The organism is Corynebacterium sp. HMSC073B01 (assembly GCF_001838255.1).
GTDB classification, from domain to species: Bacteria; Actinomycetota; Actinomycetes; order Mycobacteriales; family Mycobacteriaceae; genus Corynebacterium; species Corynebacterium jeikeium_D.
On record NZ_KV836163.1, the window covers coordinates 1 to 48,958 of the forward strand.

The window sequence follows — 48,958 nt, forward strand, 5'->3', positions numbered from 1 at the left end:
TGGCCACGCTGACCTCCGAATACATTACACACACACCACCCAAAGACACAAAACCCCAGGTAGATAGATCTGATCTAGGGTTTTCCTGTGCAGTAGAGCGACTTACCAGAAGCTGCCAGTCCTCTCCTTTGATGAAACCCAAGAAGAGCTACAGCTACTGTCCACGAAGTCTTCGGTGATAATCCTCGAAGGCTTCTCTGGAAGAATGTATTCGCTCCTTTCGCTGACTGTCCGTGGTTTTCCTGACAATGACTTCACGGTCGTAAAAATTCCGCTGGAATTCATCCTCCAGTCCGACCATGTCGGAAAGGCCACCGATGAAGGCATCATATTCACGGATAACGATTTCGTTTTGCCTATCTTCAACGGTGTAGAACACATTTGGGTTTTCAACCGTCAATCGGCCTGGCGTGCTCTGCGGGCTCACCCGCCGAGAAGCAACCTCACCCTGAAAATCGTGGGCTTGTTCGGAGCCCGTTTCTGACGCACGCTGAGACTTCTTCGAGAAACGTGCGATAATCCGACCCATCAACGAGCCTCCCCGTCCAGCACGGTTTTCATGTCTTGGACTCATCGCTACCACCTTTGCTTCGGCTTCTACGCTCCCTTTAAAACAACTAAGGCTCCGGACTGACCAGGAGTCAATGATTCTGAAATCATCATTCTCCTAGCTTGCCCGGAGCCTTAGCCCAGCTACCTAAAAAGAATCAAGCTGCATAAACACCAATTGATCTAGAGGCCAACAACGCACCTACACGGAGACCAACCAGCGCTTACACGAACTTCACACCAGCGAAGTTCTTCTTACCGCGGCGCAGCACAATCCACTTGCCATGCAGCATGTCCTCGGCAGCCGGCTCCCACGCTTCGTCCTCGATGCGCTGGTTATTGGCGTAGGCGCCACCTTCCTTAATGGTGCGGCGTGCCTCGCCCTTCGACTTGGCAAGACCCGCAGCAACGAGAAGGTCAACAGCAGTACGTGGCTCGCCTTCGGCAATCTCCGCAACCTCGGTCTCGGAAACGGCACCTGCCAGAGTGGCCTCATCCAACTCGGTCAGCTCCGCGCGTCCAAACAGCGCCTGCGCCGCCAACTCGACAGCCTTGGTGGCCTCTTCGCCGTGAACCAGGTTGGTCATCTCCTGCGCCAGACGACGCTGCGCTTCACGCTTGAATGGACGCTCCGCAACAGCGACCTCGTACTCCGCAATTTCCTCCTGAGTCAGGAAGGTGAACCAACGCAGGTAGTCAATAACAACCGAGTCACCGGCATTGAGGAAGTACTGGTACCAGGAGTACGGCGAGGTCTTCTCAGCATCCAGCCACAACTTGCCACCACCGGTGGACTTACCGAACTTCTGACCTTGCGCATCAGTCACCAGCGGCACGGTCAGGCCGTGCACCTTGGCACCGTCGATACGCCTGTTCAAATCGACACCAGAGACGATGTTGCCCCACTGATCGCCGCCGCCAATCTGCAGCACGCAATCGTAGTTGCGGCGCAGCTGCACGTAGTCGTTGGACTGCAGCAGCATGTAGGAAAACTCGGTGTAGGAGATACCGTCAGACTCGAGGCGACGCTTCACAGTGTCGCGATCGAGCATGGTGTTGAGGGAGAAGTTCTTGCCGACATCGCGAAGGAAGTCAATGACGGACATGTTCATAGTCCAGTCCGCATTATTGACCATTGTCGCCGGGGCATCGCCCTCAAAGTCAATGAAACGACGCAGCTGGCCCTTGATGGCCTCCAGGTTGTGCTCAATAGTGTCCTGGCTGAGCATCGAACGCTCACCGACATCACGCGGATCGCCAATGAAGCCCGTGGCGCCACCGGCCAGCGCAATTGGGTGGTGACCGGCCAGCTGGAAACGACGCAACATAATCATCGGAACCAGGTGGCCCGCGTGCAGCGAATCGCCCGTTGGGTCAAAACCGCAATACAGAGTAATGGGGTTTTCGCACGCCTCACGCAGCGCGTCAACATCGGTGGACTGATTAATCAGGCCACGCCACTGTAGTTCGTCGATAATGTTCTGTTCAGTCACGTCCCCTATCGTAACGTCTCGCTTGCCGACGTTCACCGCGAGGGTGACCTAGAACTCCTCAACGGCCTTCTTGTGGCGCCGATAGGCTGAGACGGAATCGTCCGGAAGCCACAGCCGCCAAGGCCGATTCGCCGCTCGCCGAACGCCCACACGCGGGCCCGCGTGGATGTCTTTATCCGGGTTGATGCTCTCTGGCTGCGCCACGAACACGCGTGACGACGGATCCAGCGCATCTGCCCCATAGTCATTTAAGTCAAGGCCAAGCGCCTGACCAACATTGCCCGGACCACGTCCGAGACCCGCAACCGCAGGTTTTTCACCGCGGCGACGGCGCACCGCATCCAGGCCCTGCTCAATGCGTACGGAGCGGACTAATACTCCCCCGCCCGTGCCGTCCGTAGCGCTGGTGATGTTGGCGCAAAAGTGGATGCCATAGGAGCGGTAGATATACCAATGCCCCGCCGGGCCAAACATGGCGCGATTGCGTGCGGTTGGCCCCATGAAGCAGTGCGCGGCCGGGTCAGGATAGCGCTGGTCAACTGGGCCACCATAGGCCTCGACCTCCGTGATGGTGGCGATAACATGCTCGGCGGGGATGACAATTACGCAGCCGAGCAGCGTCTTCGCAGCCTCAATCGGAGCTCCCGACAGCACAGTGCGGTCGAGGACGCTGTAGCCGTCGGGAAGCGGGAAAGGCAATTACTTGTCCCAGGCGATAGCTTCGTCGGAAAGCATGACCGGAATGCCTTCGTCGATGCGGTAGGCGATCTTTAGGCGAGGATTGACCAGCACCTGCTCGTCTTCGAGGTATTCAAGCGGCCCCTTGTCACGCGGGCAAGCGAGGATTTCAAGGAGTTTCGGATCAAGGCTCATAGTCCACTACCTTACCGAACTGAATTGCCAGGGTGTCACGCTGACCTTCCAAAGCAATCAGGTTGTCCTGACCGATTGCATCCTGGATCTTCTGAACCGCGGAATGCAACAGGTCGATGGACTCCCGCGCCGGATTCTCGGCCTTGTGACGCAGACGCTCCGGGACCGCGAGGTAGGAGTTGACTGTCTGCGGCAAGTACTCCTGGATAATGCCGCCGATGACCACCTTCTGCTCGGGATAATCTTTGAGGTACTTCCACTCGCTCAGGACGGATTCCAGCGTCGCACCCAGGTCATTTGCGGCGTTGCCAAGAGCTTCGCCAGGCTGGGCATCGAAAAGCCTGCCCAATGTCCGGTGAAGATTCCTACGCAGCTCAGATGGATTGAGCGGGCGACGCTGTGGGACCTCAGGCTTCGGCGCCGAGCTAACGGACTTCTGAGCCCCTTTGCTCTGCCTCGGCAACAAAGCAACCGACGCGCCCCAGGCGGCAATCGCAACAACCGGCCACAGGAAACCAAGCCCCACGGTCAGGTGCAGCAGCACGACGGCGATGGCAAGGATGAGCCCGACAATGTTGGCGGGACTGTTGAGAAAGCCACCGCCAGAAGAAGTGCCGGAGGATTTACTGGTAGCCACGAATCTCCTTGAACACATCAGCAAGCTCGGTCTCACGGGATTCAAAGACCTTACCACCAGTCAGGTTCGCAAGTTCCTGCATTTCTCCCGGATCCGCCTCTCCATAGCGGATGACGAATACCGGCGGCAGATTCCCGCCCTTGGACTGGTAGAAATCACGGAATTCCGCAAAGCTCTTGCCCGACGTCACCTGACCATCGGTCAACACCACGATAGACGGGATGGAGTTCTTATCCGAGCTGCCGAGAAGGTCGAAGGCCTGAATCAGTGCGTCGTAAAGCGCCGTCTCGCCCTCTGCGTACAGACCATCGACGGCGGCGGTGAGCTGCGCGCGCGATTCCGGGCCGTCAATTGTCGTGGTCGTGGGCTCGCCGACGCTCGTACTGAACGGCAGGATCGTCGCGATCTCACGGTTTCGCAATCCCACGCTTCCCGTTTCGGTGCGTGCACTGCCGTCGACGATTGCGCGCATTGTCGCCTGTAGATCAGCGATGCGCTCCCCGAACATTGAACCGGAAGTGTCGAGAACAAAGACCGACTCTCCGGGCACGCGCAGGTCATTGTCGTACGCCTCGATGAGACGATCCGTGACTGCGCGATCACCCGGGAACGGCAGCTCGATAATGACGCTGTTGGTCATGCTTTCCGGCAGGTTGGCGTCATCGGAGACCGGGCGAAGGAAGTGGTCGGCGAGAACCTGCGAGTTCGCTTCCAGCCACTGCCCGAGTGCCTCCGTCTGCCGCGCGGCAAGGTCGTTAGCCGGCTGAGCTAGTGGCGTCAGCGGGTAATCCGCACTGATGACACCGTCGCTCGGAACAACAACTTCCAGGTCAGCGCCCTCTTTATTCATCTGCTGCAACACAGCTTCATAGTTGATGAGCGCGTCGACGGAGTCCGGCTCATCCAGGAACTTGTCGCGCAGCCACCCCGACGAACCCGAGGTCATCTTCTGCCCCTCGAAGAACTTCTGCAGTTCAGGCGTGGTGCGGTTGATATCCCCCGTAGTCAGCGCCGATCCGGTGTCGGCGAACGCGGTCGCAACCGACACCACACCGGAAAAGCCCGAGTTCGATTCCGCGGGGTTGGTCATGCCGTAGGCCAATTTGCCTGACGACGCAGCCTCCGCGATCTCAGCCCACGTCGGCTGCTTGGTATCCCAACCGAGCTCCCGAGCCTTCGCCGAATGGATACCGAACGCTACGGGTGAGGTGGCGACTTTCTTGGCTTCGCCCAGCTTGTCAGCCCCACCGAGCAGATCAACGTACCGGTTGGTAGCAAACCAAGTGGCGTCAAATTGGTTGTCGAATTCGCCTGAGACAAGCGCGTGGCTGTTCTTCACGGTGCCGTCGAGAAGCTCAAGGTTAATAGTAAAACCGAGGTCGTCGGAGGCCTTTTGCATCAGTGGCTGGAGCTCTGCAAGCTCCGTGGCCCCGGCGATGCGCATAGTCGAGCCCTTGAGGTCAGAATCGACGTCGACTTTGTTGGTCTTCTCCCCGTCGGAGCCCAGCGGCAGGTTCAGGCCACCGTCGGAGCAGGCCGCGGCAGCGAAGATGCCGAGCACACCGACGAGGCCAAGAAGCATTTTGCGGAGGGCAGTTAGTGCCTTATACATGTTCATTCGGCTTTACCCCTCTTCCGTTTCCGGCCTCGGCGGGCTCTGGTATCCACGGGAAACACCCTCAATAAGCTGCTCGAGGATGTCGAAACTCGGCGGATCAATGGAGTCCACAAAATCGGTGGAAACCTCCTGGCCCGTCTTCAACTGCGTCTGGAATTCCTCCATCGCCTCAGGCTGGCTGGAGCGGTAACCGTGCTTGGCCGCCAGCTTCTGAAGCTCAGGGTCTTCGGCGAGGAGCCGTGCGACCGCAGCTCCATTGTCGTTAAAACCCAGCGCCACGTGAGTACTCAGAATCGTCGGCGATGGATACGCCAGGCGCATTTCCGGCTTCAACCGGCTGTTCGGGGCACTGTTCTCCCCCAGGAACTGCGACTCGTAAACCATCACCATTGGCTTCGAACCGACACCCTGCGAGAGGTAGTCCGAAAATGGACCAGCCGACGAGGATTCCGTGTACCCCTGGCCGGTGAACAGAGGGGTGAGCTCCGGCAAGACCGCATTGACCTGCCCACTGTCAGACACAATCCGGCCTTCATTGGTAATCCAAGACATGAGCGACAAGTACATCGCGGCCGAGTTCGACGAACGAATGTCCGTCGTGGACATCTGCACCGTGCGCGGCGACGGATAATCGTTCTCCGCGAAGTCACGCCAGCGGACATTGTCGTGCTGCATCGTGGCCAGCGCTGCCATATCTACCTGCCACGCAGTGCCCTGTTGACGAGCAACATTTTCCCGCGCCAATGCCTGCAAGATGTTGTCGAAAGTAGCGATCGCCATCGGTGTGTAGAAGACGTCGTACCGCTCAGCGCCGCTCATTTTCTCGGCAATTTTCTCCGCTGCCGGTGCCGACGACGGGAATGCCAAGTCGAAGGAATCCAGATCCACATCCGTGGCCATCCGACGCGAACCCGCCGTCTTTACTTCCACCACATAGCCGTGAGAGGCAAGAGCCTTCTGGACCTCTTTGTCTTCGAAGAAGGGCTTTTTCTCAGAGCCAACAATCGCCTTGACGACGGTCTTTTCACCACCGAAGAAATCACGGTTTCCTCCGGAGCTGCCACCAGAAAAACCTGGAATACTACCGCCGCGACCGACATAGACTGCAACAGCCGCGATGACAATCAAAATGACTGCAAGAATTGCCCCCGGGCCCATGCACCCTTTCTTGCTACCACTCTGATTTTTATTTTTATCTCGTGAGCTGCGATTTCCACCGCTCGACCGCGTACTTTCCGCCATGAAATTATGGTAAGAGACCCGGCCAAACCTGGCAACAGATATAGAAATAATCAGTAATCTGCGTCACTTCGGGGGGGGGGCACCCTGGCATTACAAGGTTACTGGTGGCGTCGGATCGATCCGAGTTACTGACTGCGTTTATGACTGGCGGCGGCGGGTCAATCCGAGTTACTGACTACGTTTATGACAAAAATGGCCCGAAAAATGGCCTGAAAGTGTCATAAACTTACACAGTTTCACATTTGCAGCCCGTATTCGCACGTGGAGCCCGTAATTTTTCGGGTTGCCAGTTATCGGGTTGCTAGTTACCGGGTCATCAGTTGTCGGGTTGCTGGTTTTTCTACTCCCCCCCCCCCCGGGCTGTAAAAAATCGGCGTGCGGTCGATTGACCGCACACCGATTAATTAGCTGCGTTAGCTGGGCTAGCAGGTTTGCTAGCTCTAGCAGCTTTAGCCGCGAACCGGCTTTTCAGCCCACTGCTTTAGCTCAGTGTTCTTCTCGTCGACACGAGCGAGTTGCTCTGCAACACGGACACCCGCGGTGCCACCACGGGTGTCGCGGGAAGCGACAGCGCCGTCGATAGTAAGCACTTCGCGGACCTTCGGAGTCAGTGCCGGGTGGACACCGGCGAGGTCCTCGTCGGAAAGCTCGTCCAGACCGATACCGCCCTTGGACTCTGCAATGCGGACGCACTGGCCGGATGCCTCGTGAGCATCACGGAAAGGTACGCCTTCGCGGACCAGCCATTCAGCCAGGTCAGTGGCCAGGGTGTAGCCTGCCGGAGCGAGCTCGCGCAGACGATCCTCGTGGAAGGTCAGCGTTGCCACCAGACCGGTCAATGCCGGCAGCAGCAGGGTCAGCTGCTCGACCGAGTCCACCAAAGGCTCCTTGTCCTCCTGGAGGTCACGGTTGTAAGCCAGCGGCTGAGCCTTCAGCGTGGCCATGAGCCCTGCAAGATTACCAATCAGACGACCGGTCTTACCGCGAGTCAGCTCTGCCACGTCTGGGTTCTTCTTCTGCGGCATGATGGAGGAGCCAGTCGACCAGGCATCAGCCAGAGTGACGTAGCCGTACTCAGGGGTAGCCCAGTAGATGATTTCCTCTGCCAGACGAGACATGTCCACGGCAATCTGGGCGAAGACGAATGCCGCCTCAGAGGCGAAATCACGCGAAGAGGTGCCGTCAATGGAGTTGTCCGTGGCAGAGTCGAAGCCGAGCTCCTCAGCGATGGCCTCCGGATCCAAGTGCAGCGAGGATCCTGCCAGCGCACCAGAGCCGTACGGGGATACAGCCAAACGACGGTCGAGATCGCGGATGCGGTCGAGATCACGCAGCAGCGGATGCGCATGTGCCAGCAACTGGTGCGCCAGCAGCACCGGCTGAGCCGCCTGAGAGTGAGTCTTGCCCGGCATGATGGCATCCGGATGTGCCTTGGACTGAGCAACCAGGGCGCCGACCAGGTCCGTGACATCCAGTGCGATACCGCGGACGGCATCGCGCAGCCACATGCGGAACAAGGTTGCCACCTGGTCATTGCGGGAACGACCAGCGCGCAGGCGACCACCGACCTCCGGGCCGACGCGATCAATCAGACCGCGCTCCATGGCACCATGGACGTCCTCATCCGTCGGCTCTGGACCAAACTCGCCGGAGGCAACGTCGCGGCCGAGCTGATCAAGGCCTGCAATCATGGTGTCAAAGTCGGCATCGCTGAGCAGCCCGCGAGCATGCAGCACTCGGGCGTGGGCCTTGGACGCAAGAACGTCGTAAGGCGCGAGCACCCAGTCAAAATGGGTGGACTTGCTCAATGCGGCCATCGCCTCGGACGGGCCACCGGCAAAGCGGCCGCCCCACAGGGAGCCTTCGTTGGTACCGTGCTTTTCGACCATTGTCTTTTCCAATAGGCCTTTCGCTCTAGTCGCTCTGGAGAATCTTTACAGGTTGAAGTCGCGCTTTGCGGCCATCTTCGAGGACAGGCCGTGCAGCTCGACGAAGCCGCGAGCCAGGGTCTGGTCGAAGGTGTCGCCCTCGTCGTAGGTAGCCAGGTTGAAGTCGTACAGCGAGGTGTTCGAACGACGACCGTTGACGTTGCAGTGACCTGCGTGCATGACCATGCGGATGTCACCGGAAACGCCCTTCTGGGACTCCTCGATGAAGGCATCCAGCGCGCGCTTCAGCGGCGAGAACCACAGGCCGTCGTAGACCAGGTTGGCCCACTCGCCCTCGACCTGGCGCTTGTAACGAGCCAGCTCACGCTCAACGGTGACGTCCTCGAGCGCTGCGTGTGCGGTCATGATGGCAATTGCGCCCGGAGCCTCGTAAATCTCGCGGGACTTAATGCCGACCAGGCGGTCTTCAACCATGTCCAGACGACCGATGCCCTGAGCACCAGCGCGGCGGTTCATCTCTTCGATGGCCTCAAGCACGGAAACCTTCTTGCCGTCGATGGCAGTCGGCTTACCGTCCTCGAAGGAGATGATGACCTCGTCCGGGGAGCTGAAGTTCAGGGTCGGATCCTCGGTGTACGCGTAGACATCCTTGGTTGGTGCGTTCCACAGGTCCTCCAGGTAGCCGGTCTCAATGGCGCGACCGAAGAGGTTCTGGTCAATGGAGAACGGGGAGGACTTGGACTGCTCAATTGGCAGACCCTTCTCCTCAGCGAAGGCAATAGCCTTGTCGCGGGTCCAAGCGAAGTCACGAGCCGGTGCAATAATCTTCAGATCCGGGGCGGTGTTGGCGAAACCAACCTCGAAACGGACCTGGTCATTGCCCTTACCGGTGCAGCCGTGTGCGACGTGAGTGCCACCGAACTCCTCTGCGGCCTTCGCCATGTGCTTAACAATCAGCGGGCGAGACAGTGCAGAAACCAGCGGGTACTGCTTCATGTAGAGACCATTGGCCTTAATGGTCGGCAGGCAGTACTCCTCGGCGAACTCGTCCTTAGCGTCGACAACGACAGCTTCGACAGCGCCGGCGTCCAGAGCGCGCTGACGCACGGACTCCATGTCCTCGCCGCCCTGTCCGACATCGATGGAAACTGCGACGACCTCGCCGTCGGTCATTTCCTTGAGGTACGGAATAGCAACGGTGGTGTCGAGGCCACCAGAGTAAGCAAGAATAACCCGGTTGGTCATAGGGTAAGCGCTCCTTTAATCGGTGCTTTAAAGCATTTCGTGGAATAGTTTACTGGTTCGTTCCGGCGGCTAGACGCTGGGCTAGGTCAGCGCCGGAAAGTGGTTCTCTAGCCAGGCACATTACGGTGTCATCTCCCGCAATTGTGCCAACGATTTCTTTGAGTCCCGCACGGTCAATCACACTGGCTAGATACTGTGCGGCTCCCGGTGGTGTACGCACAACCGCGATGGTGCCCGAATGATCAATGGAGACCAGCAGCTCGTCTAAAACGCGCCGCATCCTGGCCACTGCCCCGCTGGAGACAGCGAGTGCATCTTCGACGATGGAATACCGCGAACCGTTGGCTCCATCGCGAATCTTTCGGGCTCCCAGCTCATCGAGGTCTCTGGACAACGTCGCCTGCGCAATCTCAATGCCTTCGTCGGCAAGCAGCTCGACGAGCTGAACCTGACTGGACACGTGATGCTGCGCCAGCAGGTCAGCGATGCGCGTCTGCCTAGCTGTGCGAGAACCTGGTTGTGCTGCGGTCATGACCTTACTGCCTCTCCACCAGCCAGGTCAGCAACGCCTTCTGAGCGTGCATGCGGTTTTCCGCCTCGTCGAAGACTACCGACTGCGGGCCATCGATGACCTCGGCGGTAACTTCGTTGCCGCGGTATGCCGGCAGGCAGTGCAGGAAGATGGCATCCTCATTTGCCTTGGCCATCAGCTCAGCGTTGACCTGGTACGGCAGGAACGGAGTACGACGATCCAAGCCGTCGTTCTCCTGCCCCATGCTGACCCAGGTATCGGTGATGACAACGTCGGCACCGGCAATGGCCTCATCGACGTCCGCGGTCACGGACACGACCGCTCCGGTCTGTTCCGCGACCTTCTTGGCACGGTCGACGTAGACCTGCTCCGGCTGGAAGTCCTCCGGTGCACAGATGGTGACGTCCAGACCTGCGGTGGCGAAGCCCACAAGGTAGGAGTTGGCCATGTTGTTGGCACCATCGCCGAAGTACACAGCCTTCTTGCCACGCAGTCCCGTCTGGCCTTCCTCCGGGCACTTGTGCTCGATGATGGTCTGCAGGTCAGCGAGAATCTGGCACGGGTGGAACTCGTCGGAAAGCGCATTGACAATCGGCACCGTCGCGGTCTCAGACATGGCCTCCAGCCCTGACTGCGCGTAGGTGCGCCAGACAATTGCCGAGACAAAGCGGCTGAGCACAGCAGCGGTGTCCTGGTAGGTTTCGCCCTTGCCCATCTGCGAGTTACCGGTTTCGACCACAATCGCGTTGCCGCCCAGAGCTGCGATACCAGCGTCGAAGGAGAAACGGGTACGAGTCGACGTCTTGTCGAACAGCACCGCAACCGACTGTGGCCCCTCAAACGGACGTCGGGAGTACGGCGCTACCTTCAGCTCTGCAGCCAACTGCAGCACCTCAGCCTGCTCCTGTGGAGTCAGGTCATCATCGGCGAGAAAATGACGGAGCATCAGTTTCTAATTCCTTCCTTTGTTGGCGACAGCCTCAACGGCGTCGTTCAGGCAGGCATCAATCAACTCGACGGCGCGGTTGACTTCCTCATCGCTGAGGTTCAACGGCGGCACAATACGCAGCACATTCGCCTGCGGAGCGTTCAGAATGACACCACGTTCATAACCGGCGTTAACCGCTTCCTTCGCCAGGTTCTCGCGCAGCACCAGTCCAAGCATGAAGCCGCGACCACGCACGTGATCGACATGGCTTAACGACGCGAGCTTGCGAGCCAGGACCTTGCCCTTCTCGGTGACTCGATTGAGCAGCTTTTCTTCTTCCAGCGTCTCGATGACGGCCAGGCCGGCAGCGGCACAGACCGGATTGCCACCAAAGGTGGTGCCGTGCGCACCAGGAGTAAACAGTTCCGCTGCGCGGCCGTTGGCGATGACAGCACCCAGCGGCAGGCCGCCGCCGAGCCCCTTCGCCAGGGTCATAACATCCGGCACGATGCCATCGTGCTGGTGGGCAAACCACTGGCCGGTACGGCCGATGCCGGTCTGTACTTCGTCGACAATCATGAGAACGTCGAAGCGCTTGGTCAGTTCGCGGACGGCAGCGAGGTATCCCTCTGGCGGTGCGACCACACCGGTCTCACCCTGAATTGGTTCCAGAATCACCGCAGCGACACCCAACGGATCGGATTCGATGGTCTTGGTGAGGAAGTCAATGTCACCGTACGGCACGAACTCGACTCCACCCGGCATCGGTTCGAACGGGGTGCGCTTGTCGGGCTGACCGGTCATGGCAAGTGCGCCCATGGTACGGCCGTGGAACCCGTGGTGGGTAGCGATAATGCGATTGCGCCCCGTCAACCGCGCCAGCTTGAACGCGGCTTCATTGGCCTCAGTGCCGGAGTTGCAGAACATAACTCGGGTGTCATCAGTGTCCCAGCCAGTGAGCTCAATGAGCTTCTCGCCCAGTGCCAACGGTGGCTCAGAGGCGAAGATGTTGGACACGTGCCCCATCGTGGAAATCTGCTTGGACACAGCTTCCACGATGGCCGGATGTGCGTGACCCAACGCGTTGACTGCAATACCGGCGAGCAGGTCCAGGTATTCCTTGCCCTCGGAATCCGTGACAATAGCGCCCTTACCCTGCACAAGCTCAATGCGCGGCGTGCCGTAATTGTTCATCATCGTGTGTTGCCACTGCTGCTTGAAGTCGCTCATGTCGTCTTTCGACCTGCCTAACGTGTGTAGCTAAATTCTTGTCAGTCTTTTCTGCCTTATCCGGGCTCTACCATTGTGCCGATACCGCCGGAAGTCATCAGCTCCAGCAGCACCGAGTGTGGCTGGCGGCCGTCGATAACGTGGGCTGCAGGCACTCCCCGATCTACTGCGTTCAGGCAGGACTCCATCTTCGGAATCATTCCGGAATCCAGCGTCGGAAGGATTTCTCGCAGATGCGAAGTGGAAATCCTCGACACCAGCGAATCGCGGTTCGGCCAATCCGTGTAGAGACCCTCGACATTAGTCAGAATCACCAAACGGTTCGCGTTAATTGCCGATGCCAGTGCACCTGCTGCCGTGTCGGCGTTGATGTTGTAGACCTCTTTGCCATCAGCGGACGGCGCAATCGTAGAGACCACCGGAATACGTCCGGCATCAATCAGGTCTAACAGCGTTTCCGAGTGCACCTCGGTGATATTGCCAACCAGCCCGATATCTGTCTCCTTGCCACCGACATTTACCGTGCGTCGAGTACCGGTGAACAGGCCACCGTCCTCACCAGAGGTACCCACTGCATAGGGGCCGTAGGCGTTGATGAGGTTCACCAGTTCGCGGCCGACCTGCCCGAAGAGCACCATGCGGACAATTTCCATGACCTCCGGAGTCGTGACGCGGAAACCGCCTCGGAACTCTCCCTCCAGCCCCAGGCGCTTGAGCATCGACGAAATCTGGGGGCCGCCACCATGGACAACCACCGGCTTGACACCCACGGTGCGCAGGAAAACCATGTCCTGCGCGAAGGCCTTCTTCAGTTTCAGGTCGGTCATCGCGTTACCGCCGTACTTGACCACCACAATCTTGTCGCGGTGGTGCTGCAGCCACGGCAGTGCTTCCGCCAGCACATGTGCCCGCTGCTCGAAGGACAGCCCTTCGGTCAACTGGTGAACCATTGCAGAGTCTCCTCAAAACCTTTACGACGAATAAGCCGAGTTGATGTGAACGTAGTCGTGGGAAAGGTCAGTCGTACGAATCGTGGCCTCTTCCGGATTACCAGTACCGAGGTCAACCTCAACGGCAATGTCCTTGCCGGAGAGATCCACTTCACGTGCATCTGGCGTGCCACCGGTATCGCGACAGACTACGTGACCATTGAAGGAAACCGTGATGTGCTCCGGATCCATATCCACCGGCGCAGTGCCGACAGCCGCCAGCACACGACCCCAGTTCGGGTCCGAACCGAACATCGCACACTTGAAGAGGTTGTCGCGGCCGATAATTCGAGCAGCTACCAGGGCATCTTCCGCGCCACCGGTGCCACGCACGGTCACGGACACACGCTTGGTCACACCTTCGGCGTCCGACTGCATCTGGCGTGCGATGGAATCACACACACTGAGCACTGCCTGGTCGAGCTCCTCCTGCGAGGGCTTCACACCAGAGGCGCCGTTAGCCAAGATGATGACGGTGTCATTGGTGGATGTGGAGCCATCAATATCTAGGCGGTTAAACGTAACCTCACTAGCCTTGGCAATAGCCTCGTGCGCCATTTCTGCGCTTACCGACGCATCCGTCGTAATCACACCGAGCATCGTGGCCATCGACGGGCTAATCATGCCAACACCCTTGCCCATAGCGCCGACAGTGAATCCGTCACCATGCGCAACGGCCTGCTTTGCCACCAAGTCAGTGGTCAAGATGGCTTCTGCTGCAGCCGTACCTGCGGCGGCATCGCTGCCCAGATTCTCACAAAGCTTCGGCACACCTGCCAGAACAATGTCCATCGGCAGCCGGTCACCAATCAAGCCGGTGGAGCAGGTACCAATCTCGGTAACATCGACGCCGAGCTCATCTGCGACCTTCTGGCAGACTTCGAGGGCGTCGGAAATACCCGGCTGACCATTGCAGGCGTTGGCATTGCCCGAGTTCAGCACCACAGCGGACAGCTTGCCGTCAGCGATGTGCTTCTTGGATACCGTCACCGGCGCAGCCTGGACACGGTTGGTAGTAAAGACAGCCGCGGCAGTCTTCTCCGGCCCCTGGTTTACGATGAGCGCCATGTCCGGGTTTCCGCTGACCTTGATGCCTGCAATGACACCACTGGCCACGAACCCCTGAGGTGCACATACGCCGCCTTCGTCACCAGCGACGTTGACGAGACCTTCTTTTTCTTCCTTCATCATGGGGCAACTCCTACCAATGGAAGTCCTGCAGTTTCATTCTGTCCAGTAACCAAATTCATGCACTGAACTGCGGCACCACCGGTGCCCTTTGTCAGATTGTCAATCGCCGAGGTCAGCACCAGACGCTTGGCGCGTTCATCTACCTCAACCTGAATCTGAACCAAGTTAGAGCCAATTACCGACTGCGTCTGCGGCTGCAGCCCTTCGGCCAACACCTGCACAAACGGCTCACCCTTGTAGAACTCGAGGTAGGCCTCCCGTGCGGTTGCCTCCGTCACCCCGTCGACAAGCGGAGCGGTGATGGTGGTGAGAATGCCGCGCGACGTCGGAGCGAGCACCGGCGTGAAGCTGACGGTGAGAGCCTCTGCGTACGGCTTGAGGTTTTGTAGGAACTCTGCGGTGTGGCGGTGCTTGCCCGCAGTGTTGTAGGCGCGGAGATTGCCCATGACCTCGGACCCGAGCAGGGGCACAGCTGCCTTCTTGCCCGCACCAGAGGTACCGGTGATAGAAACAACGGACAGATCCGGCTCGACCAGGCCCTTTGCAACTGCCGGCAGTGCCGTAATAGTCCCGCCAGTGGGGAAACAACCCGGCACAGCAATACGCTTGGAAGCAGCCACTACTTCCCTGTTGCCCGGCAGCTCCGGAATACCGTAAGTCCAGGTACCGGCGTGCTCCGAGCCGTAGTAGTGCTCCCACTCGTCGGCATCCTGCAGGCGGAAATCCGCGCCGCAGTCAATAATCACCGTGTCATCGCCCAACTGCTCTGCAATCGCAGCCGAATGACCGTGGGGCAGACCGAGGAACACCACGTCATGCCCAGCGAGTGTGTCACCATTAGTCGGCTCAATACGGCGGCCAGCCAAAGGTGCCACATGAGGCATAATATCGCCCACACGAGCACCCGCGTTGGATGCTCCCGTTAGTGCGCCGATGGTCAGTTCGCCGGAAAGATACGCCGGGTGCGACAACAGGAGGCGGAGGATCTCTCCTCCTGCGTAACCGGTCGCACCAGCAATGGCAACGGAAATACTCATGCCAAACATTCAACACTTTTATTCACTGCGTTGCAAGATATTCATAGAATTCGTTGCCAAAGTGCTGGAATTCTATCGATGTGACGTGAGTGAATTATGAATATAACGCCGTCGTCGGTACATACATCTGGTTCGCCGAGCCGGCCATTCAATCAGCGCGCCGGATTACTCAACGCCGGACTATTCAACTACGACGCTTGGCACCTGACTCATCACGCCATCTGCCCACTGCGCCACCGATGACGTCGTGGTGTAGAGATAGTAACCCGACTCCTCCGGTGCCACGCTGCCATCAAAAGCCACCGCGCCCGAGAACACCGCCGCTAGCTGGCCGTCGATAAAAAGCGGTCCGCCCGAATCGCCCACCTGCAACGCCGCGGGGCGCTCCATGCGCGCCAACACGGAGTCTTCCCGCACGCATTGTTGATACTTCACCGGACACATCGAAGCGGTGACGGTCGCCGACGGCAGCGTGCCGTCCGCAACATCGCCGAGCAGCGATCGCCCATAGACCGTGCCTGCCGTTTCTTGCTCCGAAAACGCTTGACGACGTTCCATTGCGGGATACTCCGGAAGAGCTGCGTCGCCCGCAAGGTGAACAAGCGCTACGTCACCGGTGGGTGCAATCTCCCAGCGATCAATCGGTACACGCCGGGCATCCGGACCGAAACCGACCTCGACTTCCCCAACCTGCTGCGGGACATCACGCACGCAGTGGGCTGCGGTCATTACCCACTGCGGGGCGATTGCAGTTCCCGTGCAAAAGTTTCCGGTATGGGGACTGGTCTGGACCATGATTGACACCACGGAGTCCGCCGCCACACTAGGCGCAGCAGCCTCCCCGCCAACCAGCGCAGCCGCACTCGGCACGCCGGTGAGCAACAGACCTGCCGTGACAGCAGCTGCCGCCACAGTCGCCGCAGACTTCGCGCTGCTCACCGCGCACGCCCCAACGCGCTGCTCTCGCACCTCTGCGCTATCCAGCCTGTTGTCGCGGTGCCGCAAGTTGCCAATCATGGGTATCTCTCCCCGGGGTCTCCCCTTTTAGCCGCGCAGCTGAGCGCCGTGACGGGTAGTGGCCAGCTCAATGGCCGCCTCGCGAGCTGCGGAAGCTTCCTCTTCCTTCAGCGTACGGTCCGGCGCGCGGAAACGCAGGGAGTACGCCAGTGAGCGAACGCCTTCGCCCATCTGCTCGGAACGGTAAACATCGAAGATACGAATGGATTCGAGGAGCTCACCGGCACCTTCCACCAGAGTCTTCTCCACCTCTGCGGCGGAGACCTCATCGCTGACAACAAGCGCGACGTCCTGGTGGACAGCCGGGAACGGGCTGAGTACCGGCGCCGGCAGGTGCTCCGTCACTGGCAGTGCATCGAGATTAATCTCCATCGCGCAGGTGCGCTCCGGCAGACCAGCGTCCTTGCACACCTTCGGGTGCAGCTCACCGGCGTGGCCGACGACCTCGCCGTCGACAAGCAGCTCAGCGCAGCGGCCCGGGTGCCACGGCAGCACCTCAGCGTTACGGATCTCCAGCTCGACGTTGGCAGCGCGGGCAACAATGCGCGCGGCTTCGATGGCGTCGGCGACGGTGTACGCGGCCTCGTCACCCCACGGGCTATCCAGGCGGATACGACCGCAGGCGACAGTGGCGACGTGCAGCGGCTGCTCCGGCAGCGACTCCAGCAGCTCGGCGCGCTCGGCCTCGCTCGGCAGACCCGCGGTAGACGGCATCGGCGAGACACCGTTACCGCGCTCGATGGATACCTGCTCCACACCGTAGAGCGATAGGTCGACCTGGCCGCGAGCAACATTGCGCTTCAGCGATTCAAGCATGGACGGCAGCAGAGTCGTGCCCAGCTGAGCGTGGTCGGACTCCAACGGGTTGATGACCTTGACGGTGTTACGACGCGGGTCATCAGCGTCCAGGCCCCAGACGTCGAAGACATCGTTGGCAATGAACGGTGTCGGCAGAATCTCCAGGTAGCCATTGTGAGCCAGCGCGTGACCGACGAAGCGGCGGCGCAGCTGACGCTCGGTCAGACCGCGACCGGCCGGGGCGATTGGGAGGATAACCGGAATGTCTTCCAGGCCTTCCAGACGCAGGATTTCCTCAACCAGGTCAGCGGACATGGTCAGGTCGGAGCGCCAGGTCGGCGGAGTGACAGCCAGGCGGTCACCGTTGTCGACGACCTCGCAACCGACCTCGCGCAGGCGTCCAATGACGGTCTCACGCGGGTAATCAACGCCCGCAACTTCGCTGGCGCGGTTGACGGCAAAGTCAATAGTCGGCATGGCGGCAACCTCACCGAGCAGGGTGCGACCAGTGTCGATAGTGCCGCCGGCGATGTCAGCGAGCAGCTGGCAGGCCAGATCCAAAGCCGGCTCGACCAGAGCGGTGTCCACGCCGCGCTCGAAACGTCGTGAAGCCTCAGAGCTCAGCTTGTGGCGGCGACCACTGCGGAAGACGTGCAGCGGCGACCAGTTGGCGGCCTCGAAGACAACATCGGTGGTGTCGTCGGCGATCTCGGAGGTGAGACCACCCATGATGCCGGCCAGCGACTGAATACCGTTGTCGTCGCAGATGACAACGTCCGCCGGGTCGAGCTTGCGGTCCACGTGGTCGAGAGTGGTCAGAGTCTCGCCGGCCTTAGCGTTGCGGATGTGCAGGCCACCAGCGATCTTGGAACCGTCGAAAGCGTGCATCGGCTGACCGAGCAGTAGCATCACATAGTTGGTGACGTCCGTGGCCACGTTGACCGGACGCTGACCAGCCAGCAGCAGGCGGCGACGCATCCACCACGGGGTCTCGGCGTTCGGGTCGATGCCGGTGACTCGGCGCAGACCAAAGCGGCGAGTGTCGGTGTCCTCGTCGATGGTGACGTTCAGGACCTCTCCTTCCACCGGCAGCTCGTTGACCTTGGCCGGATCGGCGAAGTCGAGGTTGAAGGCGGAGCAGATCTCGCGGCCCAGACCTCGGGCCGACAGCGCGTAACCGCGGTCCGGAGTGATGTTGACCTCGAACTTCTCGTCATCGAGACCGATGAACTCCTTGGCGCACGAACCCAGCTCAGCTGGGGCCGACGGCAGCGTCAGAATACCGGCGGAGGAATCGGTCATACCCAGCTCAGCTTCGGAGCACAGCATGCCGTTGGAAACCTTGCCGTAAGTCTTCCGTGCGGAAATCTCGAACCCACCCGGCAGCACGCAACCCGGCAGCGCGACGATAACAATGGAGCCCTCTTCGAAGTTGCGGGCACCACAGATAATCTCCTGTAGCTCGCCGGTGCCATTGGCATCACCGACATTGACCTGACAGAAGCGAATTGGCTTCTTAAAGCCCTCGAGCTCCTCAATGTGGTCGACGCGACCGAAAACCAGCGGTCCCTCGACCTTCTCCAGCGGCTCGTGCCCCTCAGTTTCAAAACCAACGCGGACAAAGCCCTCATCCAACTCGTCCGGGGTAACGGACCAGTCCGGGTTGATGGTGTTCTCTGGGCCGCGAACGATTTCAGTGACCCACGACTGTGGAATGAACATGTAAGTAAAACTCCTATCTGTAGGTCAGTGAATTAGCCGCGGATACCGAACGGCTGCGTGAAGCGGACGTCGCCTTCGACCATGTCGCGCATGTCGGTCAGGCCATTGCGGAACTGCAGGGTGCGCTCCAGGCCCATGCCGAACGCGAAGCCCGAGTACACCTCCGGGTCAATACCAGAGGCACGCAGCACGTTCGGGTTGACCATGCCGCAGCCACCCCACTCGATCCAGCCTGCGCCGCCCTTCTTATTCGGGAACCAGACGTCAACCTCAGCGGACGGTTCAGTGAACGGGAAGTAGTTGGTGCGCATGCGGGTCTTGGTCTCCGGACCGAACAGCGCCTTTGCCATGTGATCCAGCGTGCCGCGCAGGTGCCCCATGGTCAGCCCCTTGTCCACAGCGAGTCCCTCCACCTGATGGAAGACCGGGGTGTGGGTGGCGTCGAGCTCATCGGTGCGGAAGGTACGGCCCGGGCAGATAACGTAAATCGGCAGGTCACGTGACTGCAGAGTGCGAACCTGGACCGGCGAGGTGTGCGTACGCAGCACCTGCTTGGATCCTTCCGGCGCAATGTGGAAAGTATCCTGCAGAGTACGAGCCGGGTGATCCGGCAGGAAGTTCAGCGCGTCAAAGTTGAAGTACTCGGCTTCGACCTCTGGGCCCTCGGCGATTTCCCAGCCCATGCCCACGAAGATGTCACCAATCTGCTCGGACAGGATGGTAATTGGGTGCATACCGCCACGCTGACTCTGCGTGGTGTCCACCGACACGTCGATACGCTCCGCGACCAGGCGACGCGCGTTTTCCTCTTCCTCCAGCACTGCAAGACGCTCAGCATAGTGCTTTTCGACGGCTCCGCGAACAACATTTACGCGACGACCAGCATCCTTGCGCTCAGCCTTCGGAATGGAGCCCAGCGCGCGGCGAGCCTGCGGAATGTAGCCTTCATCCCCCAAGTGCTCACGGCGGGCGGCAGAAAGCTCATCCAGGTTGCCGGCAGCATCAAAGGCATCCGTGGCCTTCTGCGCAGCCGCCTGGAGGGCGTCCTCGGAAAGATCGATAGGATTTGGCGAATCGCTCACGTGTCAACCACTTCTATATAGGACTATCAGTTCTTGTGATGGAACAATCATAGTCGAGGATAACTGCACACGTGCATGCACCTCACCATCGAGGTTTCCTACTTACCCCGGACCGTCTCCCACAGGCACATGGCCGCTGCGGTGGCGAGGTTCAACGACTCTGCCTCGCCCTTAATCGGGATGGACACACTTGCCCCCGCCGAGGCCGTAATCTCCTCCGACAGGCCATGGGCTTCGTTGCCGAAAAGCCAGGCGACGGGACCGTCGGGAAGCGCATCAACGCCGAGCGTGAGAGCGCCATCCATCGCCGTGGCGAGGGTGGTAAAGCCCGCTTCCCTAACTTTCTCCATAACGACGTCAATATCGCGCTCGCGTGCGACAGGGGTATGAAAAACAGAACCTGCCGAGGAACGCACGGCCTTAGAATTCAACGGGTCAACCGAATCGCCAGCAAGGATAACCGCGCCAGCTCCGAGGGCGTCAGTCATACGCACAATCGTGCCGACATTACCCGGGTCATTGCACTCCACCGGAATCACCAAACAGCCGGACTGCTTTCCAACCTCAATGGCCTCTTCCAACGAAGTGGACACCGCATTGGTGTCGCAGACGGCGAAGAGTCCGGTGGTGGTGACAGTTTCGCTCAAAGAGCGGGCAGCGGAGTCGTCGATAAGCGAAACAGACTTGCGCTGCGTCCCAGATTCGAGATACCCCGTGAGCAGCTCGCGGAACTGCTCGGCGGCGGCTGCCGTGACGAAAACTTCCACGACAGCCTCTGCGCGGATAGCTGCATCGACGGAATTGAAGCCCTCAATGAGGAAGCGACCGGTCTTCTTCCGCTTGGCCGCACGGTGGAGCTGAATAGCCGCCGAGACTCGCGGAGTGCGAGGAGTAAACGGCTCGTCGTTGAAGTACAGCGCAGAGTTCATAGTGATTAATCCTAGTGATGCGGCTCGGGATTCATAACCGCCAGCAGGCCAATGCGGATACGAAAAACCACCGCCGAGGTTATTCATAAACCCAATCGGCGGTGGTTTTTCAAAGATGTTGGCAGGCGCACTGCCAGTAAGCAGACGCTTGCCGGCGCTACGTACGAGTTACCTCGTAGCTGCTTTACTTAGCAGCAGGAGCGTTGACGTCCTCCGGCAGAGCGTCCTTAGCGACCTTGACCAGAGCAGCGAATGCCTGCGGGTCGTTGACAGCCATCTCAGCCAGGTTCTTACGGTCAACCTCAACGCCAGCCAGGTTCAGACCCTGGACGAAGCGGTTGTAGGTGATGTCGTTAGCGCGGGCAGCAGCGTTGATACGCTGAATCCACAGACGACGGAACTGACCCTTACGGTGGCGGCGATCGCGGAACTCGTAGGTCTTGGAGTGGAGCATCTGCTCCTTGGCCTTGCGGTACAGGCGGGAGCGCTGACCACGGTAGCCCTTTGCGGAATCGAGAACTTCGCGACGCTTCTTCTTAGCGTTAACAGACCGCTTCACACGTGCCACGGTGATACTTCCTTTTCGTTGTCTTTAAGAACTAGTGAAATTAAGAGGGCGATTGCCCTGGGACGAGGCTTGAAAAATTAAGCCTTGCCCAGCAGACGCTTGACGCGCTTGACGTCCGACTTAGCAACGTCCGTGGTGCCCTTCAGGCGACGGGTACGAGTGGACGGCTTGCCCTCCAGGAGGTGGCGGCGGTTAGCCTGCTCGCGGCGCAGCTTGCCGGAACCGGTAACCTTGATGCGCTTTGCGGTGCCCTTGTGGGTCTTCTGCTTCATGTTAAAACTCTCCCCTACCGATCTTTGACGCTCGTGGCGCAAAAATCTCGTTTACAACCATTTCTGGTCAGGTCGGTTACTTCTTACCCTTATTCCGAACCGGCCCCAGGACCATAGTCATGTTGCGACCGTCCTGCTTCGGGCGAGACTCGACAATGCCGTACTCTTCGACATCGGCGGCCAGACGCTCCAACAGGCGGAATCCCAGTTCTGGACGAGACTGTTCACGGCCACGGAACATAATCGTGACCTTGACCTTCGAACCCTTCTCCAAGAAACGAACAACGTTGTTCTTCTTGGTTTCGTAGTCGTGGTCATCAATCTTCGGACGGAACTTCTGCTCCTTGACCACAGTCTGCTGCTGGTTCTTTCGAGCCTCGCGTGCCTTCTGGGCTTGTTCGTACTTGAACTTGCCGTAGTCCATAATCTTGGCGACCGGCGGCTTTGCTCGCGGAGCAACCTCAACCAGGTCAAGGTCTGCTTCGTAAGCGAGCTTGAGTGCGTCACCGGTGCGGACAACGCCCACCTGCTCACCATTCGGTCCTACAAGGCGGACTTCCGGTACTCGAATATCCTCGTTAATACGAGCTTCAGCGCTGATGTGGCCTCCTAGGTTGAACCTGAACAATCTTCGTTTCAAACCGCGATAGCAAGCGGGAAAGGAAGAAAAGCCACGCGTCTACAGCGGATTACTACACACTGTATAAGGACGCCTTCCAATCGTGCGATGTGACATCACCGATTAGGGTGGACCCCGGCGCTACCGTAATTCTTTGGCGCACCTAGGGTGGGACTTAAATCCTCTTCGCTGCCGAATGCAACTAAATGCTCCCCGAAGGCAGCAAGCATCGCATTCTGGCGGTCGTAGACGAGATGTTAACACAGCTGTTCTCGCATACCAAAACCGGCTCTCACTCCGGGTTATTCACCATCGGTACCCGACGCGATACCAAGCGTCAAAAAAAGTGCAATCCGAATTGTAATCAGATTGGTAGATTCTCTCCATAGTTTTTAGGCCAAACACGATTAAAGTCGTCACCATGAATACTGGCTCCAACGGCTTTGGCCCTAAAGCCGAGAACACCAATCCTAATCAGCATTCCGCCCGATACGGCAAGCCACCGACCGGCGATTTTGTCCTGACCGGCGACTCCGTCTCAGAGCTTTCCCATGCTCTGGCAGATTTGGAGGCCAGCTCGCTTCGGCTGGCTCAGCTCACCCGTACTTGGCAGGTACGCCTTTCCCAGGCAAGCGAGCACGCGCCGGCCGTACCGCACGCGCCTCAAGGTGCACCTCAAGCGCCGCCCCATGCTGCACCCCAAGGGGCACATCAACACAGCCCGCAACCACCGCCAGCGTCTACTCCACCACTAGACCAGGCACCTCCTCCCCGTTGGGAATCGCAGGCTGAGCAGATGCTGGCCACACCGCAGTATCCCCAGCAGCCTCAGCAGATGCAGGTGCCACCACCGCCAGCACAAGCGGACTGGCGGAATCAACCAGCTCCCTTGCCACAGAGCGAGGCAGCTGCGCAGCCGATGTTTGACTTCCCCTCTGCCCACCAATGGCGGCGGGATTCGAAGATGCCACAGTCTTCTCCCACAGACTCCACCCCGCCACCGAAGCTGCCAGAGGCACCGCGCGAACCTCGCGAGCCCTGGTGGCGCAACGAGAAGGCAATCATCAGAATCATCGCCATCTTCGGTGGTCTCATCACCGCTGCCGGTATCGCGTTTTTCGTCGCGGTCGCAATCCAATCCGGCCTGATTGGACCAGCCGGTCGTGTGATCCTGGCTTACTTGTTGGCCGCCGTGCTCGCGGTCGCGGCTGTGCGAGCGCACCGTCGTCAAGCACCGCCTGCTGGTGTGACGGCGTTGATTGCGACATCACTTGCCGCTGCGCACCTGACAACGATGTCGATGTCCTACCTCCTCGACTGGATTCCGGTGGCAGCGACGCTGTTCATCATGTTGCCTCTCGCCGCAGTCGGTCTATACGGCGCGCGGTGGACGAAGTCGAGTGCAACCGCGGCGTGGACAATCACAATCAACACCGGATTAATGCTGTGGGCGACGATCGGCCTCAACTTCCACGCCCGCCCGCTGAGCTCCTCGCTCGCGCAAATCACCCTTCAACTGATGGTCATCGCCGCTATCGCCTGCCTCCTGAACGTCCCCTTCCGGAAGTACGTAGTCGCATTCCTGCTCGGCGCAAACGTTCTCATCGGCGTAATCACGACCAACAATGCACTGGTGATACCCGCAATCGCCGCACTCACCATTGCCCTTTTCGCGTTTGCCCAGTTCGGCCCGCTGGCGATGGCTCGCCAACTCACTCCCGAGCTTGACGACGAGCCTTCGGAAACCAGCACCTGGGAAGACGATCTGGTCACCATCACGTCAGTAGTTGCCTTCTCGACTCCGGTTGTAGCTGCAGTCCCAACGGTCAACGCCACACAGTCCACCTCCAGCCTCTGGTTGCTGTTCTACGGCGGATTCGTGCTGTTCATCGCAATTGCTGCAGTATTCCTTTGGAACCGTGCCATCTTCCGCTATCTCGCACCATTGGCCTTGGCCACGGCAATTCTGCCCTGGCTAGCGCTCGCGGTGGCGGGCCCGGAAAGGAGCTCAGGAGCCGATACTGGACCCCACACTTGGGGTCTCATCCCAATCTCCATCGGTGCCGCGCTCTTTGTCTGGGCGCTGGCCACAGCACCGAAGCACGGCGCGATTGGCGCACGACTACAGGCTCCTGAACCAACCCGGGATGCCGTCGCACCATATACAAAGATTGCGGCACTGACCTGGCTGCTCGGCGCAACGGTAGTACACCTCTACATCCTGCCCGCAGCATTGAATGCCGGTGCTGCGGACGACTACTCGGCAACGTGGGCAGAAATGCTTTCGCTGTTGTTCCTGCTGTGCGCCGACGTCGGCCTGGCCGTGACGGCAGCGAGGTCGCAGCTACCGCCAGCTTTTGCACTGATTGGCCTGGCTGCACTGGGTATGCCATTTATCGTGCTGCTCACGACTATTGGCGTGAGCTTCAACGCCGCACACATGTTGCTGAGTATTTTCTGGGCCACGATTGCCGGCATGCTGGTGCTATCGAAGAGGTTCCACCACATTCCGGCGCGACTGGCAGCGGGTTTGACGATTGCGGCGCTGTCTATCGTCAAGCTGATCTTCTACGACATGGCAACGCTCGATGGCGTTATCCGCGCCTTGGCGTTCCTCGGCTGTGGTCTGATTCTGCTGGCCATGGCGGTCTCCGGGGCGAAGCAGAAGAGTGCCGAGGAGCCGGCGGCACCGGACCGTGACGGCACCGCCAGCAATACTGACGCTGCCGGTGCGAGCGGCGCAGCAGATGCCGACCCCGCTGCTGACAGAATGGAAGGCATCACCCGCACCGACGGTCCTGAGATCTCCGACGGAAACGACCCGACTACCTAAGCTACTTAAGCAGCGGCTTCAGGTACTGCCCGGTGTGGGAGCCGGAACAGTTCGCGACATCCTCCGGCGTGCCCTCTACAACCACGGTGCCACCGCCGGAGCCGCCTTCCGGCCCCATGTCGATGATCCAATCCGCAGACTTGATGACATCCAAATTGTGCTCAATGACAATGACGGTGTTGCCCTTGTCCACCAGGCCCTGCAACACCAACATGAGCTTGCGGATGTCCTCAAAATGCAGCCCCGTGGTCGGCTCATCCAAGATGTAGACCGTCCGGCCATTGGAGCGCTTCTGCAGCTCACTGGCCAGCTTTACACGCTGAGCCTCACCGCCCGAGAGTGTGGTTGCCGCCTGCCCGAGACGGACATAGCCCAGGCCGACGTCGACAAGCGTATTGAGATAACGCGCAATCGACTGAATCGGCTCGAAGAACTCCGCTGCCTCGGAGATGGGCATGTCCAGAACCTCAGCGATGGTCTTGCCCTTGTAACGAACCTCCAGCGTTTCGCGGTTGTAGCGCGCGCCGTGGCAAACCTCGCAAGGCACATAGACGTCCGGCAGGAAGTTCATCTCAATCTTGATGGTGCCGTCGCCCTTACACGCCTCACAGCGGCCGCCCTTGACGTTGAAGCTGAATCGACCGGGCTTATAGCCACGAACCTTGGCCTCTTGCGTCTCGGCGAAGAGGTTGCGGATCTTGTCGAACACACCGGTGTACGTCGCTGGGTTGGAACGCGGGGTGCGACCAATCGGCGACTGATCAACTTGCACCAGCTTGTCCAGCTGATCCAGCCCCTCCACGCGGCTGTGACGTCCCGGCACCTGACGAGCACCGTTGAGCTCGTTGCTCATCACCTTGGCCAGGATTTCGTTGACCAAGGTGGACTTGCCGGACCCGGAAACACCCGTAACGCAGGTCAACACGCCGAGGGGGAACTTCACGTCGATCTTCTTCAGGTTGTTTTCGCGAGCGCCCTTGACCGTCACCATGCGCGACTTATCAATCGCACGACGGTTCTCCGGCACCGCCAACACCCGACGACCCGAGAGGTACGCACCTGTCAGCGACTCTTCGCAGTCAACAATGCCCGACGGTTCACCCTGGTAGACGATTTGTCCACCGTATTCGCCGGCCTTGGGCCCAATGTCGACCAGCCAATCGGCCTCGCGAATCGTCTCCTCATCATGCTCGACCACAATCAGGGTATTGCCCAGGTCGCGCAGGTTCTTCAGAGTCTTGATTAGACGACTGTTATCGCGCTGGTGAAGACCAATCGAGGGCTCATCCAAGACATAGAGCACGCCGGCGAGCCCCGAGCCAATCTGGGTGGCCAGACGAATTCGCTGCGCTTCACCACCGGACAGCGTGCCCGCCGAACGAGACAGGGACAGATAGTCCAGCCCCACATCCAGCAGGAACTTCAGACGAGCCTGCACCTCACGCAGAACACGCCCGGCAATCATTTCCTCGCGCTTGCCCAAAGTCAGCGAATTCAGGAATGCCGAGCCATCGTGGACCGACAGCTCTGTCAGCTCGGCAATATTCTTCTGCCCGAACTCCGCCGAATCCAACGTCACCGAAAGAATCTCCGGACGCAAACGAGTACCGCTACATGCCGGGCACGGCACCTCACGCATGTACCCCTGGAAACGCTCCTTCTGAGAGTCGCTCTCCGCCTGTGACAGCTTGCGGTGCAGGTACGGCATCACGCCTTCAAACGGTGCGGTGTACTGGCGAGTACGGCCGTAGCGATTGCGGTAACGCACCGTGACCTTGTGGCTGGAACCATGCAGCAGGGCCTTGCGCTGCGGCGCTGTGAGGTCTTCGAAAGGCGTGGTCGGGTCGAAGCTCATCTCGGTGGCGAGGCCTTCAACCAGCTTTTCAAAGTACTTCTTGTTCAGCGTCTGCCGCCACGGCGCAATCGCCTCAATCGTCGGCAGCGACGGATCTGGAATCACCAGGTCCGTGTCCACCTCCAGCTTGGTACCGATACCGTCACACTCCGGGCACGCACCATACGGCGAGTTAAAGGAAAACGACCGTGGCTCCAACTCATCGATAGCAATACGGTGCCCATTCGGGCAGGCCATCTTCTCCGAGAACCGCTGGGTTCGACGCGGGTCGTCCGCCTCTAGCCCGACGGCGTCGATGACCACGACGCCGTCGGCAAGCAGAAGCGCCGTTTCGACGGAATCGGTGAGCCTGCGCTGCTGCGACTCCTTCACCTGGAGACGGTCAATGACCACGTCAATGTCATGCTTGACCTGCTTCTTCAGCTTCGGCGGATCCGTCAGACGGTGCATTTCACCATCGACGATGACACGCGCGTAACCCTCGAATGCGAGGCGTTCAAACAGGTCGACGAATTCACCCTTGCGCGTGCGCACGACGGGTGCGAGGACCTGGAATTTGGTGCCCTCCGGCATTTCCATGACCTGATCGACGATCTGCTGTGGAGTCTGTGAGGAGATTACTTCCCCACAGGTCGGACAGTGCGGTGTACCGGTGCGCGCGTAGAGAAGACGCAGGTAGTCATACACTTCAGTGATGGTTCCGACGGTCGAGCGCGGGTTGCGGTTCGTCGACTTCTGGTCGATCGACACCGCCGGCGAGAGCCCCTCAATCATCTCTACATCGGGCTTTTCCATCTGCCCCAGGAACATGCGCGCATAGGAGCTCAGCGACTCCACGTAACGGCGCTGGCCCTCGGCGAAAATTGTGTCAAATGCCAGTGACGATTTACCCGACCCCGACAGACCTGTGAAAACCACCATCTTGTCTCTGGGCAAATCGATGTCAACACCCTGCAGGTTATGCTCGCGGGCGCCTCTGACCACTAGACGTTCAGCCACAGTGGGAAACCTCAATTCGTCGACGATTCACTGCCGACTAGTCTACAGTCCATAACCAGTTTTTCGCACATGTGTTCAGAGACTCGTGGTTACGTTGCGCTCCTAGCGCGCCGACAGACACCTCATTACCCTGGGGCGCATGAACGACGACATTACAATCAGCCCTTACTCCAACTCGCCGAGAACGCGCGGCGTTGAGCGCATTGACTACGGCAATGTCACTATTTATAAGACCTCCGTCGGATCGATGGACAACAACGTCTACCTTTTGGTCGACTCCCGCGAGCCCGACAATTCCCTACTTATCGACGCCGCCACCGACGCCGACCATCTAATCCGCCTGGTTGAGCACGTCGGCGCGCAGGTCCGCACGATTGTCACCACGCACTCCCACGGCGATCACGTTCAGGCGCTCGGCGAGCTCCTGCAGTCATTCCCGGCCCGCCACATCACGTCCAGCCTCGACGCTGCCGACATTCCCGAGCCCGCCGACCAGCAGCTCGACGGCGGCGAGACCATCACGTTCGGCGAGGACATCACGCTGCCCACGTTCATCCTGCGCGGACACACCAAGGGCGGTCTCTGCCTCGACCTGTCCGCCAAAGAAGCCGGCGCGCTTTCCGAGGGCACCCCGTCACACCACCTCTTCGTCGGTGACAGCATCTTCCCAGGCGGTGTCGGCAAAACGTACTCGCCCGAGGATTTCACGCAGCTTATCGACGATGTCGAGAGCCGCCTCTTTCACGTCTACCCCGCCGACTCGGTGATTCACCCCGGCCACGGCAAAGACACCACAGTTGGTGTCGAGAGCCCCGAGGTCGAGAACTGGCGCCAGCGTGGTTGGTAGCGCTGGATGAGCGTGGTCGGTAGTGCTGGATGAGTGTGGTTGGCAGCGCTGGATGCAGCCGGAGCTTCTGAAAAACTCGTCATTCCCGCGACATAAATAGGCCGGGCTGCGTAGGATTAATAGTGAATTACAGCGACCAGATGGCCAAAAACACGGTTTCACCTGGACGACAAAGGAGATGGAATTTAGATGATTCGCAAGTTTGCCCGACCAATGCTGGCCTCGGTTTTCGTTGCCGACGGTGTCGACACGCTGATGAACCAGAAGGATCATGAAGAGGGCGCACGCGACCTGATTGCCCGCGTCCGCTCCGTAACCCCGAACCAGTACAACAAGTACGTGCCAAATAGCGAGAAGCTGGTTGTCCAGGTCGTCGCTGGCACCAAGGTTGCCGCAGGTTCCCTCTACGCTCTGGGTAAGGCTCCACGCCTGTCCGCCACCGCTCTGGTCGCTGCACAGGTTCCGACGATGCTGGCTCGCCACGCATTCTGGGAGACCCAGGATTCGAAGGAGAAGGCAGCTCGCCGCACTGGTTTCCTGACCGACATCGGTCTGCTGGGTGGCCTCTTCCTGGCTACCGCTGACACCGACGGCAAGCCGGGTGTCGCTTGGCGCGCTGAGAAGGCAGGCAAGCAGCTGAACAAGAAGGTTCAGGCTGCCCTGCCGACCAAGTCTGAAACCGAGCAGCGCACTGAGGAAATCAGCGCAGCCTTCGCTTCCGCCGGCGAGAACGTCCGCGAAAAGGCTGGCCTGCTCCGTGACCGCGCTTCTGAGGCCACCGATGGGGCTCGTGAATACGTCGAGGACAACAAGGACGGCTGGCGCGAGCAGCTCACCGACGCCTTCGACACCGCTAAGAGCTACGTCGAGGACAACAAGGACGACTGGATTGCCAAGGCTACCGAGCTCGCTGAGGACGCTCGCGACTACGCCGAGGACCTGGGCAAGGATCTCAAGAAGGACACTCGCAAGCAGCGCAAGGAACTGCGCAAGCGCGCAGCCAAGGCTTCCAAGGAGGCCAAGAAGTCCGCAAAGAAGGCGCAGAAGCGCCTGCAGTAAGTTTGCTGCCGCAGTTAAGGCGGTATACTTAAACGCTCCCCACGCCACTACGCGTGCGGGAGCGTTTTCATATTTTTATATTCATTCAGCACATCAGTTAGCACTAATTCAGCGATTCGTTGAGGAGACCAGGTTGGCGTCGCGCGCATCCGAGCCCGGGCAGGACCAGACAGGCCGCATTGGCCACACTGGCCAGGCAGGTCTGCCGGACCAGGCAAGTTCAGCACCACAGCGAGAAGAAGAAAGCATCCTCGCTGCCGAACAGGCCTACGTCGACCGTGCGTTCAGCTTCCTCGACCGGGCACGCGAGCGCGACCAAGAGTACCTGCGCCAGGTCATGCTCATCGACGACCCAGACCCGCAAGCCCGCGTGGAACGCGAGGTGGAATACCACCGACTACAGGCTAATCTGGACCGCTACCGCTCAGCCGAGATCGGCCTGGTCTTTGGTCGAATCGATATCGATGACACAGACCCCGACAATCCTTTGTCAGAGGAAGGGCCGGGGGCGACCGTCGATAAGCGATACATCGGGCGAATCGGCCTGTCCGATGAAGACGACGACTACCGCACGGTCATCATGGATTGGCGTGCCGACGGCGCGCGCCCGTTTTACCTGGCCACGACCGCGCATCCCGAGGGAGTCAGTCTGCGTCGACACCTGCGCACTCACGGCCGGAAGGTCCGCAGCATTGACGACGAATGGCTCTCCGGAGAGGAAGCCGACAGCGCACACGAGACCGAAGTTGAAGCGGGCGTCGGTGGCGAATCGGTGCTGCGGGAGGTCATGAATCAAGCGCGCACCGGCCATATGCGCGGCATTGTGGAGACCATTCAGCGCGAGCAGGACCTCATCATCCGCGACTCCACCCGCGGCACCCTGGTCGTCCAGGGCGGTCCCGGCACGGGCAAGACGGCGGTGGCGCTGCATCGCGTCGCGTGGCTTCTCTACACCTACCGCAATCAACTGGCGAAAACCGGTGTCCTCATCATCGGCCCGAACACAACCTTCCTCGACTACATCTCGCGCGTGCTGCCGAGCCTCGGCGAAACGGGCGTGGTACTGACCACCATTGCCGATCTCTACCCCGGCGTGCGCGGTTCCAACGCGCTTATCGACGGACACAACCCCGAACCCCTGGTTGCGCAGGAAGTTAAGGGCTCGATTGAGATGCTCACTATCCTGCGCGAAGCCGTGCGGGCCTACCAGGAGCTCCCCGCGGAACCTCTTGAAGTCCGGAACGACAACATCACCCTGACGATCACACCTGACATGGTGAAAGCTGCACGCACGCGTGCGCGGCGGACTCGGAAACCCCACAATCTGGCCCGGCCGATTTTCCGCGATCACGTGGTGGAGCTCCTGGCCGCGCAGATGGCCGAGGTCATCGGTGCCGATCCGCTGGGCGGCGAAAACCTCCTGTCCGTGACCGACATTGCCGATCTACGCGACGAAATCGACGAATCCGGAGCAGTTGCCGACATCCTCGATGAGCTGTGGCCTGCGCTTACGCCCGAGCGGGTGCTGTCGGAGCTGCTGAGCTCTCGCGAGGCCATCGACTACGCCGCCACCGATTACGACGAGCTGACGCGCGAGGCTCTCTACCGGCCGGAAGGCACCGACTGGATGCCTTCCGACGCCCCGCTTCTCGACGAGCTGGCGGAACTCCTCGGCCCAGTTGGTGACGCGGAGGCCGATGAAGAGGATTGGCAGGCCCGCGTCGAGGAAGCGCAGGGCGCGTTGGATACCCTGTCCAGTTCTGCGTCCCAGGATCTTGACGACGGCTTCGAGGCCGAGATCTTGTCAGCGTATGACGTCATCGATGCCGAGGCACTGGCCGAACGCCACCGTGAGCGCGACCTGCGATCCACCGCCGAGCGGGCGGCGGCGGATCGCCTGTGGGCCTACGGCCATGTCATCGTCGACGAGGCTCAGGAACTCTCCGCGATGGCCTGGCGAATGCTGCGCCGCCGCAGCCCCAACGGCTGGATGACCCTCGTCGGCGACGTGGCCCAGACGGGCTCCCCCGCAGGTGCCGCGACCTGGGATGATGTGCTGGAACCCATCATCGGCTCGAGGTGGCATCTCCACGAGCTGACCGTCAACTACCGCACCCCAGCTGAGGTGATGGAGGTCGCCGCCAGCGTCCTGGCCGAGATTGATCCGGAGCTGGAGGCACCGCAGTCGATCCGCGCGACCGGCCGCAAGCCTGTCCAGGCTCGCACCGTGACGGAGGCTCTGGCGCATGTGGAGCAGGTTGCGCAGCCGGACCGCCTGGTCGCTGTGATCGCGCCCGCCGAGTTGCTCGAAGCCACGCGCGCGGAGGTGCGGGATTTTCTCGGTGGTGGAGCTGATGGAGATGGTGACCCTGATGGTGCTGGCGGGGCTAGTGCCGCCGATGACGCACCTGCTACTCGCCCCAGCAAACTCACCAACTGCGCGGTCTACGACATCACGACCTCAAAAGGCCTGGAATTCGACGAGGTCATCGTCGTTGCGCCCGACCAGATTGTGGCGCAATCCCCACAGGGGCTACAGGACCTGTACGTTGCACTGACTCGTGCGACCCAGGGGCTAATTGTTGTGGCGCCTCAGCAGTCGGGCGTTTTGCCGGAGCTGCAATGGTTAGAATGACGAGGATAGTGCCGTACAGAATGAGTGAGACATTATGTCCCAAAACTATCTACCTCAGCTAGCTGAACTTCGCGCACGCCGTCTCATTGCCCAGGGGTTAGCTGCAAGTCAAGCACGCAGCGATTGGAATACAAACCTCAACTCGCCTGCATTATCAGCAACGCATGGCATGGTCGCTCTACAAGGGCAGAATTATTCGAACGGTGTTAATGCCATCGCCCTACGCAGTGGCAGCACCACCGACGATGTTTTAGCAGCCATTTCTTCTTACGACATCGTTCGCTGTTGGTCTCAACGAGGCACCCTGCACTTTGTTTCAGCGCAAGACGCGGGAGCAATTATGAGGTTGACGAATCCGCGCATCGAAAAGGCAGCAGCAAGACGTCGTACGACACTCGGGCTTTCTCAAGATGATGTGCAGACCGCAAGGGCAGCATTTCATTCCGAATTGCGCTCACGTGGCCTGTCCGACCCGCTGACTCGGACTGAAGCCTATGAGGTTTTCGCAGATCATGGAATAGACCCCACGGAACAAAGAAGTCCTCACCTACTGCGCACATTCGGCGGCGAAGGCGCTGTCGTCCAAGGGCCACGAAAAGGATCCGAAGATACCTTCGTCCTGCTTGCCGACGTAACTTTCAAAGGCGGCCTCTCAGCAAATACCACGGAGGGCTCCAGCACAGAACACTCAGCTGAATCCACGCTGGCCGACATTGCCTGGCGCTATGTTAATTCCCGCGGACCTATCTGTGTAGCTGACTTCGCGTGGTGGCTGGGGCTGACGAAAACTCAAGCGAAAAAGGCCTTTAAGCTTATCGACCACTTAATAGCTCCTTTCTCCCTCGATTCCTCTGCCTCTCCGCACACGCCAACTGACACAGAATTCACCGGCGAAGGACTCGCACAAAATGAGTACTTCATGCCGGCATGGCAGCAGAACGTAGCTGAGGCCGAGCTTGAAGCCGCGCTTTCACTGACGCTTCGACTGCCCGCTTTTGACGAGTACCTCATGGGCTATGGCAGCCGTACCGAAGTTCTTCCTGAATCCCTTCGCAACCAGGTCTTAACCAGAAACGGAATTAGCTGGCCTTTTGTAGTTGAAGAAGGGGTTATCACCGGCCGACAATAGAAAAACCGGCACCTCAACTAAGAGATGCCGGTTTAAAACGAAAGCTAAATTGTTAGCTGACGGTCTTACTAGCTCACCGTTTTGTTAGCTCACAGTGTGAACAATCATGACGTCACAGTCCGACTGACGAGCAACATCAGCCGGCACGGAGCCCAGCAGACGACCAGTCAGCGAGTTAATACCGCGGTTGCCAACCACCAGCAGGTCAGCGCGACGGTCAGTGACCAGAGACATCAGAGCCTCAACCGGGGAGCCGGAACGAACCTCGGTCTCAACCTTGGTAGCGCCGACGGCCTCTGCGGCCTCCTTAGCAGCAGCCAGGTTCTTCTGAGCCGGGTCATCACCGAGGACCTGAACCGAATCCTGGCGCAGGGTCTTGGACGCATCCTCTGCAGTCTCGTAGTAAGCGCAGCCGATAACCAGGGTGGCATCGAAAGCCGCGGCAATCGAGGCAGCGCGCTCTACTGCGAGCAGCGACGACTTAGAACCATCCGTGCCGACAACAATGGTCTTGTAATCACTCATGAAAACTATCCCTCACTGTGGAAGTTGCATTAAAACAGTTCATCGTGCGTAACGCCGTCGTTGCCCCGAACCCACTGGCCAGAGCCACTTTCGCGAATACACTGTTTTACTTCCCACAACAGTAGCAAAAAACTACTCGACACCGGCCTCAATCATCCCCTTAAGTTCCTTCTTGAGGTCGAAAATCTCATCGCGCAAGCGCCCCGCGAGCTCGAACTTCAACTCTCGCGCAGCCGCGGCCATCTGCTCCGACAGGTCCGCGATAAGCGCCTCGAGCTCCGCCCTCGGCATCTGCTTACCGCTAGCACCATCGGCCGCGCCCGAGCCGTCGGCACGCGAGAGCAGCGCATCAGCGGCCGCACCGGTCTTGCCTTCGTAATCGGTGTCAGCGTTGTCGTAGACCTGATCCAGAATGTCCGCGATCTTCTTGCGCAGCGGCTGCGGATCGATGCCATGCTCAGTGTTGTAAGCAATCTGCTTTTCGCGGCGGCGCTCCGTCTCGTCGATGGCGAACCGCATGGAATCGGTGATCTTGTCGGCGTACATGTGCACCTCGCCGGAGACGTTTCGCGCGGCACGACCAATCGTCTGAATCAACGAGCGCTCCGAACGCAGGAACCCCTCCTTGTCGGCGTCGAGGATTGCCACCAGCGAAACCTCGGGCAAGTCCAGCCCCTCGCGCAGCAGGTTAATACCGACCAGCACGTCGTACTCGCCGAGACGCAACTGCCGCAGCAGCTCAACGCGTTTGAGCGTATCCACATCCGAATGCATGTACCGCACCTGCACGCCATTTTCGAGCAGGTAGTCGGTCAGATCCTCCGCCATCTTCTTCGTCAGGGTTGTGACGAGAACGCGCTCGTCACGCTCGGTGCGCTTTCGGATCTCGCCGATCAAATCATCGATCTGCCCCTCAGTAGGCTTAACGACGATCTTGGGGTCCACCAGCCCAGTCGGACGAATAACCTGCTCCACATACTCGCCACCGGTCTTTTCGAGCTCATAGTCACCCGGCGTTGCGGACATGAACACGACCTGGCCCACGCGGGCATCGAATTCGTCGAACGTCAGCGGGCGGTTATCCAACGCCGATGGGAGGCGGAAACCGAAGTCGACGAGGTTGCGCTTACGGGAGGCATCGCCCTCGAACATGCCGCCAATCTGCGGCACGGTGACGTGCGACTCATCGATGATGGTGAGGAAGTCCTCCGGGAAATAGTCAATGAGCGTCGCGGGGGCCGAGCCCGGCGCGCGACCATCGATGTGGCGCGAGTAGTTCTCAATGCCGGAGCAGAAGCCGACCTGTTCAATCATTTCGAGGTCGTACTCCGTGCGCATGCGCAGACGCTGTGCTTCCAGCAACTTGCCCCGGTTTTCCAGATCCGCCAGGCGTTCGGCGAGTTCGGCCTTGATGTCCGCGACGGCCCGTTCCATCCGCTCCGGGCCTGCGACGTAGTGCGTAGCTGGGAAGATGCGCAGCTCAGGGACTTGGTCGATGACGTCGCCTGTGACTGGATTGAGGTAGTACAGCGAATCAATCTCGTCGCCGAAGAACTCCACCCGCACGGCCTTTTCTTCGTAGGCCGGGATGATATCGACCACGTCACCTTTTACTCGGAAGGTGCCGCGGGTAAAGGCAATGTCATTGCGGGCGTACTGAATGTCCACCAAAAGGCGCAGGAACTGGTCGCGGTCGACTTCCTCGCCCTCCTTCAGCCACACCGAACGGTCGAGGTATGACTGCGGGGTACCCAGGCCATAGATGCAAGAAACAGAGCTGACGACGACTACGTCGCGACGCGACAGCAGCGCTGAAGTAGCCGAGTGGCGCAGGCGCTCCACGTCCTCGTTGATGGAGGAATCCTTTTCAATATAGGTATCGGTCTGCGCGATGTAGGCCTCGGGTTGGTAGTAGTCGTAGTACGAAACGAAGTACTCGACCGCGTTGTTTGGCAGCAGGCTGCGGAGCTCATTGGCCAGCTGGGCCGCAAGCGTCTTGTTCGGTGCCATGACGAGGGTTGGCCGCTGCACCTTTTCGATCAACCACGCTGCGGTGGCTGACTTACCGGTGCCCGTGGCACCCATCAGGACTACCTCGCGCTCGCCTCTATCTAGGCGCTCCGACAGTTCCGCGATTGCCTGCGGCTGGTCGCCCGAGGGCTCGAACTCGCTGATGACCTCGAAGTTTCCCTCAGCGCGCTCGACTTCACCGACGGGCCGGAACTCCGAGTGTGCGAGGACGGGTTGCTCTGCTGCAAATGCCATAGTTCCCAGCGTAGCGAAGGCTGTCTTGAAAGCGGCTGGTTACGTTACTTCCTGGGGCTTTGGGCTGTCCAGGGCTAGGGTCCAGAGCCTAGGAGCGGCTGTCGAGTTCCGGACCAGCATTAAAATCGGTACAGATTTGGACAAGGCTGGCATAAAGTCGGTGCCAGGCCAGCAAAGGCGGGTTCCGCTTCACCAGCTGGCCCTTAGTGCGCATGGACTGACTCCTGGTGAAGCGCAAGCCGTCTTATCGATGGTCCGCGGCTGCGGCTGCGAGGCTGCAAGGCTGCAAGGCTGCGGGAGGCCTGGGTTATCCACACCCTGAAAGTTGTCCACAGATTGGACGTGGAGCCTCTCTCACAGAAAATCCCCTGGGCCGAAAAAGCTTAGAGTCCCGACCATGGGAAGTTTCACCACGGCCGAGTTGCGTGCACTCGGCATCGGAGAGAAAAAGACCAGAGCCCTCCTACAACAAGGCAGGCTAATTAAATTGGTACGTGGCCTCTACATTGACGACCACTCTCCCGCCTCAGTCGCCCGAGCAATCACGGGGCATTACAAAAGCATTGCGCTAACCGGTAAAAGCGCAGCTCAAATCCACTTGAGACTTCCCCTGACACTTCCTATCCAGGCAGAAGGCGCGGGATCAGTTCAGGCCGAGACCTTCTCCATTAGGCACAGCCGCCTGCCGGCCTGCACCAGAATCGATGGCATACCAGTTGTCGAAGCCCTCTGGGCAGCACGCGCTTCAAAAGACTATGCACACAGAATCCTGGAAACACACTACGCCGGCCGGGACGGCGAGAAGCGACTCAACCACGACCTCCGCCGGATGCGGAAAGTCCCCGCCTGGCTGCGTGAAACCATCGCTACCACGCCGATTGGCTCATGCAGCGAACTCGAGCGCAAGCTGGCCCGTCCACTAATCAAGCGCGGGTACCGCATCCGAATGAACCAGTACATCGGCCCCTACTGCTTCGACATCCTGCTTGACCAGTGGAAAATAGCCATCGAAGTTGACTCAGAGAAGTACCACGCCAACGAGGACTCGTTCATCACAGATCGCTGGAAGACCAACTCCGGCACGCTGCACGGCTGGATAGTCCTGCGGTTCACAGACTCATGCATCAATTGGAATCTCGACAGTGTCCTCGACGAAATCGAGCAGGCAATTCGATGGGTGCAAAAGCGCCGTCCCCGCGTGGACTATAAACCAGGATGGCCTGCCTGTCAGAAAGTTTGGGAATGGAATCCAACGGTTGGCTACGCCAATAAGCAGCGATAAACAGCCGATATCGCGAGATAAACAGCCATCCACTTGCCAAATTGTTATTTATTTTGTAATGAAAACTGACCGAACAGCAACTAGCCTGGCGCCTATGAACACTTCGCGCCGCACACCAGTCCACACGCCCGCTACGACTCGCCCAGGTTCCACCACTCGAAAAGCAACCTCACACCGAGCCCTTGTGGCCGGCATCCTCGCTACCACCGCATTGGCTTTCACCGCCTGCTCAACACAGGAAACTGAAGCAGCGCCCGAATCTGCTGCTCCGGTTGAAACCACTACCGTTACTCAGACCGAGGATGGCGTGTCTGACAAGAGTTCGGGCAACACGCCAAACCCAACCGGTTCTGCACCGGACCAGGGAGGCGATACATCGACGGCGGAGACTGGTGGCGCGTCGACGTCGTCAAGCGAAAGAGGCGACAACGGCGACGGGAGCCGGCTTCGTCAGGACATGACCGCTGAAATCTACAACAACCCCTCGCCGGGATCTACCTTCATGGCGGCCGGCGAACAGGCAACCACCTGCATCTACGGCGATGGGTACGGCCTCAACCTCATCGCGGCGGGCCCGAATACCAGCTGCGACTTTGCGAAGGCCGTTTTCAACCAGCAGACCGAGGGGCTTAACGCCTCGGAGGACAATATCCGCGACCACCTGCAGCCAAACATCAAGGCCAAGAGTCCCGCGACCGGGAAGACCTACGACCTCAGCTGCAGCACACAAGACGACGTTGTCGTGTGCACCGGCGGCAACAACGCGAAGATTTACATGTACTAGCGCACCAGGTGGCGGTCGGCAGTCGGTGCAACTGCTGGCCGCCAGCCGCGATTCGCCGATGGGGAATCGCAACAAGCCCGCAAACTCCCGCCTACAGTGAAACCATGACTGTTTCCCGCTTGCGCCCCTTCGGCGAGACCATCTTCGCCACCATGTCCCGCCTCGCTACCGAGCACGAGGCAATCAATCTTGGGCAGGGCTTCCCGGATTGGGATGGGCCGGACGAGGTGCTCGCGGAGGCGCGACATCAGATAGCTGGAGGAAACAACCAGTACGGCCCCGGCCGCGGTATGAAGGTGCTCCGTGATGCCATCGTCGCCGATCGCGCCCGCCGCACGGGGCAGGTCTACGACGCCGACACCGAATGCCTCGTCACGGTCGGCGCCACGGAGGCGATTGCCGCCACCGCCTTGGGGCATCTCGAACCCGGCAGCCACGTCATCGTCATCGAGCCGTACTACGACTCGTACAAAGCCGTCATCGCACTGGCTAACTGCACATATACCGCGGTGCCGCTCATCCCCGCAGCTTCCGGCACGGCACGCTCCTGGTCGCTCGACCGCAGCGCGCTTGCCGATGCCGTCACCGCTAAAACGGCCATGATTATCATCAATTCGCCGCACAACCCCACCGGCACCGTCCTCACGGAGGAGGACTTGCAGGCCATCGCCGATGTCGCCATCGCAAACAATCTACTCGTGCTTGCCGACGAAGTCTACGAACGCCTGTACTTCAACGGATTGTCACACTCTTCCATCAGCGCTCTGCCCGGCATGCGCGAGCGAACCATTGTCGTGTCCAGTGCCGCAAAAACCTTCAACGTCACCGGATGGAAGATCGGCTGGGCGCTGGCCCCGACCGAACTACTCGATGGCGTCGTCAAGGCCAAGCAGTTCTTGAGCTATGTCGGCGCCACTCCCCTTCAGCCCGCAGTCGCCCGTGGCCTGCAGGAATGTGCCCCATGGGTGGACGAGCTGGCGGGTCAGCTCGAGGGCAACATGCGGCTCCTCGCCGATGGGTTGGAGGGCCTTGGCGCCGACGTCTTCACGCCGCAGGCAGGGTATTTTGTCGTCGCCGATGTCTCGAGCTGGGGGCTTGGCGACGCCCTGGAGACCTGCACCCGCCTGGTCAAGGAATGCCGCGTCGCAGCCATCCCCGTCACCGCTTTTGTGGATGACCCAGAGTCAGAAAAGTACCGCTACCTGGTGCGGTTCGCTTTCTGCAAGCGCGCCGAGGTGATTGAGGAGGCTATCATCCGGCTGCGGGATTATCTTGCTGCCCGGCCTGCAGCTGGCGAATCTGATTCAGCGGCTGAATAATCCGCTCCCAAATCCGGTCGACCTGGCGCACGAGGTCCTCCTCGGTGCCTGAGTTTTCCAGAACCACGTCGGCGAACTGCAGGCGCTTGTCATCGCTGATTTGCTTAGCGATGCGCTGCTTCGCATCCTCTCGGTCTACACCGCGGCTTTCCACCAGACGGTCGAGACGGACCTCCACCGGGGTATGCACAACTACGACGAGGTCCTGTGCTTCCGACTGCCCCATTTCAATCAACAGCGGAGAGTCAAAAACAATGATGGCGTCACCTGCCGCGTTGAACTGCTCTTCGGTGCGCTGCTCAATACGCGGATGGGTGATGGAGTTCAGCAGCTCCGTCTTCTCCGCGGATACGAAGGCCCGCTTCGCAAGTTCGCCGCGGTTGAGGGAGCCGTCGTCAAGCAAAATGCCCTCGCCGAAAGCTTCGGCGAGTTCGGCCAGCGCCGGTTCCCCGGGTTCGACGACATCGCGAGCGATCTGATCAGCGTCGATCATGACAGCACCGAGCTCGGCAAACCTACGGGCGACCGTAGATTTCCCACTGCCCATGCCACCGGTTAGTCCTACTTTGAGCATGTCTCTAAGGGTACGTGGACACGCCCCCGCACGTTAGTGCTTTACGACGAGATCCTCGATGCGGTGACCCTCTTCAACGGGATCTGGGTTGACTGGGGCCGGGGCGGTGCCGTTACCGAATGGGCTGCCACCAAGGGCCTCACGGCCGTGCGGCTGGAGCAGGTCAGAGAGCTCCGGCCCCTTCGGGACAATCCCTAAAGGATTGAGGTCGCGGTGGACCTCGTAGTAATGGCGCTTGATATCGACGAGGTCAGTGGTGTCGCCGAAGCCCGGAGTCTGGAAGAGATCACGCAGGTAGTTGTATAGAACCGGCATCTCGGAAATCTTGCTCCGGTTGCACTTGAAGTGGCCGTGGTAGACGGCATCGAAGCGGATCAGGGTCGTGTAAAGGCGAATGTCGGCCTCAGTGATGTGGTCGCCCATGAGGTAACGGCGGGTCTCTAAGCGCTCAGAAACCTTGTCTAGGGCATCGAACAGCCGGTCGTAAGCCTTGTCGTAGGAGTCCTGCGAGCCTGCGAAACCACAGCGGTAGACGCCGTTGTTGATCTCGGTGTAGATGAACTGCATAAGCTCATCCATTTCCTCGCGCATCTCCACCGGGTAAAGATCCGGGGCGCCTTCGCGGTGGAACTCGGTCCACTCGGTAATGAAGTCCAAGGTGATCCAGGGAAAGTCATTGGTCACGACCTCGCCCGACTCGATCTCGACGATGGCCGGAACAGTAATGCCACGCTGGTAGTCCGGGAAACGCTTGAGGAATGCCTCCTGCAGGCGCTCGTAGCCGAGTACTTCATCGCGGCCACCTGGGCCTTTGTCGAATGTCCAGGAGCGGGCATCGTGCACTGGCCCTGGAATTCCGACTGAAATTGCATCTTCCAAGCCGAGCAACCTGCGAACAATAAGCGTGCGGTGTGCCCATGGGCACGCGCGAGCCGCGATGAGGCGGTAGTGACCGGCTTCAACGGGCCACGTCTTAATTCCGTCGCCTACCTCGCGACCGTTCTTAACAATGCGGTCATTGATATAGCGAGTGTCGCGGTTAAAATCCTTCCCTTCCTGGGAGTACACACCGCCGGTGGAATGGGAGGAATCCTCTACCTGGTTAGCGTTATCTACCTGCTTGGCTTCGTCCTTTGTTGTCATGTCACCACTCATATGGGCAGAAAGATAGGCTGTCAACGGCAGTAAAGACCGCCAGAGCCACCAAAATCGACAGGGCCACCAGGGCATTAGAGTCATTAGGGCCATTAGGACGGCTTGCGCTTCGCCAGCAGCCGGTTACTGTGCAGCAAACTACTTCTGGTGAAGCGTAAGCCCGCCCTAGACAACAGCGGCACCACCCTCATGGCCCAAAGCCCCAACACCAGGACCAAAAATGCAGCAAGCCCCCAAGCCGCCGCTATAAGAACAAGGCCGAGCAGGTGCCCGTCGTAAAGCAAAGAAGGCACGAAAAAGCCCCAGCGAGGAAAACCTCGCCGGGGCAATTTCTCAAAGGGACGTGTAAGCCCTTAGCGGTCTAGCTTAGTTGCCAGCCAGCTTCTCGCGCAGAGCAGCGAGCTGCTCGTCGGAAGCCAGGGTGCCGCCTGCATTGTCTGCAGCCGGTGCGGCCGGAGCAGCCGGAGCTGCCTCGCCGGACTCGGAGGAGTAGTTCGAAGCGGTCTCTGCAGCCTCGGCAGCTGCAGCGCGGTGACGCTCGATCTGGGCAGCGTGCAGCTGGTGGTGACGCTCTGCCTCTGCGTAGCGAGCCTCCCACTCTGCGCGCTGGGTCTCGAAGCCCTCCATCCACTCGTTGGTCTCCGGGTCGAAGCCCTCCGGGAAGATGTAGTTGCCCTGCTCGTCGTAGGAGTCGCCCATGCCGTACTTGGTCGGGTCGAACTCTTCGGTGAAGTCCTCGTCAGCCTGCTTGAGGGACAGGGAGATACGACGACGCTCGAGGTCGATGTCGATGACCTTGACCATGACCTGCTCGTCGACGGAGACAATCTGGTCCGGAACGTCGATGTGGCGGGAAGCCAGCTCGGAGATGTGAACCAGGCCCTCGATGCCCTCCTCGACGCGGACGAACGCACCGAACGGAACCAGCTTGGTGACCTTGCCCGGAACAATCTGGCCGATTGCGCGAGTGCGGGCGAAGACGCGCCACGGATCTTCCTGAGTAGCCTTCAGGGACAGGGAAACGCGCTCGCGGTTCAGGTCGACCTCGAGAACCTCGACGGTGACCTCGTCGCCAACCTGGACAACCTCGGACGGGTGGTCGATGTGCTTCCAGGACAGCTCGGAAACGTGAACCAGGCCGTCAACACCGCCGAGATCGACGAATGCGCCGAAGTTGACGATGGAGGAAACGACACCCTTGCGGACCTGGCCCTTCTGCAGCTGGTGCAGGAACTCAGAGCGGACCTCAGACTGGGTCTGCTCGAGCCATGCACGGCGGGACAGAACGACGTTGTTGCGGTTCTTGTCGAGCTCGATGATCTTGGCCTCGATCTCCTGGCCGATGTACGGCTGGAGGTCGCGGACACGACGCATCTCGACGAGGGAAGCCGGCAGGAAGCCGCGCAGGCCGATGTCGAGGATCAGGCCGCCCTTGACGACCTCGATGACGGTACCGGTAACCGGTTCGTCGTTCTCCTTGAGCTGCTCGATGGTGCCCCAAGCACGCTCGTACTGAGCGCGCTTCTTGGACAGGATGAGGCGGCCTTCCTTGTCTTCCTTGGTCAGGACCAGCGCGTCGATCTCATCGCCAACTTCGACCACTTCGTCAGGGTCGACATCGTGCTTGATGGACAGTTCGCGGGAAGGAATGACACCTTCAGTCTTGTAGCCGATGTCGAGAAGAACCTCGTCGCGGTCAACCTTAACGACGGTGCCTTCAACGATGTCACCATCGTTGAAGTACTTCATCGTCGAGTCGACAGCGGCCAGGAAATCCTCAGCGGTGCCAATGTCGTTGATGGCAACCTGAGGGACGTTAGAAGTGGACATATAAGATGTGCTCCGAAGCGGATAGAAATCGAAAAACGGACAATTTCGGCCTTGCCCCTCAAAGAAACCCCTGGACAACCGGGCCAAATCCGCTTTCGGCGAATCTCACCATTGGCAATTAGTTAACCCGATGTCCATGAAGCTCGAGGCTGCAAAGTCGGCACGCTAATGCATACCTAGCGAACAATACCGATTTGAGCTGCGACATTCAAGTCCGCAACACATCCGCGGCAAGCCCGCATCAAGTCCGCCGACCAGCACTACGGCCCGACCTTCGCACCACTAATGCGCAGCAGTATCCCAGTTCACACCAGCACCGATGGAAACATCCAACGGCACCAGCAATTCAGCCGCCGAGTCCATCTCGCGATGCAACAGCTCCTTGATGGCTCCCTCTTCCCCATCTGCAACTTCAACAACCAGTTCGTCATGAACCTGCAGGAGGACACGTGAGCGCAACCCGCCCCGTCGTAAAGCATCGTCGACCCGGAGCATCGCAATCTTAATAATGTCTGCCGCCGACCCCTGAATCGGCGAGTTCAATGCCGCACGTTCCGCGTTATCGCGAGCGATGCGGTTGTCGGCGTTGAGTTCCGGCAGGTAGCGACGACGATCGAACATCGTGGCCGTAAAGCCGTCCTTGCGCGCCCGCTCAACAACCTTGTGCAGGTAATCGCGCACGCCGCCGAAGCGCTCGAAGTAGTCCTCCATGAGCTTCTTCGCCTCGCGCTGCGGAATGTCGAGCTGCTGCGCCAGACCAAAAGCACTCAGACCATAAGCCAGACCGTAACTCATCGCCTTCACACGACGACGCAGCTCGGGCGTAACCTCATCGATGCCGACACCGAAAACCTTCGAACCAACGTAGTTGTGCAGGTCCTCGCCCTGTCGGTAGGCCTCAATCAGCCCCGGATCCTGCGACAGGTGCGCCATCACGCGCATCTCAATCTGCGAGTAGTCCGCGGTGATCAGCTGCTCATAGCCATCGCCGACCACGAACGCCTCACGAATCCGTCGCCCGAACTCCGTGCGCACCGGGATGTTCTGCAGATTCGGCTCCGTCGACGACAGACGCCCCGTCGCCGCGACCGTCTGATTAAAAGTCGTATGAATACGGCCATCATCAGCGACAGCCTTAATCAGCCCCTCCACGGTCGACTTCATCTTCTGCGACTCGCGAAACTTCAGCAGGTAATCCAGGAACGGATGCGGGTTGACCTTCGCCAGCCCCTCAATCTCCTTCGCCGCCGTGGAATAGCCAGTCTTCGTCTTCTTTGTCCTGGGCATCCCCAGCTGGTCAAACAGGACCTCTTGCAACTGCTTCGGCGATCCGAGATTCAACTCAGGCTTATCGACGAGGTTGCGAGCCTCACTCTCCGCTTCATCGGTAGCCGCCTGCGCCTGCTTTCGGAGCTCCTCGAGCGCATCAACATCGACAGCGATACCGGCACGCTCCATCCGACCCAGCACTGGGGCGAGCGGGACTTCCAGGTCGGCGTACACGCTGTAGAGCCCGGCCTCGTCGAGTTCGACAGCCAATCGCTCAGCCAGGTCGATGACGGCGGCGACATAGGAAGCGTCTTCGGCCGGGCCATCGAGCAGGGTCATTTGGCCATCGGCCTGCGAAAGAGTCTGGCCCAGGTGACGCTGGACGACGTTGTCCAAGCTGTAGCTGCGCTGGCTTGGGCGCAGCAGATACGCAGCCAGGAAGGTGTCGTGGATGACCCCGGCCAGCTCGAAGTCGTAGTTCCAGAGTGCATGCATGGCCGTTTTAGAGTCATGCACCAGCTTCGGATGGTCGCCAGCGAGCCACTCGCGCAGTGCGTCGGCATCTTCGGCGGAAAGATCACCCAAGTCGAGAGAAACAGCCTGGCCGGAGGTCTTGCCCTTCTCATCTGCGGAGCCAATCATCAGGGTGTGCTCCCCGACCTGCAACGCGGCCGGCTCGTGCAGATTATCGAGCCAGGCAGCCAGGGCGCCGTCGTCAAGCGAAACAGCCTCGAGCTTTGTCGCACTGTCGCTGGTGGAGGCGGTGACGCCCGCGCCTTCGATGGAAAGGGTGCGGAACACGCGCTCGCGAAGGTTGTCGCCGAATTCGAGGCGGTCGAAGAAGTCGATGATTCCCTGGGCGTCGGCGGGACGGAGCTCGAGCTCGTTCGGACCGTATGGCAAGGGCAGGTCCTTGACCATTTCGGTGATGTCGCGGTTCAGCTGGACGTTTGCGACGCGCTCGCGGAAGTTATCGCCGACTTTGCCGCGGATTTCGTCAGCGTGGTCGATGAGGTTTGCCAGCGTGCCGTACTGAACGATCCACTTCGTCGCGGTCTTCTCGCCGACCCCCGGAATGCCCGGGAGGTTGTCGGAGGGGTCGCCGCGGAGAGCCGCGAAGTCCGGGTACTGAGTCGGCGTCAGACCGTACTTCTTCTCGATAGCAGCAGGCGTGAAGCGATGCAGCATGGTGACGCCGCGCATTGGATAAAGCACCGTGGTGGTGTCGTTGACCAACTGGAACGAGTCACGGTCACCGGTGACGATGAGCGTTTCGAAGCCCTCGGGCTTGGCCTGGGTAGCCAACGTCGCGATAATGTCGTCGGCCTCGTAGTTGTCCTTCTCCAGCGTGACGATGCCCATCTCTTTCAGCAGCTGCTGAATAAGCGGCACCTGACCACGGAATTCCTCAGGAGTCTTCTCACGCTGAGCCTTATACTCCGGGAAAATCTCGTTGCGGAAGGTCTCGCGGGCGACGTCGAAGGCGACCGCCACGTGCGTGGGCTTTTCCTCGCTGAGGATATTGGACAGCATAGAAAGGAAGCCGTACACCGCATTCGTTGTCTGACCACCGGTGGTTGAGAAATTATCCACCGGAAGGGCAAAGAACGCGCGGAAGGCCATGGAATGACCGTCGATAAGCATGAGGGTCTTCTTCATGACATCCCAGTGTAGGAAAATATTGAACAGCGTAGGAAAACTGAGATGCGCGCTGAGGAATCGCGAGCTGCGGAGGATGAGCTGTTGGCCAGTCAGCTTCAGTGAACAGTAATTACGGTAATCAGGCTGTATTTTGAAACGGGTTCAGTAGCCCCTTAGCCCACCTGAACAGTGATTCGCAAGAGTGAGCCTCTCGAGCGTCGCTTGGCACCTGGTTTCAGTTTCCGAAATGCTGTAATCCAACTTTAATATTCGCCTTATTTTCCTGGAGTTTTCCATATTTTCCAGCGATTGTTCAACAGCATGCACGGAACCTGCCCCAAATGAGGCACCTAGAAATTACCCCCTCTTTGAGGTGGCCGCGAAAACATATCACCACGTCCTGCGCATGCCTCTGAAATCAATTGGCGTAGTTACGCTTTCATGGCTTTAGACTCTTCAGCATGAGTGAGTTCGATTCGACCGATTTCCAACGGAGCGCCCAGTCCACCCGCGAGCGCATCATCGCGGCTGCAGCTCGGCACTTCGCGCGCAAGCCTTTGCGAAGCGTGCCGCTGAAGGAAATTGCCAGCGATGCGGGCGTTAGCGCGCCGCTCATCATCAAGTACTTCGGCTCCAAAGAAGGTCTCATGGCCGAACTGATTGACTTCAGCCAGTTCAAAGGCACACTCAGCCGAGCTCCCTTCAATGAACTTGGCCAGCGGATGGCCAGCGCTATTTTGACTGGTCAAGGAATGGCCGGACAGTCCATGATTCCACTGATTGTCGGATCCCTCGACTCCGAGGAAACCGCAAAAGTCATTGCCGAGCGGTTCAATGAAGCTGTTGCAGATGACCTAATTCGCCGCGTCGAAGCGGACGGACCGGAAGACGTTAGCTACGACACTGCTGTGCACCGCAGCCAGATGGCTATTTCCCTCTGCGTCGGATACCTAGTTCTTTCCGACACCGGCCTAATCGATGAGGCCAACGCGCCGAGGATTTCGGTTGAGGCCCTGGGCAGCTGCCTGCAGCAAATCATCGAACACGGCTAAGAACCGAGCACGGCTAAGAAAGCAGCTCCACTGCCCACCGCCTACTGCCCCCCCCCCACTGCCACCGACTACTCCTGCGTAACTCACTGAATCAGCAGCGCCACCCCAGGCGCTGCTTTTTTGTTTTGTGTCTTTAATCGCACCCCGAAGCTACTAATACACACACGGAAATACGCTTCTTCTCAGGTGGAAGACATACAATGGCCTGCGATGTCTACTGAAAATACGAGCGCTCCTGGCGCAGAGTCGACCACGCTGCCGACCACGAGCCCCTACTCTGAAATCCCGAAGCCGACCCCGCTGGGTGTCATCGCCAACGCAGTTCGCGGTGGCCTCATTGGTCTCGCCGAGACGATTCCGGGGGTCTCCGGCGGCACCCTTGCGCTGATCACGGGCATCTACGGACGCCTGATTGAATCGGCAAAGCGCATCACCGACCTGCCGCGGGCAACTTCGAAGGGCACCTTCAAGGAGGACCTTCGCAGAATCGACTGGTGGCTGCTCATCCCGGTGGCTATCGGCATGGTTGCCGTGGTCTTCTCCATGGCAGGCATCATGGAGAACTTCGTCACCAACCAACCAGTCGCTTCCCGAGCACTGTTCATGGGCATGATCGCCGCCTCGATCACCATGCCGCTGAACGAGCTACAGCCAGGCGCTCTGCGTCAGCCGGGCATGCGCGGCAAGGCCATCGCAGTCTTCCTGTTCTTCAGCATCGCCCTGTTCGCGCTGACCTCCCTCCCCCAGGCCGCACCGACGCAGCCGCCTCTCTGGCTCGTACTCATCGCCGCCTCGATTGCCGTGTGCGCACTGGTTCTGCCGGGCGTTTCGGGCTCTTTCTTCCTGCTGGTCATCGGACTCTACGCACCGACCATGGGCGCAATTCACGACCGTGACTTCGCCTACATCGGCACGTTCTTCGTCGGCGCGCTGATTGGCATCGTCCTGTTCATCCGCCTCCTCGAATGGCTGCTGAGTACGCACCAGGCGCTCACGTTGGTCGCCATGTCCGGCCTCATGCTCGGTTCACTGCGCGCTCTCTGGCCGTGGCAGACCGAAAACAACGAGCTCCAGGGCATCGGCTCCGACTGGGGACTCGCCCTCGGACTGTTCATTCTCGGCGCCGCAATCGTCAGCGTCGTCGCTTATGCGCAGCGCCGTTTTTCTAATTCGGGGTCGATGGACTAAACTAGTCAAAGTCGCTTCGATAGAGCATTTTCGCTTATCGACGGCTTTGCGCCCCTGTAGCCCAATTGGCAGAGGCAACGGATTCAAAACCCGTCCAGTGTGAGTTCGAGTCTCACCGGGGGCACGATTTTAAAACCCGCTTTCACCTGGCTTTTAGCCTGGTGGGAGCGGGTTTTTGGTTGGGTTAGTATTCACTATCTTTCACTCTTTTTCACGCACTTTCAGGGTTAAGTGACAAAAAGTGTGTCCGCTCGGTG

At 59.6% G+C, this 48,958-nt stretch carries 39 protein-coding genes and 1 tRNA gene; 11 read left to right on the plus strand and 29 right to left on the minus strand.

From position 1 onward, the window contains the following. Nucleotides 1-154: 154 nt before the first annotated feature. From HMPREF2849_RS11135 to infC, 22 genes are all read right to left on the minus strand, one after another. Complete coding sequence (locus HMPREF2849_RS11135) at nucleotides 155-529, minus strand: hypothetical protein (protein ID WP_126108062.1); 375 nt, start codon at nucleotides 527-529, stop codon at nucleotides 155-157. A 244-nt stretch (nucleotides 530-773) separates the two neighbouring features. Continuing rightward, a complete protein-coding gene (tyrS, locus tag HMPREF2849_RS06275; protein WP_070862752.1) occupies nucleotides 774-2,078 on the minus strand; it encodes a tyrosine--tRNA ligase in 1,305 nt (434 codons plus the stop codon). Between the two features lie 12 nt (nucleotides 2,079-2,090). Continuing rightward, the gene (locus HMPREF2849_RS06280; protein WP_049189982.1) at nucleotides 2,091-2,741 is read right to left on the minus strand and encodes a DNA-3-methyladenine glycosylase; all 651 of its coding nucleotides are present in this window, start codon (nucleotides 2,739-2,741) and stop codon (nucleotides 2,091-2,093) included. Beyond that, complete coding sequence (locus HMPREF2849_RS06285) at nucleotides 2,742-2,915, minus strand: Trm112 family protein (protein WP_016422889.1); 174 nt, start codon at nucleotides 2,913-2,915, stop codon at nucleotides 2,742-2,744. Further along, nucleotides 2,905-3,552 carry a hypothetical protein gene (locus HMPREF2849_RS06290; protein WP_049189983.1) on the minus strand — a complete coding sequence of 216 codons (648 nt, stop codon included), beginning with the start codon at nucleotides 3,550-3,552 and terminating at the stop codon, nucleotides 2,905-2,907. Before HMPREF2849_RS06290 ends, HMPREF2849_RS06285 begins: the two co-directional genes overlap by 11 nt. After that, the gene (locus tag HMPREF2849_RS06295) at nucleotides 3,539-5,170 is read right to left on the minus strand and encodes a VWA domain-containing protein (RefSeq protein WP_083327230.1); all 1,632 of its coding nucleotides are present in this window, start codon (nucleotides 5,168-5,170) and stop codon (nucleotides 3,539-3,541) included. The genes HMPREF2849_RS06290 and HMPREF2849_RS06295 overlap by 14 nt, the downstream gene beginning before the upstream one ends. Nucleotides 5,171-5,176: 6 nt before the next feature. After that, nucleotides 5,177-6,328, minus strand: coding sequence for a hypothetical protein (locus HMPREF2849_RS06300; RefSeq protein WP_049193938.1), 1,152 nt, complete (start codon nucleotides 6,326-6,328; stop codon nucleotides 5,177-5,179). A 533-nt stretch (nucleotides 6,329-6,861) separates the two neighbouring features. After that, nucleotides 6,862-8,301, minus strand: coding sequence for an argininosuccinate lyase (argH, locus tag HMPREF2849_RS06305; protein ID WP_070856543.1), 1,440 nt, complete (start codon nucleotides 8,299-8,301; stop codon nucleotides 6,862-6,864). A gap of 45 nt (nucleotides 8,302-8,346) precedes the next feature. Next, nucleotides 8,347-9,546 (minus strand): argininosuccinate synthase, encoded by a 1,200-nt coding sequence (locus HMPREF2849_RS06310; protein WP_070862753.1) that lies wholly within the window; start codon nucleotides 9,544-9,546, stop codon nucleotides 8,347-8,349. Between the two features lie 49 nt (nucleotides 9,547-9,595). Beyond that, nucleotides 9,596-10,078, minus strand: coding sequence for an arginine repressor (locus HMPREF2849_RS06315; protein WP_005511719.1), 483 nt, complete (start codon nucleotides 10,076-10,078; stop codon nucleotides 9,596-9,598). Between the two features lie 4 nt (nucleotides 10,079-10,082). Then, the gene (gene argF / locus HMPREF2849_RS11140; protein WP_070595570.1) at nucleotides 10,083-11,024 is read right to left on the minus strand and encodes an ornithine carbamoyltransferase; all 942 of its coding nucleotides are present in this window, start codon (nucleotides 11,022-11,024) and stop codon (nucleotides 10,083-10,085) included. A gap of 6 nt (nucleotides 11,025-11,030) precedes the next feature. Beyond that, the gene (locus tag HMPREF2849_RS11145; RefSeq protein WP_049170375.1) at nucleotides 11,031-12,236 is read right to left on the minus strand and encodes an acetylornithine transaminase; all 1,206 of its coding nucleotides are present in this window, start codon (nucleotides 12,234-12,236) and stop codon (nucleotides 11,031-11,033) included. 56 nt (nucleotides 12,237-12,292) lie between these two features. Continuing rightward, nucleotides 12,293-13,186, minus strand: a complete 894-nt coding sequence (gene argB / locus HMPREF2849_RS06330) for an acetylglutamate kinase (RefSeq protein WP_070429631.1) — start codon at nucleotides 13,184-13,186, stop codon at nucleotides 12,293-12,295. Nucleotides 13,187-13,207: 21 nt separating this feature from the next. Beyond that, nucleotides 13,208-14,416, minus strand: a complete 1,209-nt coding sequence (gene argJ / locus HMPREF2849_RS06335) for a bifunctional glutamate N-acetyltransferase/amino-acid acetyltransferase ArgJ (RefSeq protein ID WP_016422898.1) — start codon at nucleotides 14,414-14,416, stop codon at nucleotides 13,208-13,210. Then, on the minus strand, nucleotides 14,413-15,453 hold the full coding sequence (gene argC / locus HMPREF2849_RS06340) for an N-acetyl-gamma-glutamyl-phosphate reductase (protein ID WP_070862775.1): 1,041 nt from the start codon (nucleotides 15,451-15,453) through the stop codon (nucleotides 14,413-14,415). The genes argJ and argC overlap by 4 nt, the downstream gene beginning before the upstream one ends. 180 nt (nucleotides 15,454-15,633) lie before the next feature. Continuing rightward, nucleotides 15,634-16,470, minus strand: a complete 837-nt coding sequence (locus HMPREF2849_RS06345) for a trypsin-like serine protease (RefSeq protein WP_049193942.1) — start codon at nucleotides 16,468-16,470, stop codon at nucleotides 15,634-15,636. A gap of 27 nt (nucleotides 16,471-16,497) precedes the next feature. Beyond that, nucleotides 16,498-18,990, minus strand: coding sequence for a phenylalanine--tRNA ligase subunit beta (pheT, locus tag HMPREF2849_RS06350; RefSeq protein WP_070549333.1), 2,493 nt, complete (start codon nucleotides 18,988-18,990; stop codon nucleotides 16,498-16,500). A gap of 32 nt (nucleotides 18,991-19,022) precedes the next feature. Further along, nucleotides 19,023-20,072, minus strand: a complete 1,050-nt coding sequence (gene pheS / locus HMPREF2849_RS06355; protein WP_016422902.1) for a phenylalanine--tRNA ligase subunit alpha — start codon at nucleotides 20,070-20,072, stop codon at nucleotides 19,023-19,025. Nucleotides 20,073-20,170: 98 nt separating this feature from the next. Further along, nucleotides 20,171-21,001: a TrmH family RNA methyltransferase gene (locus HMPREF2849_RS06360; RefSeq protein WP_070862755.1), complete on the minus strand. Its 831-nt coding sequence runs from the start codon at nucleotides 20,999-21,001 to the stop codon at nucleotides 20,171-20,173. 184 nt (nucleotides 21,002-21,185) lie between these two features. Next, nucleotides 21,186-21,569, minus strand: coding sequence for a 50S ribosomal protein L20 (gene rplT / locus HMPREF2849_RS06365; protein ID WP_016422904.1), 384 nt, complete (start codon nucleotides 21,567-21,569; stop codon nucleotides 21,186-21,188). A 77-nt stretch (nucleotides 21,570-21,646) separates the two neighbouring features. After that, on the minus strand, nucleotides 21,647-21,841 hold the full coding sequence (gene rpmI / locus HMPREF2849_RS06370; RefSeq protein ID WP_005511726.1) for a 50S ribosomal protein L35: 195 nt from the start codon (nucleotides 21,839-21,841) through the stop codon (nucleotides 21,647-21,649). Nucleotides 21,842-21,917: 76 nt separating this feature from the next. Then, entirely contained in the window at nucleotides 21,918-22,469 is a 552-nt protein-coding gene (gene infC / locus HMPREF2849_RS06375) for a translation initiation factor IF-3 (RefSeq protein WP_172954614.1), read from the minus strand. 412 nt (nucleotides 22,470-22,881) lie between these two features. On the opposite strand from infC, the gene HMPREF2849_RS06380 reads away from it, so the two are divergent. Further along, the gene (locus tag HMPREF2849_RS06380) at nucleotides 22,882-25,293 is read left to right on the plus strand and encodes a DUF2339 domain-containing protein (protein ID WP_070862756.1); all 2,412 of its coding nucleotides are present in this window, start codon (nucleotides 22,882-22,884) and stop codon (nucleotides 25,291-25,293) included. A gap of 1 nt (nucleotide 25,294) precedes the next feature. Here the strand turns inward: HMPREF2849_RS06380 and uvrA are convergent, their stop codons facing one another. Further along, on the minus strand, nucleotides 25,295-28,147 hold the full coding sequence (uvrA, locus tag HMPREF2849_RS06385; protein WP_070862758.1) for an excinuclease ABC subunit UvrA: 2,853 nt from the start codon (nucleotides 28,145-28,147) through the stop codon (nucleotides 25,295-25,297). Between the two features lie 139 nt (nucleotides 28,148-28,286). Here uvrA and HMPREF2849_RS06390 point away from each other — a divergent pair, with 139 nt between their 5' ends. The 4 genes from HMPREF2849_RS06390 (at nucleotide 28,287) to HMPREF2849_RS06405 (ending at nucleotide 33,817) form a co-directional block, all read left to right on the plus strand. Beyond that, the gene (locus tag HMPREF2849_RS06390) at nucleotides 28,287-28,994 is read left to right on the plus strand and encodes an MBL fold metallo-hydrolase (protein ID WP_070862760.1); all 708 of its coding nucleotides are present in this window, start codon (nucleotides 28,287-28,289) and stop codon (nucleotides 28,992-28,994) included. 189 nt (nucleotides 28,995-29,183) lie between these two features. Beyond that, nucleotides 29,184-30,053, plus strand: coding sequence for a DoxX family protein (locus HMPREF2849_RS06395; protein ID WP_016422909.1), 870 nt, complete (start codon nucleotides 29,184-29,186; stop codon nucleotides 30,051-30,053). A 133-nt stretch (nucleotides 30,054-30,186) separates the two neighbouring features. Then, complete coding sequence (locus HMPREF2849_RS06400; protein ID WP_070862761.1) at nucleotides 30,187-32,688, plus strand: HelD family protein; 2,502 nt, start codon at nucleotides 30,187-30,189, stop codon at nucleotides 32,686-32,688. Nucleotides 32,689-32,722: 34 nt separating this feature from the next. Next, nucleotides 32,723-33,817: a DNA glycosylase AlkZ-like family protein gene (locus HMPREF2849_RS06405; protein ID WP_070862763.1), complete on the plus strand. Its 1,095-nt coding sequence runs from the start codon at nucleotides 32,723-32,725 to the stop codon at nucleotides 33,815-33,817. An 84-nt stretch (nucleotides 33,818-33,901) separates the two neighbouring features. On the opposite strand, the gene HMPREF2849_RS06410 is transcribed toward HMPREF2849_RS06405, so the two are convergent. Continuing rightward, nucleotides 33,902-34,342: a universal stress protein gene (locus HMPREF2849_RS06410; RefSeq protein WP_005511992.1), complete on the minus strand. Its 441-nt coding sequence runs from the start codon at nucleotides 34,340-34,342 to the stop codon at nucleotides 33,902-33,904. A 132-nt stretch (nucleotides 34,343-34,474) separates the two neighbouring features. Further along, entirely contained in the window at nucleotides 34,475-36,607 is a 2,133-nt protein-coding gene (gene uvrB / locus HMPREF2849_RS06415) for an excinuclease ABC subunit UvrB (protein WP_016422912.1), read from the minus strand. Between the two features lie 397 nt (nucleotides 36,608-37,004). Between uvrB and HMPREF2849_RS06420 the strand changes: the two genes are divergently transcribed. From HMPREF2849_RS06420 to HMPREF2849_RS06430, 3 genes are all read left to right on the plus strand, one after another. Continuing rightward, complete coding sequence (locus HMPREF2849_RS06420) at nucleotides 37,005-37,889, plus strand: DUF559 domain-containing protein (RefSeq protein WP_070862765.1); 885 nt, start codon at nucleotides 37,005-37,007, stop codon at nucleotides 37,887-37,889. Nucleotides 37,890-37,983: 94 nt separating this feature from the next. Beyond that, a complete protein-coding gene (locus HMPREF2849_RS06425) occupies nucleotides 37,984-38,673 on the plus strand; it encodes a hypothetical protein (protein ID WP_240593373.1) in 690 nt (229 codons plus the stop codon). Nucleotides 38,674-38,777: 104 nt separating this feature from the next. Continuing rightward, complete coding sequence (locus tag HMPREF2849_RS06430) at nucleotides 38,778-39,992, plus strand: aminotransferase class I/II-fold pyridoxal phosphate-dependent enzyme (RefSeq protein WP_069359776.1); 1,215 nt, start codon at nucleotides 38,778-38,780, stop codon at nucleotides 39,990-39,992. On the opposite strand, the gene coaE is transcribed toward HMPREF2849_RS06430, so the two are convergent. From coaE to polA, 4 genes are all read right to left on the minus strand, one after another. Next, nucleotides 39,925-40,566, minus strand: coding sequence for a dephospho-CoA kinase (gene coaE, locus HMPREF2849_RS06435; protein WP_070862767.1), 642 nt, complete (start codon nucleotides 40,564-40,566; stop codon nucleotides 39,925-39,927). The genes HMPREF2849_RS06430 and coaE overlap by 68 nt on opposite strands. A gap of 33 nt (nucleotides 40,567-40,599) precedes the next feature. Continuing rightward, the gene (locus HMPREF2849_RS06440) at nucleotides 40,600-41,709 is read right to left on the minus strand and encodes a glutathione S-transferase family protein (RefSeq protein ID WP_371259578.1); all 1,110 of its coding nucleotides are present in this window, start codon (nucleotides 41,707-41,709) and stop codon (nucleotides 40,600-40,602) included. Nucleotides 41,710-42,087: 378 nt separating this feature from the next. Then, entirely contained in the window at nucleotides 42,088-43,551 is a 1,464-nt protein-coding gene (rpsA, locus tag HMPREF2849_RS06445; RefSeq protein ID WP_070862771.1) for a 30S ribosomal protein S1, read from the minus strand. A 282-nt stretch (nucleotides 43,552-43,833) separates the two neighbouring features. Then, the gene (gene polA / locus HMPREF2849_RS06450) at nucleotides 43,834-46,464 is read right to left on the minus strand and encodes a DNA polymerase I (protein ID WP_070862773.1); all 2,631 of its coding nucleotides are present in this window, start codon (nucleotides 46,462-46,464) and stop codon (nucleotides 43,834-43,836) included. Nucleotides 46,465-46,922: 458 nt separating this feature from the next. Between polA and HMPREF2849_RS06455 the strand changes: the two genes are divergently transcribed. The 3 genes from HMPREF2849_RS06455 to HMPREF2849_RS06465 all read left to right on the plus strand — a co-directional run bounded on the left by HMPREF2849_RS06455 (nucleotide 46,923) and on the right by HMPREF2849_RS06465 (nucleotide 48,825). Next, a complete protein-coding gene (locus HMPREF2849_RS06455; protein ID WP_049190009.1) occupies nucleotides 46,923-47,513 on the plus strand; it encodes a TetR/AcrR family transcriptional regulator in 591 nt (196 codons plus the stop codon). A 210-nt stretch (nucleotides 47,514-47,723) separates the two neighbouring features. Next, the gene (locus tag HMPREF2849_RS06460; protein ID WP_049190011.1) at nucleotides 47,724-48,701 is read left to right on the plus strand and encodes a DUF368 domain-containing protein; all 978 of its coding nucleotides are present in this window, start codon (nucleotides 47,724-47,726) and stop codon (nucleotides 48,699-48,701) included. A 50-nt stretch (nucleotides 48,702-48,751) separates the two neighbouring features. After that, nucleotides 48,752-48,825: transfer RNA gene (locus HMPREF2849_RS06465), tRNA-Leu, on the plus strand. Nucleotides 48,826-48,958: the final 133 nt, after the last annotated feature.

Excerpts from the sequence above, each read along its gene's own strand:
- HMPREF2849_RS11135 (WP_126108062.1), bottom strand. The coding sequence starts at position 529 with ATGGGTCGGATTATCGCACGTTTCTCGAAGAAGTCTCAGCGTGCGTCA.
- HMPREF2849_RS06285 (WP_016422889.1), bottom strand. The coding sequence starts at position 2,915 with ATGAGCCTTGATCCGAAACTCCTTGAAATCCTCGCTTGCCCGCGTGAC.
- HMPREF2849_RS06295 (WP_083327230.1), bottom strand. The coding sequence starts at position 5,170 with ATGAACATGTATAAGGCACTAACTGCCCTCCGCAAAATGCTTCTTGGC.
- HMPREF2849_RS06300 (WP_049193938.1), bottom strand. The coding sequence starts at position 6,328 with ATGGGCCCGGGGGCAATTCTTGCAGTCATTTTGATTGTCATCGCGGCT.
- argH (WP_070856543.1), bottom strand. The coding sequence starts at position 8,301 with ATGGTCGAAAAGCACGGTACCAACGAAGGCTCCCTGTGGGGCGGCCGC.
- HMPREF2849_RS06310 (WP_070862753.1), bottom strand. The coding sequence starts at position 9,546 with ATGACCAACCGGGTTATTCTTGCTTACTCTGGTGGCCTCGACACCACC.
- HMPREF2849_RS06315 (WP_005511719.1), bottom strand. The coding sequence starts at position 10,078 with ATGACCGCAGCACAACCAGGTTCTCGCACAGCTAGGCAGACGCGCATC.
- argF (WP_070595570.1), bottom strand. The coding sequence starts at position 11,024 with ATGCTCCGTCATTTTCTCGCCGATGATGACCTGACTCCACAGGAGCAG.
- HMPREF2849_RS11145 (WP_049170375.1), bottom strand. The coding sequence starts at position 12,236 with ATGAGCGACTTCAAGCAGCAGTGGCAACACACGATGATGAACAATTAC.
- argB (WP_070429631.1), bottom strand. The coding sequence starts at position 13,186 with ATGGTTCACCAGTTGACCGAAGGGCTGTCCTTCGAGCAGCGGGCACAT.
- argJ (WP_016422898.1), bottom strand. The coding sequence starts at position 14,416 with ATGATGAAGGAAGAAAAAGAAGGTCTCGTCAACGTCGCTGGTGACGAA.
- argC (WP_070862775.1), bottom strand. The coding sequence starts at position 15,453 with ATGAGTATTTCCGTTGCCATTGCTGGTGCGACCGGTTACGCAGGAGGA.
- HMPREF2849_RS06345 (WP_049193942.1), bottom strand. The coding sequence starts at position 16,470 with ATGATTGGCAACTTGCGGCACCGCGACAACAGGCTGGATAGCGCAGAG.
- pheT (WP_070549333.1), bottom strand. The coding sequence starts at position 18,990 with ATGTTCATTCCACAGTCGTGGGTCACTGAAATCGTTCGCGGCCCAGAG.
- HMPREF2849_RS06360 (WP_070862755.1), bottom strand. The coding sequence starts at position 21,001 with ATGAACTCTGCGCTGTACTTCAACGACGAGCCGTTTACTCCTCGCACT.
- rpmI (WP_005511726.1), bottom strand. The coding sequence starts at position 21,841 with ATGAAGCAGAAGACCCACAAGGGCACCGCAAAGCGCATCAAGGTTACC.
- HMPREF2849_RS06380 (WP_070862756.1), top strand. The coding sequence starts at position 22,882 with ATGAATACTGGCTCCAACGGCTTTGGCCCTAAAGCCGAGAACACCAAT.
- HMPREF2849_RS06390 (WP_070862760.1), top strand. The coding sequence starts at position 28,287 with ATGAACGACGACATTACAATCAGCCCTTACTCCAACTCGCCGAGAACG.
- HMPREF2849_RS06395 (WP_016422909.1), top strand. The coding sequence starts at position 29,184 with ATGATTCGCAAGTTTGCCCGACCAATGCTGGCCTCGGTTTTCGTTGCC.
- HMPREF2849_RS06405 (WP_070862763.1), top strand. The coding sequence starts at position 32,723 with ATGTCCCAAAACTATCTACCTCAGCTAGCTGAACTTCGCGCACGCCGT.
- HMPREF2849_RS06410 (WP_005511992.1), bottom strand. The coding sequence starts at position 34,342 with ATGAGTGATTACAAGACCATTGTTGTCGGCACGGATGGTTCTAAGTCG.
- uvrB (WP_016422912.1), bottom strand. The coding sequence starts at position 36,607 with ATGGCATTTGCAGCAGAGCAACCCGTCCTCGCACACTCGGAGTTCCGG.
- HMPREF2849_RS06420 (WP_070862765.1), top strand. The coding sequence starts at position 37,005 with ATGGGAAGTTTCACCACGGCCGAGTTGCGTGCACTCGGCATCGGAGAG.
- HMPREF2849_RS06425 (WP_240593373.1), top strand. The coding sequence starts at position 37,984 with ATGAACACTTCGCGCCGCACACCAGTCCACACGCCCGCTACGACTCGC.
- HMPREF2849_RS06430 (WP_069359776.1), top strand. The coding sequence starts at position 38,778 with ATGACTGTTTCCCGCTTGCGCCCCTTCGGCGAGACCATCTTCGCCACC.
- coaE (WP_070862767.1), bottom strand. The coding sequence starts at position 40,566 with ATGCTCAAAGTAGGACTAACCGGTGGCATGGGCAGTGGGAAATCTACG.
- HMPREF2849_RS06440 (WP_371259578.1), bottom strand. The coding sequence starts at position 41,709 with ATGACAACAAAGGACGAAGCCAAGCAGGTAGATAACGCTAACCAGGTA.
- rpsA (WP_070862771.1), bottom strand. The coding sequence starts at position 43,551 with ATGTCCACTTCTAACGTCCCTCAGGTTGCCATCAACGACATTGGCACC.
- polA (WP_070862773.1), bottom strand. The coding sequence starts at position 46,464 with ATGCTTATCGACGGTCATTCCATGGCCTTCCGCGCGTTCTTTGCCCTT.
- HMPREF2849_RS06455 (WP_049190009.1), top strand. The coding sequence starts at position 46,923 with ATGAGTGAGTTCGATTCGACCGATTTCCAACGGAGCGCCCAGTCCACC.
- HMPREF2849_RS06460 (WP_049190011.1), top strand. The coding sequence starts at position 47,724 with ATGTCTACTGAAAATACGAGCGCTCCTGGCGCAGAGTCGACCACGCTG.